This is a genomic window from Bacteroidia bacterium, assembly GCA_020852255.1.
Classification (GTDB): domain Bacteria; phylum Bacteroidota; class Bacteroidia; order JADZBD01; family JADZBD01; genus JADZBD01.
Genome location: JADZBD010000009.1, coordinates 57672 through 115342, shown reverse-complemented (window position 1 = coordinate 115342; position 57671 = coordinate 57672). Strand labels below are relative to the sequence as shown.

The window sequence follows — 57671 nt, the reverse complement described above, 5'->3', positions numbered from 1 at the left end:
TTTTTCTCTGCAACCGTTTCTGTTTCATCGGCCGGCTCTGCCTTCGTAACGGCCTTTGTCTTCGGCTTTTTTACTTCCGTTTCTTCCGCTTTGAAAGTCTCTCCCTTTGCAAGGATCGCCTGAACCAGGATCTCTGAAAGATCCTGACGATGCCCGTTTTTAACGGCATAGCCTTTTCTTCTTTTCTTCTTGAATACGATCACTTTCTCTCCGCGAACGTGTCCGAGAACTTTCGCGGCTACTTTGTAACCGTCAACGAGTGGTTTGCCTACGGCAATCTTGCCGTCGTTATCAACCAGCAATACGCGGTCGAACTCAATCTGCGAACCCTCGATAGCCTCCAGGCGGTGCACCAGCACTCTTTGGTTCTTCTGAACCTTAAATTGTTGCCCGGCTATGTCTACAATGGCGTACATAATGTTATTGATTAATAAGGGTTTATTAAATCCCCGAATTCGGGGTTGCGAAGGTAGCAAATGTTTGGCAGCCAGCCAAACCTCATTTCCTTTTATTAATTACCCATATCCCACTGAGAATCAATCCCATAGAACACACCTGGCCTGTACTCACGCTTTCATTATAGGTAAGACCCAGCAGGAGCGAAACAACCGGAATAAGATAAGTCACCGAGGAGGCGAAGAGCGCCGTGGATCTCTGAATGAGCCGGTTAAAGAGGATCACGCTTACCGCAGAGCCGATTACCCCCAGGATCCCAATGAAAAAGAGGCTGCGTCCGGCATGCTCATTTTCTGCCAGGATGGCTATTGTGTCACCTGTTAGTACGTAGATCAGGCCGGGTAGCCCGCAAAAGGTCATAGACCACATGGTGATTGTAAGCGGGTCCAGCTCCGAAAGGTACTGGCGGATCACGTTCACAGAAAGACCATACATCAGGGTGGCCAGTATCACGGCGGCGGAATAAATCCAGCGGCTGTTATCTTCCCCTTCACCGAATAAAAAGAGTCCGCAGGCACCGCAAAGTCCGAGAAGTACTCCCAGTATACCTTCCTTGCCGGCTTTTACATTCCAGAAAATGCTTCCCAGCACCAGTGTAGCCAGAGGTGTGAAGGAATTCAGCATTCCCGCCTGTACACTGCTCACCTGCGTTTCCGCGAAGGTGAAAAGAAACGCCGGAAATAGATTCCCGAACACACCGGAAACCATAAGTGCCGGCCAGTGTTTGAAATGTTCCTTACGAAACCGGAAAAACCAAAAAGGAAGTACAAAGAGAAACGCGAAGCTCAGTCGCAGGGCAGCCACCGCGTCATCCGGAAACACCTCCATTCCCAATTTCATCAGTATGAATGAACTGCCCCAAATACAGGATAGTATTAAAAGCAGGATCCAACTGGTGGTGTCAGGTTTTTTCATTGTGGCGGAGGACAAAGATAAAGGCTTCCAACCCGTTCGAATGATTATTTTTGGCAAAACTACATTGATGAAACTGAACGCGATCATCCAGCTTATGGAACAACTGGCACCCCCGGTGCTTCAGGAAAGTTATGATAACTGCGGATTACAGTGTGGCGACCCTGCTGCGGAAGTGAAAGGCATTCTGCTGGCACTCGATTGTACAGAAGGGGTAATTAAGGAAGCACAGCGGAAAAAATGCAACCTTGTGATTGTCCATCATCCGGTCATTTTCAAACCATTGAAAGGTCTCACCGGACGAAATGAAGTGGAGCGAATAATCGTCCTCGCCGTGAAAAAGGATATAGCCATCTATGCCTGCCATACCAGTCTGGATAATGTTCTTCATGGGGTGAACGGAAAGATTGCAGAGAAGCTCGGGCTTCGTAAAGTGAAAGTTCTGGCTCCACGCCGGGGCGAACTGCGTAAGCTCGTTACGTTTTGCCCCCAGGCCCGGGTGTCTGAAGTATTGAATGCTTTGTTTAAAGCCGGTGCAGGCCACATCGGAAATTATTCGGAATGCAGTTTCAGCGTTATGGGTACAGGGTCTTTCCGGGGGAATGAGTTAACCAACCCCTTCGTGGGAAAAAAAGGACAAAGACACCTTGAAAAAGAAAAGCGGATAGAGGTGGTGCTTCCGCAATGGAAGGAAGCGGAGGTGGTTCAGGAACTGCTGCATGTACATCCTTATGAAGAAGTTGCTTTTGATATCTTTCCCCTTTTAAATGCCCTTCCGCAAACGGGTGCAGGACTCATAGGGGAACTACCGGTGGCAATGCCGGAAGAAAAATTGTTCTACTGGATCCGGGCCATTTTCGGAACGGGTATCATAAGGCATAGCCCGTTTCTTGACCGGCCCATAAAGAAGGTGGCCCTCTGCGGAGGTTCCGGTGCCTTTTTAATACCCGATGCCGTTCGGGCCGGGGCTGATGTGTTCATCACCGGGGATTTAAAATATCATGACTTCTTCCTCGCAGAGGGGCGATTGGTATTGGCCGACGTGGGACATGCTGAAAGTGAACAGTTTACAACTGAGTTGTTTTACGAGGCGATAAGGAAGAAATTTCCTAAATTTGCCATCCATTTTTCTAAAATTCAAACAAATCCGGTCAATTATTTCTGAACATGGCAAAAGACAAGAACGATAAAGCAGATGTGGCAGTAGCCGATAAACTGAGGGCACTGTTCAATATTCAGAACATAGACTCCTCCATCGACAAGATTCGGACGATTCGTGGTGAGCTCCCTCTGGAGGTATGCGACCTGGAGGACGTGGTAACGGGTCTTGAAACGCGCATTAATAATATGAATGAGGAGCTGAAGGCACTGGAGACCAGTATTTCAGATCGTAAGAACTCAATGAAGGAAGCAGCTGCAGCGATAAAGAAATATGAATCGCAGCAAAGCAAAGTGCGCAATAACCGTGAGTATGATTCACTCACCAAAGAAATTGAATTCCAAAACCTGGAGATCCAGCTCTCCGATAAACGGATTAAAGAGGCAAAAGCACAGATTATCGCCAAGAATGAAGTAATTGAACTGGCGAACGAGGAGCTCAAGGAAAAGAAGAAGGATCTCAAGGCAAAAAAGGCAGAACTCGATGAGATTATCGCAGAAACTGAGAAGGAAGAACAGGAATTGGTGAAGAAATCAAAAACAGCGGAGAAGATGCTGGAGGACCGGCTTTTCAATGCCTATACACGTATACGTAAAAATGCCAAGAATGGTCTGGCAGTTGTACCGGTTCAGCGTGATGCATGCGGCGGATGCTTCAATAAAATTCCCCCTCAGCGACAGTTGGACATTAAAGCGAGCAAAAAAATTATCGTTTGCGAACATTGTGGAAGATTGCTGGTAGATCCCTCGCTGGTAGGTGCGGAAGATGGTGTTTTGGTGAAGGATTGATCTGAAACAAATTCAATGGGCTTAAAGGGATCGCGCGCGATCCCTTTCTTATTTTTGACACATGAGGAGTCTTCTGCCGGGAATTCTGGCGTTCTGTATCTCACTTCATTTATCCGCCGGATATCATTTTGATCGGAAGGAAGCCGCAGCAATGGGGGAGATCATGAATTTGCACTTCCGGAAAGCCTCGGAACTGATAGGTGACGGAAAGCAGAAAGATCCAACGAACCGCGTATGGTTGTTGCTGGAGAATTATATCGATTTTCTTTCGTGCGCCATCGGAGAAGATCGGTATCATTTTATTCAGGCAGAACGAAATGGCAGGGAGCGTTTGAAACAGTTTTCTGCCGGGGAAGACAAGTTGTCGCCCTGGCCGCTGCACTGCAAGGCCGAAACATTACTGCAATGGGCATTCGCGCGAATGAAATTTGGCGAGCACCTAACAGCTGCAAAGGAAATAGCCAAAGCATATAAATTGTTGGAACAAAATCTGAAAAACTTCCCCGGTTTCCTTCCTTCCCGGAAAAGTATGGGACTCCTCCGTTGTTTGTTGGGTTCCATGCCGGAAAAATACCGATGGATCACAGAGCTCAAGGGATTACAGGGCAATGTCAGCGAGGGATACAGAGAATTATGTGAGGTACTGGAGCGTGCTGATACCGACAGTGTATATGCCTGGCTGCAAGAGGAGACGCTGTTCTATCTTTCTTTTATTTCCCTGAACCTGTATCCCGATGATGCTTTTCGTGAAGAGATTATCCGGAAGTGGGAGGGGAGATCGGGAAATACGCCACTCGGAATCTATGCCTGTGCCAGTCTTCTGATCCGGAGCGGGAGTAGCAGAGAGGCACTCCCCTTGCTGAATTCCTATTCTCCCGGAAAGGAGGATTTCTCTTTTCATTATCTCGGATACCTGAAAGGTCTGTGCCTGTTGTATAAAAACGACACCCTTTGCAGAAAACATTTTCGGGATTACCTGGAGCATTTTAACGGTCATACGTTCCGGCGATCAGCATTGCATAAGCTGGCATGGTCTTATCTTGTGAACGGAGATACTTCCGGTTACTCCAGGTACATGAATAAACTTACCGCTACTGGCTCTACCATTGTTGATGAGGACAGGCAGGCTACGCGTGAGCATAGTACCGGAGAAATCCCTCATCCTGTTTTGCTGCTGGCCCGATTGTATTTCGACGGAGGGTTCTATAAAGAAGCCCGTAAAGCCTTACTCGCAATCGTTCCTTCCAGAGACCTCCCGCAAAGGCTCCACCGCATGGAGGCCGTATACCGTTTGGCCCGGATTCAGGAAAAGATGGGCGAAATCAGCAAGGCAATGGATTCCTATGACTGGGTCATTCAGCAAACAGTACCATCCGATCAAGGATATTTTGCTCCAAACTCGGCTTTGATGCTCGGCCTGTTATGGGAATCGCAGGGCAATAAGAAGATGGCAGCCTACTATTATAGGAAGTGTCTTTCCTATTCTGATCACCAGTACAAGCAAAGTCTGGATCAGAAGGCGCAGGCCGGACTTTCCAGGGTTAAATAAAGCGGATTTCTAACTCCTTACCTCTTCGGAGAATTTTCTCGAAGGCTTCAGCAGGATTTTTCTTCTTCCATATCGCAGAATAAAATGCAAGTCCCGCAAATCCAAGTTCTGCTACTTTTTCCAGTTTTTCCAGTTCGATGCCTCCGCGGGCGATCACTTTGTAGGGGGTTTTCGCAAGCGCAGCCCGCAGACTAAACTCATTGAATCCGCTCTGAAGACTTCCGCTGAGCGAATCAAAAACCGGGCTGAGAAAAACGTGGGTATAGGGATCCTTTTCTTCGTATAAGGAGGCGAGCTTACGGAAGGAACAGCTGCGTTCCGGTATTTTACCTTTGAAGCGGAATAGTTTTTCATTCAGCCATAAACGGAGCCAGCGTTTTTTATGCAACCGGGTAACATGAATGCCCTTAAGGTCAAATTCCCGTACCAGATTATGATGAGAATGAATGATTATGCGCGAATGAAAGTGAGAAGGTATCTCACGGATCAGCGCGCGCAGCTCGCCGGTGGAAAGCTTGGGTTTTCTCATGTGAAGGGTGGGAAGCCCCATTTCCAGCATTCGGGTGATGTGCCCGGCCTCATCCTCCTTTTTATCGGAAGAAGTAATGACGATGAGCTTAAGATCAGTCATCGGCAGCTTTTAGAAAATCCCTGAGAAGACCAGGATGTGTTTCAAGAATGTTCCCAATAACCACCGCACTGGCACCGGCGTTTTTCAGCTGGCTGATTCCGGACGCGGTTCGGATGCCGCCCCCTGCTATGAGAGGTACCTGTATTCTCTGTGCCACTTCTTTCACCAGTTTTTTATCCGGGGGGGCATCCTGCCCGCTTCCGGCTTCAAGGTAGATAACTTTCATTCCTAATTGTATGCCCGCAAGGGCCGTGGCCATCACGAGTTCCGGTTTGTCGGATGGAACTGGTAACGTTTGAGTGATGTACTGCGTTCCGGATACGCGCGCCCCCCCGCAAAGGATATAACCGGCAGGAATCACTTCCATTCCGCTTCGCTCAATGGCAAAGGCCGCATGAACATGCTGCCCGATCAGGTAATCCGGGTTTCTTCCCGAGATAAGCGATGGAAGAAGAATGCCGTCCGCTCCTTCTGCAGTCTGAATGGAATGCCCTGGAAAAAGAAAGATGGGCCGGTTGGTCAATTGACGTAGTGCACGAATGGTTTTTTCAATACGGCCGGATGTAATAACAGAACCACCCACAAGATAGGCCATCACCCCGGGCAGAATGCGCCTCTTCAGTTCTTCCGGCTTCGCTTTGTCAGGATCAATTAATACCAGTACCCCGCATTTTTTTTGTTTGCGATAGCGCTCCAGATGCGAAAGAAAAGGCACAGGCTTCATGAATTGCGAATATACACCAGCAAGTAGTGACCCATGAAGCGATAATACAGTTTTTTTATTCTGCTGATCCCGGCAACACGGATTTCACCCCTTACTTCGCCTTCGGTTTCGGTAGTGAATGCCTCTACCCGGAGATTTTCAGAAAAGTGCAAACTTCTTTTTCCGTAGCATTTATACAGCGCTTCCTTTGCTCCCCAGTAAATATGAAGAGCGCGGGCATCCGGTTGCGCACCGCATGCACTCAGCTCGTCAGGATGCAGAAATTTATGCCGGATCCTGATCACCTTGTCTCCTACTTTTTCCAGATCTATACCGGTTTCCGATTTCCGGTCATGTATGATCGCAAGCATTCCGTGTGAATGACTCAGGGATATCTTGCCCCGGGTTGACTCATTCAAGTAAGGCTTTCCGTTCTTGTCGTATACTATGTAACTGTTCTCCAAACCGGGGAACATACGCAGACAGCTCAACACCTGAGATGAAGCTCCGCTCCCGCGCATACCATTCTGCAGCGATCCTTCCCCGTTGCCGGTTTCGGATTCCCAGATTCCTATTCGCGACGTACCGTCATCGAAAATATCACTCAGAAGCTTCAATTACAGCTTTTTGCTAAAATACGCAGGTAATGAACACCTGTTGAAAATCATGCAAACTTAATCACGCAAACGATCTAAAAAAATATGCATATTTACGTCTTCTAATTGTTCTGAAAATGAAAAGAGTATCTATCCTGATTGTTGCTATTCTTAGCTGGAATTTTTTAGCCTCCCTGTTTGCCCAGGACGCACTCTTCCCTGTTCAGGAAAAGGGAAAGTGGGGATACATCAACAAATCTGGCAAAGTAGTTATCGCCCCGGCATATGAATTTGCCGAGAAATTTTCTGAAGGAATGGGAAGTATTACCTCCGGGGGCAAACGCGGATTCGTGGATGTTTCTGGTAAATTGGTAGTCAAAGCTGAATTTGATAAGGTATCTGAGTATTTCTCCGAAGGCTTATGCGCCGTAAAAAAGGGTGGAAAATGGGGCTATGTGGACAAAACAGGAAAGGTAGTTATTGATTTTAAGTTTGATTTTGCCTACCGTTTTACCGAAGGTCTTGCCCGTGTGTATTCTGCCAATAAATACGGATTCGTGGACAAATCGGGCAACATCGTAATCAAAGCAGAATACGACGGAGCTTATTATTTCTCAGAGGGACTCGCCCGGGTTCAAAAAGGAAAAAAGTGGGGATTCATTGATAAATCCGGTAAAGCGGTGGTTGATTTTATCTATGATGAAACCTTCGATTTTTCTCAGGGAATGGCAAACGTCCGGAAGGGTGATGAAGCAACAGGGAAATGGGGATTCATCGATAAAACAGGGAAGGTCGTTATTGATTTCCAGTTTGATCGGGCTTATACATTCTCCGATGGTCTGGCACTGGTTCGCAAAGGAGATTTTAAAACAGGGAAGTTTGGCTACATTGACAAAACCGGGAAGCTTGTAATCGATTATCAGTTCTATGGAGCAGATCACTTTAAAGATGGTCTTGCCTGTGTTTCAACTACACTCGATACCAAAAACCCTAAGTGGAACTATATTGATAAATCCGGAAAGGTGGTTATCGCAAAAAGTTTTGACTATATGTCGTCCTTTCAGGGCGGACTTGCAAAGGTTAAATCCGGCGACCTCAAGCCTGGCTTCAGTTTCGGCTATATCGACAAGTCCGGAAACTATATTTGGCCCTGATACCAGCGCGTTTCATCTTTCTAAACCCCTCTTAGAAGGGGTTTTTTATTTTTATCTCATTGGATTTCAGAAACTTAGTTTTTTGTCCGACTGAGTTCGATTCAGTAATTTTGACCTCCGTTTTTAAACTTCTAGAAAACAACAATCAATGGCAACAAACACAAAAACAGACACTTTCGTTCCGTATAAAGTTAAAGATATCTCCCTGGCGGAATGGGGTAGAAAGGAAATCCGTCTTGCCGAGCAGGAGATGCCCGGACTCATGGCATTGCGTGAAGAATTCGGAAAGGAAAAACCCCTGAAAGGAGCTCGCATTGCCGGATGTCTTCATATGACTATTCAGACAGCAGTGCTGATCGAAACGCTGGCAGAACTCGGAGCAGAGGTCACCTGGAGTTCTTGTAATATTTTCTCAACGCAGGATCATGCGGCCGCCGCGATCGCAAAGGCCGGTATTGCGGTTTATGCGTGGAAAGGAATGAATGCTGAGGAGTTTGACTGGTGTATTGAACAAACATTGTTCTTCGGCAAAGACCGACAGCCGCTGAATATGATCCTCGATGACGGTGGTGATCTCACCAATATGGTCCTCGACAAATACCCTGAACTTATTAAAGGTATCAAAGGACTTTCAGAAGAAACCACTACAGGCGTTCACCGACTGTATGAACGCATGGAGAAAGGTACACTGCCGATGCCGGCAATCAATGTGAACGATTCCGTAACCAAATCAAAATTCGATAACAAATACGGATGCCGCGAGTCACTGGTGGATGCCATTCGACGGGCTACCGATTTGATGTTGGCCGGGAAAGTAGCTGTAGTGGCAGGCTTCGGCGATGTCGGGAAGGGATCCGCGGAATCATTGAAGGAAGCCAAGGTGAGAGTGATCGTAACCGAAATTGATCCAATCTGTGCCTTGCAGGCCGCCATGGAGGGCTATGAGGTGAAAAAGATTGATGACGCGGTGAAGGAAGCGGACATTATTGTAACCGCAACGGGAAACTGTGATATTATCTGCGACCGCCATTTTCTCTCAATGAAACATAACGCGGTTGTTTGTAATATCGGCCACTTTGATAATGAGATTGATATGGCATGGCTTAATACCAGGTTCGGAAATTCCCGTGAGGAGATCAAACCTCAGGTGGATAAATATACGGTGAACGGAAAGGATATCATCGTACTTGCTGAAGGAAGACTCGTTAATCTGGGCTGTGCCATGGGTCACCCTTCTTTTGTAATGAGTAATTCCTTTACGAATCAGACGCTCGCTCAGCTTGAACTTTGGAAGAACCACGGAAAATACGAGAACAAGGTGTACACCCTTCCCAAAGCGCTGGATGAAAAAGTGGCCCGTCTGCATTTGAAAAAGATCGGAGTGGAAATTGATACCCTCACGGAAAAGCAGGCTGGATATATCGGCGTGAAAAAAGAGGGACCCTTTAAACCGGAATATTACCGGTATTGATCATTGTACAAATGAAAGGTAAACGGGGCGCATGCCCCGTTTTTAATTTGTAACGTGGATGTTCATGCCATCAAATGTTGTATGGTATTGAAGCAGAGGATCGGATGAAGTGCCCGGGCCGGAGGAAGGGCTGCCGTCGGTTATCAAATAAACAGAACCGCAGCAATCGTCTTTTACCAGTAACCCGGAAGTCTCTACCACACACCTGCTGCAGGATGCATCAGGATCATAAGGACAATGCCGGTCATAGGCCATGAATTCGTTGGCTCCTTTTCTGTATAGGATAATGCCTTTGGAACCTCCGGTGACGTACACATAGCCTGAGACCGCATTCAGAGCGCTGAAATTGGGATCGGTAATGTTGACGTAAAAATCCACGTAGATATACGGAATACTGGGCTTCTCCCGCCGGCACGACAGAAGAAGCAGTGGAACAATCAGCCATAAACAAGTACGGAATCTGAAAAACATAACGCTACAACAAAATTACCAAATAAAAATTTTCGGCACCTCCTGCGAATTCGTTAACTTTGATTGATGCGTATCCTCAGAGTATGTCTGATCTGGCTGGTCATGATTCTGGCGATGCCACTTCTGGCGCAGGACGGAGGAGATGGAGGAGGCGACAAGAAGCCGAAAAGTCCTGATAGCCGGCGGGAGATGAGAAAGAAGGACAAGAAAAAGTGGAAAGAGCAGCGAAAACTTGAGAAATCGCAAAAAAAAGCCGTCAAGGAGCATCATAAACGATTGCAAACCAAGAAAACCAGGAGAAGAATGAAGAGAAGTAAGAAGAAAGCACTCCGGAACAATAAGCAAAAAAGACACTGATGGATATCGGAGACTATATCTATATTATCATTGGGGTGCTTTGGTTCCTCTTTAGCATCATCGGCGGAGTGGCGAAAGCAAAAAGGAAGCGAGCCGGCCAAACTGTCTCCGAAAAAACAACACTCCCGGAATCAGAAACTGAACAGGATGTACGGAAAATGCTCGAAGATCTGATGCAGGGGAAACAAGTCCGGAAAAAGGAAATTAGACCTGTTAAAGAATCCGTAGCGGCACCTAAAAAGAAGCCCTCCAAGCTCGAAATCCATCAGGAGCACAAGGACTTTTTGACCGAAAAGAGAGAAAAATCGAAAAAACATTTGGCCGGCAAAAAGAAATCACTATCTTCGTTATCAGCAACACCCTTTTCTACAACATCCCACCAGCAACATCCCCCCGACCAGTTGCCTGCGGAACAGGTAGCCGAGATTGTAGAACAGTTCAGGGACGTACGTTCCGGAAAGCACCCATTGATGGTGGATTTTGATGCTCAAAAAGCCCTTATTTTTTCAGAGGTTTTCAATCGTCGATTTCACTGAAAATCAGTGCCTTTCGGGTGGATAAAAAAAATTATCCGTCGAAATCATTTATTCCTATATTTACGCACTTTAACTGGCACGAAACCACTAACGTAAATTCTTGAATATGCTGCGCAAAATTTTCTCATTCGTTGCGGTCGTTCTCATGTCCGGAGCCTTTGCTTACGGTCAGGGAAACGGTATCCTTAAGGGAATCGTAAAAGACGCCTCTAACAACGAACCGATCCCATTCGCTAATGTGGGTATTTTCAACGGGGGAAATCAGGTGCTGACCACCGTTTCGGATATTGAGGGAGGCTATACGCTCAAGCCCCTCCCTCCGGGTAAATACACCGTTAAAGCAACGTATGTCGGATACGGAACCAAACAGATTGATGGAGTGATCATCTCCTCGGATAAAACAACATACCTCGATATCCCCCTCACCCCCACTACGCAGCAGTTGGATCAGGTGGAAATTGTTGAATACATCGAACCACTCATTGACCCCGATACCAAATCCGGAGGTACGGTTACACGAGAGGAATACCAAAACATGCCCTCTAAGAATATCAACTCTGTTGCTTCTACTACTGCCGGGGTGTTCCAGGAAGATGAAGGAGGTGATATTAATATCCGCGGATCAAGATCCGAGGGAACGGATTATTACATCGACGGACAAAAAGTGATCGGATCCTCCGGCCTGCCCCAGTCCTCCATCGAACAGGTTTCCGTAATTACCGGTGGAGTTCCGGCAATGTACGGTGATGCAACAGGTGGTATCATCTCCATCTCTACCCGTGGCCCGCAATCAGAATTTTTTGGCGGCGTGGAAGGGATTACTTCCCAGTTCTTAGATGCCTATGGTTATAACTTCCTCGGTTTTACCGTGGGAGGACCAATTCTTTCTAAAAAGGATTCAACAGGTGTTAAACAGTCCGTTATCGGATACATTGTCTCCGGTGAATATGTAAATGAAAAAGACGATGATCCCTCTGCAATCGGAGCCTATAAGGTAAAAGATGATATTCTTGACAAGCTGAACACAACACCGCTCATCATCTCAGATGTAGGATTCGGAACTTATAAGAGCTCGGAATTCATCACCATGGATTCGCTTGAGAAAATAAAATATCGCCAGAATGTTCGTTCCAAGTCATTGAGACTGAATGCAAAGCTCGACTTCAGGGTGTCCAAAAACTTTACTCTTACCGTGGGTGGATCTGTAGATTACAACAACAGACACTCCTATATCTATGAGTATGCCCTGTATAACCCCTCCAACAACCCTCAGGTTATCACCAACACCTGGAGAACGTTTGCCAAGATCACACAGAAGTTTGGAAGTGATGAGGTGAGCAAGGACGATAAGTCCACCTCCAATATCAAAAACGCATATTATACTCTTCAGGTCAACTACGCTCAGTACAAGCGCACAGAACAGGATGACAACCACAAGGATAATCTCTTCGATTACGGCTTTATCGGGAAGTTCAAAACCTACCGGCAGCCAATTTATCTTGCACAACAAAATGGCAACCAGATTGAATACCACCTTGCCGGATACCTTGATACCCTGGTAACGTTTGAGCGTGATGACCGGAATGAGTTCGGCGCCAATTACACATCCCTTGTTTACGATTTGCTTCCCGGTGATCCGAATAACCTGGATGAGATCTTCCTGCTGGGCGGCCTCCGCAACGGCGATCGTCCATCCAATATTTACTCGTTGTGGTATAACACAGGAAGACAATATGGCGGTTATAACGTAACCAACACATCACAGTTCTCCGTAAGAGCCCATTTTAGTGCAGACATTAAATCGCACGCGGTACAAGCCGGATTCGAATATGAACAGCGCGTGGATCGCTACTGGGGAATTACCCCGATCGGAATCTGGGGACTCATGCGCCAGCTCGCGAATTTCCACCTGGATCAGCTTGATCTCGCTAATCCCATCTATAATCCCTACTTGTCAGGAACCTATCCCTACTACGATTATAACTACGCAATAAATAGCAGTACGCAACGGTACTTCGACGCACAGCTTCGCGAAAAACTGGGTCTCGGGGCCGGTGAATACATCGATATTGACTCCTACGATCCCGGAACTTTCGATATCAGCATGTTCTCGGCTGATGACCTGCTGAACTCAGGAGCTTCTATTGTTAACTACTATGGATATTCGCATGACGGAAAACCGCTGAAGGACAAGATTTCCTTCAACGACTTTTTTACGAAGAAGGATGAGGACGGAAACTTCACACGCTCCATCGACGCGTATCGCCCAACGTATATTGCTGGATATATTCAGGATAAATTTGACTTCAAGGACATCAAATTCAACGTGGGAGTTCGTGTTGACCTCTTTGACGCTAACCAAATGGTACTTTCTGATAAGTATCTCCTGTATCCCGCAAAAACACTTTCCGAAGTGGCAGGTACACTCAACCCCAACGGCTCTCACCCGACTAACATGGGAGACGATTATGTGGTCTACGTGGATAATATTAACCCAACAACCATTCTGGGATATCGTGATGGGGATGATTGGTATGATGCAAGCGGAAACCTGTTGCAGGATCCTTCCGTTATTGCAGGAGGTAGTGTAACAGGAACCATCACTCCTTATCTTCAGGATCCCTCCAAGTCAGAAATTGATGCCACAGCCTTCAAGGATTATCAGCCTAAGCCAACTATCATGCCCCGGGTTGCATTCTCTTTCCCTATTTCCGATGTGGCTAACTTCTTTGCTCACTACGATGTGCTGACCCAGCGCCCATCCTCAAATAACCGGATGGAGATCCTGGATTATTACTTTATGACGTCTAACCAGGGAGTGGTTATTAACAACCCTGATCTGAAACCGGAGCGCACCACAGACTACGAACTCGGATTCTCTCAAACACTGAGTGAAAAGAAAAATTCTGCTATCACCATTTCTGCATTCTATCGGGAATTGCGTGATATGATCCAGATCGTAAATGTGAACTATGCTTACCCGATGAATTATATCTCTTACGGAAACATCGACTTCGGTACGGTAAAAGGTTTCTCTGTAGCCTACGACCTTCGCAGGAGTCAGGGTGTGCAGATGACGGCATCCTACACCCTGCAGTTCGCTGACGGCACCGGTTCTTCAGCCTCTGGAGGATATAACCTCGTAAGCCAGGGATTACCAAACCTGCGTACCACCATGCCCCTTGACTTCGATCAGCGTCACACCATTGTTGCAAACTTTGACTATCGTTTTGGAAGCGGGAAGAATTACCGCGGACCGGTTTACACCAAAGGAAAGGGTACCGACAAAGAGAAAAGCGTACAGTGGCTGAAAGATGTGGGAATGAACGTGGTATTCCGTGCGGGATCCGGATTGCCTTATACCAAGCAGGGTAACGTTACGCAGGCCGCTGCATTTGGAATCGCACAGCGTTCCACCCTGAAAGGTTCCGTGAATGGTTCTTACCTCCCCTGGAATTATCGTATGGACCTGCGGATTGATAAGAGCTTTGAGCGCACTTTTGGTAAGAAGAAAGAAGGAGAAGACAAGGGAAACCCTGTAAATATTAATGTATACCTGCAGGTGCTCAACGTTCTCAATACAAAGAATATCCAAAATGTATATGCCTATACCGGTAACCCCGATGACGATGGATTCCTGGCCAGCGCAGAAGCTCAGAGTACCATCAACGCTCAGGTAAGTCCTACTTCGTTTATCGATCTGTATGGCATCAAAGTGAATAATCCTTCTAACTATTCTATCCCGCGCCGTATCCGATTGGGCGTGGCACTTGAATTCTAATCCCCCTAACTCAACCATAGATGGCTATGAATTTTCAATCAAAAACATCAGGACACATGAGACTGGCTCTTTTTTCGGCATCCTTGCTGGCAGTAGCTCAGATCTCTTTCGGAAGGGAAAATCTGGGAACTCCCCAGAGAAATTCCAGCCCGAACCAGATCGCAGCAGCTTGTAACGCGGGAAGTTCACAAACTGACCTTGAGATCAACAACGTACGTGCACGTATTCTTACAGGCGGCGATATGTGGTGGGATCTTCAAAATGCCAAGTACGAAGTTCCCAAGGGAAGTGGCGACCACTCACTCTTTGCCGGATCACTTTGGATAGGAGGTATCGATGCCGGAGGGCAGCTCAAAGTAGCCGCCATGACCTACCGTCAGAGCGGTAACGACTATTGGCCCGGACCCCTCGATACAGTCAGTGTATCGATTGATCAGAGCCGCTGTGATTATTATGATAAGCACTATCGTGTGAACAGAAAAGAAGTGGAGGATTTCTATGCCAGCTTTCTCGCCGGAAGCCCCCAGGTTCCAACTTCAATGATCCAGTGGCCGGGAAACGGAAATTCAGCGTATAACGAATCTCATTATCTGGCACCGTTCTTCGATTATAACGGAGATGGGGTGTATAACCCCTATGACGGTGACTACCCTGATTACGATATTACCGGAACCCGCGGATGTGCTGCGCGACTCTTTGGTGATGAAACACTTTGGTGGGTGTTTAATGACAAAGGAAATATCCACTCAGAATCCGGCGCTGAGGCCATTGGTCTTGAATTGCATTCACAAGCCTTTGCGTTTACCACGAATGATGAGGTGAATGATATGACCTTTTATCAGTATAAGGTTATCAATCGTTCCACCTATCAGCTGAATGACTGCTACTTCGGACAATGGATCGATGCTGACCTTGGTGACTATACCGATGATTACGTGGGTTGCGATGTAGAGAACGGAATCGGTTACTGCTATAACGGAGATAACCAGGACGGTAATGGTGGTCCCGGTTCCTACGGAAATTATATCCCGGCAATCGGAGTCGACTTTTTCCAGGGTCCTCTGGCAGATCTCGGCGATGGTAAAGACAATGACCGCGACTGTCTGGTAGATGAACCGGGCGAACAGATTGTAATGAGTAAGTTCATTTATTATAACAACGACTGGTCGGATCAGGGAAATCCTGAAAACGCAAACCATATTTACGGGTACCTCTCCGGATTCTGGAAGGATGGTCTTCCCCTGACCTACGGAGGTGACGCATACAATGAACCTGGACCTACCTGCGACTTCATGTTCCCGGGAACTTCGGACCAAACGTATGCCTGGGGAACGGGTGGCAATTGCCAGCAGCCTCAAACAGTGCAGGCACCATGGGACGAGAACAGTGTTGGTAATACTCCTGCTGATCGTCGTTTACTGCAGTCGGCCGGACCTTTCACCCTGAAACCCGGTGCAGTAAATACGGTTACTGTGGGTGTGGTTTGGGCCTCTACCACCATTGCTAATAATAACATGGCAGCTATTGCTGAAATGCTTACCGCCGACAAAAAAGCGCAGGCACTGTTCGATAATTGCTTCCAGGTGCTGAACGGCCCGGATGCTCCGGATATCACCATCCAGGAGCTGGATAAGGAACTCATCCTTTATCTCGGGAACGGACCTACTTCCAACAATTATCTGGAGCAGTACTCAGAAGAAGATCCCGTAATCTCTCTGGCGTATCCCACGCTGGATTCAACCTTTGATTTCGAAGGTTATCAGGTATGGCAGTTAAAGGACGGTACAGTTTCCAGCTCGGAACTTTATAACCCCGATAAGGCACGCCTGGTATTCCAGTGCGATGTTAAAAACGGAATCACCCAGATTGTCAACTTTGAATTTGATAAGACGTTAAATGCAAACGTTCCTCAGGAAATGGTGAATGGGGAAGATGTTGGTGTTTCTCATTCCGTCCGGATCACAGATGATAAGTTTGCAACAGGAGACCCCCGATTAGTGAACCATAAGACTTACTTCTACATGGCGGTCTCTTATGGTTATAACAACTATCTGACTTACGATCAGAACAATCCGCAGGCACTGGATGGCCAGAAACAGCCTTACAAAGCGGGTCGCAGAAACATCAAGCTTTATACAGGTATCCCACATATTCCATCACCGGAAAACGGAGGAACCAACCAGCAAACATCGTACGGTGTGGGTCCGAAGATCACCCGTATTGAGGGGAATGGAAATGGCGCAATGAACCTCCAGTTAACTCAGTCCTCTGTTGATTATATTATGTCGAATGCTGACGATTGGAGGATCAAGACTCCAACATACGAATATTCGGCCGGCCCGGTGAATGTGAAAGTAGTAGATCCACTGAATGTGCCGGATGGAAACTTCACCCTGAAATTCTCTGGAGTGGCATCGAGCTCAAACTGGACGCTCACCGGTCCTAACATGACCGTGAACTCCGAGCGTACGATAAATCTGCAGGTTGCCAATGAGCAGATCATTCCGGAATGGGGGCTTTCCGTTTCGATTACCCAGGTGAATAACCCCGGTGTTACAACGGATGAGGATATGGGCTTTATTACCGCCAGTGTGAACTTCGCGGATCCTACCAAACAATGGCTCACCGCATTGGCAGATGAGGATGGATATTCCGCAGCAAACTGGATCCGTTCCGGTACACAGGACGACCAGACCAACAACACTTGCCTCGCCTCTTACGATGATTATACAGGTCAGGATAATGATGGAATCTATGAGCGCATTCTGGGAGGCACATGGTCACCTTATCGCCTCACTGCTGCCTCTGACAATTCCACTACACCGCCTTCACCTTGTTATATCGGAGGCCCTTGCTGGGATAAAACCTATGCCAACCTGGCAAACTGGTCGTACCTCGCTTCTGTGGATCTGGTGATTACCGCAGACAAGAGCAAATGGACCCGCTGCGTGGTGCTGGAGGCAGGAGACGATAAAAATCTTGTTCAACCGCACCCGACCAACACTCAGCTCAATGCGCGTAAGCTGGATCTGCGTACCGCCGCCTCCGTAGATAAGAATGGAAATACAGGCGATGGAGTGGTTACCAACGATCCGAATGATGCAGACTTCATCGGAGCAACCGGAATGGGTTGGTTCCCGGGTTATGCTATCAACCAGGAAACCGGTGAGCGCCTGAATATTGCATTCTCGGAAAATTCCTGGATGGCCGGACACAATGGCCGTGATATGAAATGGAACCCAACGTCCACTGTAGCTACTACGAATCCTTTTAACGCAGCAGTGTTCGGCGGAATGCATTATATCTACATCTTCGGGCATAATAGCAATGACACGAATTGGCTTCCCCGGTATGACTACGGCAGGAAACTGCGTGTGATTCTTGCAAACCATACCCAGCAGGTGAATATGCCTGCGCCCACAACCAAGCGGAATGCCTTCCGCGACGCCATGTGGGTGAACATTCCAATGCTGTCCAATGGTTACAACATCAGCGATCCTTCGCAGATTCCTTCGGATGTAACTGTTAAACTGCGTGTGAAAAAGCCATATAAGAAGGGATATACTGTAATTGCCGATTCTATCAATCCGTCGCAGAACAGCAATAACCCGATGTACACTTTCAGTACAACGGATCTGATGACCAAAAAGGACGACAACGAGAGTGCTGAGAACGCAGTGGACCTGATCAACATTGTACCAAATCCGTATTACGCTTATTCCGGATACGAGAAGAACCAGGTGGATACACGGGTGAAGATCACAAACCTCCCCGATAAAGCTACCATCAAGATCTTCACCCTTAGCGGAACATTGATTCGTAAACTCACCAAGGACGATGCTACGATTACATCGGTTGATTGGGATCTGAAGAATACAGCAGGAATACCGGTCGCCAGCGGATTGTATATCATCCATGTGGAGGCAATGGATAAAGACGGTAATGTAATCGGTGAAAAGATACTGAAGTGGTTTGGTGCGATGCGCCCGGCCGATCTCGAGACTTACTAATGATAATACACACCGGAAACGAATAACATCAAGAGTATGAAAGCAATGATAGATCCGAAAAAAGTAGCCCTCGCCGCCTTGGTCCTGATCAGCGGAGCCATGAGCGCAGGAAACGAAGACCGTGCCGGCCAGGCCGGTGCAACGGAGTTACTCATCAATCCCTGGGCGCGTAGTTCAGGTTGGGGAGGAGCGAACTCCGCATTCGTACGAGGACTGGAAGCCCAGTTTCTGAATGTTGCTGGAACGGCCTTTACCAAAAAGACCGAGATGCTATTCACACGCACCAGCTGGCTGGTGGGAACGGATATCCACATTGCCGCGTTCGGATTCACACAAAAAGTGGGTTCTACAGGGGTGCTCGGACTCGGAATAATGTCAATGAATTTCGGTGAAATTGATATTACAACCACCGAACTTCCAGAGGGTGGAATCGGAACCTATTCGCCTCAGTTCATGAACATAGGACTTTCTTATGCCAAAACGTTTTCGGATAATATCTACGGAGGAATGAATCTGAAGATCATCAGCGAATCAATCTCCGACCTGAAAGCACGCGGAGTGGCCCTGGATGCAGGTATTCAGTATGTTGCCGGTAAGTATGATCAGATAAAGTTTGGTATTGCATTGAAAAATGTGGGCCCGCGTCTGAAATTCGAAGGAGATGGTCTTTCCTTCAAAACACCACTTCCAAATGGAAACGCCGGAACCATGACCGTTGAACAACGCTCAGAGCCCTTTGAATTACCATCGCTGATTAACATTGGTTTCGGATACGATTTCTATTTTGCATCCGACTCGGCAAATATGAAGACGCACCGTTTGACTACGGGAGTGAACTTTACTTCTAATTCCTTCTCCAAGGATGAGTTGCGTATTGGTTTGGAGTATGCTTACAAGAGCTGGATCATGGTGCACGCTGGATATAGTTACGAGAAAGGCATCATGAACAAGGAGGATCGGACGACCGCATTCACCGGCCCGAGCGCAGGATTTACGGTTGAACTTCCTTTTGGTAAAAATGGTTCGACATTCGGATTGGATTATTCCTACCGCTTCACAAACCCGTTCAGTGGCTGTCATGCTATCGGCGCCAGGATCAATTTGTAAGTTGTCAGGATTTTAGTATTTTAGTAGTATGAATCAGGGGGATCCCGGTCTATGATCGGGATTCCCTTTTTATCTCTTACAGATTGTCCCATGGCACACGTAAATTATGTGACGGAAGAGGGTTTAAAAAAGCTCAAGGAGGAGCTTAATTACCTGAAAACCAAGGAAAGATCCAGTATCTCTCGGCAGATCGCAGAGGCCCGTGATAAGGGAGACCTTTCTGAAAATGCCGAATACGATGCGGCAAAGGAAGCTCAGGGACTGCTTGAATTGAAGATCTCCAAGCTGGAGGATCTTCTGGCCAACTCACGTATTATTGATAATTCCAAAATGGACAATTCCAAAGTCCATATCCTGTCAAAGGTGAAAATCCGCAATACCGGAAACAATGCATCAATGACTTATACAATTGTTCCTGAGCAGGAGGCAAACCTGAAGGAGGGTAAAATTTCTGTTGATTCGCCAATTGGAAAGGGATTGCTTGGGAAAAAGGTGGGGGAGAAGGCGGAAATCAGAGTTCCTTCCGGGGTAATGATTTTTGAAGTAGTAGACATTTCAAGTTAGTCCGGTGCGTGCCGGGAAACCGGATCAGCAGCCGTTGTTTTTAAAATGCCAAGTATCTTCTCGCGTATCGTAAACGGTGAATTACCCTGCCATAGAATTGCAGAGGAACAACGCTATATGGCCTTTCTTGATGTGATGCCCTTGGAGAAAGGACATACACTCGTGATACCAAAAAAGGAGACAGATTACATCTTTGATCTTGAGCCTGAAGAATACAATGGGCTTTGGATTTTTTCACGCAAAATAGCCGCAGCGATCGGCAACTCCGTTCCGTGTAAGCGGGTGGGAATTGCAGTGATCGGCCTGGAGGTTCCGCATGCTCATATACATCTTATTCCGCTGAACAGCGGTACAATCAATTTTTCCCTCCCGAAATTAAAATTGGCGGAAAAGGAAATGCAGGAAATAGCAGCAAAAATCCGGAAAGCCTACTCACTTCTTTGAGCCTCGCCCGGGATTGGCTTTCAGAAATCCTTCCCAGCCGGAGTATTTTTTTCCGCCAGCCTGTGCGCCGCCACTCTGAAAATGATGACAAAGTGCAACGGCAAGACCGTCCGTGGCATCCAGAAGTTTCGGCATTTGTTGGATGTGTAGTAGCTGCTTCAGCATAGCTGCCACCTGCTCCTTAGAGGCACTTCCGTTACCCGTGATGGCCTGCTTGATCTTACGGGGTGAGTATTCGAAGATTGGAATATTCCGGTAGAGAGCCGCTGCAATGGCTACCCCCTGCGCCCGGCCGAGTTTGAGCATGGACTGCACATTTTTACCGAAAAAGGGGGCTTCCACTGCCAGTTCGTCGGGCTGATACCTTTCGATCAATTGAAGGGTGCTTTCGAAAATTGCCTTTAGCTTCATAGCATGATCTTCGAGTTTTTCCATTCTGAATACATCCAGATGGATGAGAGTGGTGATCGGACCCGAAACACGAATAATCCCGTATCCCATTACATTTGTTCCCGGGTCAATACCCAGAATCACTTTATCAGACACTGGTTTTTTTCCAATACTTTTGCCTGTGGCCATTACCGCTAAAGTTACTGGACTTTTATTGAAAGGCATTATTTTATTCCTTTCCACCGGGTATATTATCTATCGGGTTTTTTTTTCGGACCAGCCATTTTCCTTTGACATGTTCCACAGGGCGTTCATGTTCCCGGATGCCGCAGTATATTTTGGAGTTTTTATATTGCTCATTCCTGTCAACTGGTTACTGGAAGCTGTAAAGTGGAGGGTGCTCCTGCACCGAATCGGTCTCTCGGTTTCTTTCAGTACCGCCCTTACTGCCGTGTTAAAAGGTTTGGCGGTTGGAATCCTTACACCAAACAGAGTGGGAGAGTTCCTGGGCAGAATCATGGATATACACCCACCCCTGCGCCCCCGGGGAATTATGCTATCGGTGATTAATTCCCTTACACAGTTGCTCACCACGGTAAGTGCGGCAGGTATCGCCTGGGTGGTTTACCGCTGGCATTTTTCAGGAATTATTCAGATGGTGGACGAAGTGTTACTTCCTGTCGGTGATATGCTGATGTATGCATTCGTTTTCCTACTCTTTTCCGCAGTTATTATGTATGTTGTCAGCGCAGGTAAGTTCGTGAGCCGTTGGGGTGAGAAGTTTTCGTCATTACTGAAAACGGTTCACCAGGTTGGGGCATTCACAGTGATGAAAGTCACGGGTCTTTCGGTTCTCCGGTACCTGGTTTTTCTGGTGCAGTATTGGCTGATACTGCGCTGGTTTGGGATCGTAGATGCGGACTGGACCGGGTGGATCCTGATACCAATGGTATTTTTTGTTACCTCTGTGATTCCCGGATTGCTCGTCTTTCCGCTGGACATATCCATTCGGGGAGCATCCGCGGTTCTTTTCCTTAGCCCGGTATGCGCCGATGCAGAAGCGGTTCTTTTTGCATCACTGATGATTTGGTGTTTTAACCTGGCAATTCCTGCACTTTCCGGAGCGGCTCTTATGTTCAAGAAGAATGAACCGGCCTGACATCAGCATGGTTAAATACAGCGTCATCGTGCCCTTTCGTAATGAGCCGGAAATGGGAGAACTGATTACTTGTTTATCGAAGCAGAGCATTTCTTTTTCTGATTGGGAACTTCTACTGATCAGTGATCATAATTCTGAATTGGAGCTGGAAGCGGTAAAGGAAATGGTCCGGTTGTTCCCTCGCATGAACATATCCGTGTTTCCGCTTCCGGAGGACCTTCAGGGTAAAAAGGCTGCACTAACATTCGGTATCAGTAAGGCAACCGGAGGGATCGTTCTTACTACAGATGCTGATTGCAGACCTTCCGGTGCCTGGATCTCGGAAATGACGGCTGGATTTTCTAATCATTCAGTAAAAATGATTGTAGGGAATGTGCGAATGATAGGTGCCGGAGGATTATTGGCGGCTTATCAGGAGCTGGAGCATTTCGCTTTTTATACCATAAGTGCATTCTCATGCGGATGGGGAAATCCGCGTCTTTGTACGGGTGCTTCACTCGCTTTTCGTAAGTCCTGCTTTTTCGAAGTCAATGGTTATGAAGGAAATGAAAAAATCAGTTCAGGTGATGATATGTTCCTGATGCGGAAAATGGCCGGATCCCCCGGGGCTGTGTTACATGCCGGGGCCAGAGAGGCCACGGTGCTGACCTTTCCCGCACTGAGCCAAAATCAGTTCTTCGCCCAACGCCTGCGATGGCTCTCCAAAATGCACTCTTTTTCCGACCAAAATGCGCTGAGCCTTTTTGTTGTGGATACGATTGTTAAAGTGATGCTCTTTCTGATGCCACTGGTATTCGGGGCACTTGGATATTGGGAATGGGTCTATTTTATCCCCCTGTTTATCAGATGGTTCATTGACTTTTTGTTAGTACTTTTACCCTCTATCCGCTTCCGGCGAATGGCAATGCTGATATGGTCAGTTCCGGCATTTTTAATGTCGGTTTGGGTTCAGTCAAGATTGCTTGCAGGTTTGATCAACAAACCCGAGTTACAATGGAAGGGCAGGGTAGTGGTCGACGGTAGATGAAAGTGAATAAGGAGCAGTTCTCTAAATCACTCAGTTATCATGCGTGGCAACGCATGAAGAGGAATCGTCTTGCAGTGTTCGGGATGGTTACTATCGGATTATGTGTACTTATATCACTGCTCGGTCCGAACATTACACCGGATTCTACCCCAAACGGAAGCATTGTGGTTTCAGAGTTGCGTGAAAAACCACCTGGCTACACCGCCAGGTTTCTCCTCGTTCGTAAGAATATAGAAGAAGATGACCGAAGCTGGATCTCTAAAGCATGGAATGGTCGTCAGAATATGTACGATCATCATCCCATTATCGATTACCGCTTTGACGGAAACTTTATCTATGTAAAACCTTACATGGGCGAAGGGGTGATCTCAAGGCAGGAGGTCCCTCATGACATAGCAGATGTGGTTTTTGCGCTGGATGAGAATCAAAAGCAGGAGGTAGATTCCTCTGCCGGGAAATTCCGGATACACGAAAAGGATAATACCGAACTTATTACTATTTCCAGAGAAGAATTATATACCCGGATCGAAGAGGATTTTATCGTAGACCGCACCTATTGGCTCGGCACAGATCAACTTGGCCGCGATATGCTTACGCGTTTACTGCTGGGTACCAGGGTGTCACTCTCGGTGGGTGTGGTGTCGGTAGTCATTTCACTTTTTATCGGTATCCTGCTAGGCGCCATCTCTGGTTTCTTCAGAGGCTGGGTGGATGATTTCATAATGTGGGTTATTAACGTGGTCTGGAGTATTCCCACCCTCCTGCTGGTAATAGCTATCACACTTGCGCTGGGAAAGGGACTAGGACAAGTTTTTATAGCCGTGGGCCTTACCATGTGGGTAGATGTGGCAAGAGTGGTCAGAGGACAAACGCTGAGTCTGAGAGAAAAGGAGTTTGTTGAAGCCGGACGTGCGCTGGGATTTACAGATTTCAGGATTATTATCCGGCATATCATGCCCAACGTCATGGGACCAGTGATCGTAATCTGTGCGGCAAATTTCGCGAATGCTATCCTGATTGAAGCGGGACTGAGTTTTCTGGGTATTGGTGCACAACCGCCTACGGCATCATGGGGAGCCATGATCAATGATCACCGCCAGTATCTTTTTACAGATTCCTCCTACCTCGCAATAGTTCCGGGCCTCGCGATCATGATCCTTGTACTGGCGTTTATGCTCGTTGGAAACGGCCTGAGGGATGCGCTTGATGCAAAAGCGATCGACGAAGATCAGGTGATGGGATATTAGAAGGGCAAATCGTCGTCAGTCCCTTTATTACTGAAACTTTCCGGAACCGGTTCCGAATGCGATGAAGGAGTGGGAGTATTGCTTACTGTTCCTGCTTTCTCAAGCTTCCAGGCTTCAAGGGAATTAAAATAACGGATCTTTCCTTCCCTGTCTTTCCATTCCCTGCCCCGCAGGTTGAAATGTACTTTTATCTCTTCTCCCGGCTGAAAGGGATCAATCAGACTGCATTTATCCTGTGTAAGCTGAAACAGGACATACTGAGGGTATTGGGAAGTATTTACTGTGAGTACGAATTCTCTTTTCTTAAACCGGTCGTTTACCTGCTGTTCAGAAAATACTTCTTTGATGGTTCCGTTAACATTGAACATAACTATTGTGTTTTATTTCGGGAATGAAATTAGGAATAAATCAGAATTCGAACGGTATTATTTGCAATAAAGGTTTAATTCAGAACCTGCTTTGAAATATCCGTGCGTAAGCGCGCTGTCCAGTGCGCGGCAAGCCAGAACCGTATCGCCCAGAATCAGCTGATCCATAGCAATCTGGTAAAAGGTCTCTCCGGCGATGGACGAATCTTTTACAGCCGCATAATAATCCCGGAGCGCTTCGTCATATCGCCGGAGATCATCCAGAACACTGGCCCGGTTGAAATGGGCTTTGGAATATCCAGGGTAGAGTTCGATGGCACGGGAATAATCACTGAGGGCGCCGGGTAAATCTCCGCGATCGTACTTGAGATTTCCCCGGTTATAGTAGGGGCGGTGAAAGTCAGGCGCAAGTTCGATACACCGGTCATATTCACGCAGTTCCCCGTCCGGATCTCCCAGCATACCCTTGCAAATACCTCGGGTGTTATACACCTCATAATAGGTTGGATTCAGCCTTGTTACTTCATCGTAACATTTGACAGCACCGCGAAGATCCCCCCCTTTTTGCTTGCAATAGCCCAGATAAAACCATGCAGAGTCAAATCCGGGCCGCTCCGTTACATAGGATTCAAAGAAGAATTCAGCTTTCCGGAAATCCCCCTCCTTGGTGTCATTCACAGCCTGGTAATATTCCGAAATAGGGCTTTGGCAGCCGACCAGTAGCAGTATTGCCGCAAAGGAATGCAAAATGACCTGGAACTTCCTCATTTCATTTCATTTTGATAATCCCTTATGATTCGCGGTACCAGTATGGAATAATAATTCCAGAAAAACCGGTTCCGGTCGCTCTTGTCTCCTTTGTCGTACATAAAATACCGAAACGTCTTAATCCCCCGCAGACGGGACATATAATTGATACGGATGGGATTGTCGGAAAAGTCGCCAGCCATATACCAGAAAGGAAATCCCGATTTTCGCTTAATAACAGCAGGAAACAGCGATGGTATGTGATTTTTATTCAGGATGGAATCTCCCTTTTTGTTCGGACTCAGTTCATACCAGGAGATAACCGCGTTGGAGTCACCGGTGTTGATCACGTCAAACCAGAATGGGTAGATCACCCTGTAGGGCAGGCCGTATTCATCCTGATATTGATCGGTTGTAACAATGGCGGGAACATCGGCCTCCAGATGAGTCTCGTCTTCCAGAATCGCAATCGTTTCGTCCTCATGAACAAGTACAATGCCGGATTTGTGAAAGGGCCAGGTATTTTGATGTTGCTCCTTATAGAGGCGCACAACCCAGGGTGGAATCTCCGGGTTCACAAGGGTATCGAGTGAAATAAAATATCTTCCCACCCAGCCGCTCCAGGTAAAACCGAATAATTGTTCCACCTTTTTCCGGTTTGGTCCGTTGGATGGGGAGGCCAGCAGATTGAATTCGGTAAGAATCAGTTTTTTCCTTTCTTTCATTTCCCGGAGTAGCTCAACTTCATTCGCGTGAAGGCCTCCATAAATCAACGGAGAGCGTTCCAGTGCTGCTTTTTTTCCGAACAGATTTTTAAAAAGATTCAGGATGCGCTCATCCTCCGAAACCGGCATTCCTTCCTGGTACCAGTCATTCCAGTAAATCCCGTAAATATCCGTGTAGTAAACCATGTCCAGCACATTTGCCATGCTGTCTACCTGCTGAGCGCTTAGTTTTTCGATATCACGTACCTCATACTGATCATATTCCAGGGGAAAGAATCCCGAGTAGTCACTTTCCGTAACGTATAGTTGGGTGTCCGGCCGGACAATCTTCTCATTTGTAAGTACCCAGTTCAGCGATCGGTGCTCGTCGCAGCTTTTTGTGAGTACTGTTTTGTCCAGAATAAAGATGTTCATTGGATGCGGGGGCCGCAGCAACCAGGCAAGGTACATCCAGAGCGGAGTGAGTAAAGCCAGAAAGAACACGGTGATGATTAACCTTCTTTTCCACATCAGAACGAAGGTAGGAATTTAAAAGAGGTTATGATCACTTCTACCGACTCACCCTTCTCCGGTGCTATCCCCTGGTAAAGCCATAAATTAATCCGGGGAAAAATCTTTTTCTCCGGATACCATTTTTTGCGAACTACAAATCTTTTTTCTTCTTCATTCACACCCGAAGTAGAGAACGCAACTGCTTTTCCTGATATGATAATTTCATGTGTTTTGGGCTGATGGATGCTGGTTGTAAAACGAAATTTGTTTTGCTTTTTTTTATGAGGCTGCACAACAAACTGGAGATTCCATTTGTTTTTCTTTTTGCCCCATAACGAGTATTCAATATCGATTTCTCCGTGGTGCTTTATTTTTTCAGTTGACCAGGTGAATAAACCCAGTACACATTGCGGATCCCAGTTCTCCGGCAAACCTTCTACTGCAAATTTCAGGATCCCGGTACCCACCGGTTGCATGCCAATCACCTCTGCACACCACCACCGCCCATCGGAATACCTCAGCCGGAGATGCAATCTTCCTGAGGCATCCACCCACACAGAAGAATCATGATCCGAGAAATAATTCGGCCCCGGACCCTCTGGCTTGGAATGATGCTTCACCTGCCACTGCATCCCGGAGAAATCAATCGTTCGGTTATAAGGGGGAAGGTAAAAGGAACCGAGAAGCATCGCAGTCAGACCGATAAAAACTGTCCTGATGACCTGTACAAATAATAAACTTTGATTTGCCATTTAGAGTACGCTATACTAATATCGCTACGCCAACCGGAGAATTTCTCTGCATAGCGCGGTAAATTTAGTATTTCTTTGATATTCAATGCGGTATGTTAGTCTCATTCCGCATGAGGAACATACTGAAATTCTACACTTCTGAAAATTTAAGTTGCATTTCAATCGGAACTGAATTATATTCGTAAACCATAACCAACCAAAAACTAACCCAATGAAGAGACCTTTACTAACCATGGCTGCCGCCCTCTCTTTTTGTGCATTGAATGCACAGGAGGACTTTACGCCGCAGCATCGCTCCTGTGGAACAATGGAGCATCAGGCTATGCTTGAACAACAGGATCCAACCATCAAACAGGTTCGCGAGGAAATTGAAAGAAATATCCAGGATTATGTTTCCTATTTCCGTACAAATCCTGATAATTCCCTGACAGCCGTGGTGACGATCCCAACGGTTTTTCATGTGGTGTGGAATACCACCGCAGAATCGCTTAATGTTAGCCGTCTCAACGATCAGCTCGCCGTTTTGAACGCTGATTACCGGAAACTGAACACCGACTGGAACCTGACACCTTCCGTGTGGCAGGGGTTGGTGGCGGATTGTGAGGTCCAGTTTTGTTTAGCCCAGCGGACGCCGACAGGAGCATCAACGACCGGCATCACTTATACTCAAACCACTGTTACCTCCTTTTCCACAAACAATGCAGTGAAGTACACCGCCAATGGAGGGAAGGATATTTGGGATAGAAACAAATACCTGAATGTCTGGGTGTGTGATTTGAGCGGCGGATTGTTAGGATATGCTCAATTTCCCGGAGGACCAGCCGCCACAGACGGAGTAGTGATAGATTACCAGTACACAGGAACTACTGGCGCGTCGCCTCCTTTCAACAAAGGGCGTACTGCCACGCATGAGGTGGGTCACTGGCTGAATTTGTATCATATCTGGGGAGATGATAACGGTGCTTGCAGCGGATCAGATCAGGTAAGCGATACCCCGAACGCTGCGAACTATCAGTTTGGTTGTTTCAGCCCGTCGCAGGTTGTTACGGATGCCTGCACTACCACTTCTCCCGGCATTATGTGGATGAACTACATGGACTATACAGACGATGCATGTATGTACATGTTTACCACAGGTCAGAAGAGTCGCGTGACTGCGATCATGAACGGAACGCGTGTGAGTTTACAAACATCGAATGGTTGTACGCCTACCAGCGCTGGTGTGGATGAGTATACGGCCTTTGCCGTGAACCTGATTCCTAACCCGAGTGCAGGTCAATTCATCGTAGCTTCACCCGCGTACGATCTGAACGATTGTGAGGTCAAAGTATTCGATGCACTCGGAAATCTTATTAAATCATTCCACCATACAAATGGTCCGGAGATTAAAGTAGATATTCGCGGTGTTTCAGAAGGTATTTATTTCCTTCAGTTGGATAATGGCACAGGACAAATCACCAAACGCCTGGTGGTGTCTGGTCAGTAACCGATATGAATAGAGAATCAGGAGGGGGGCTTTTTGCCCCCCTTTTTTATTTCCCCGTAACGAATGCCTAACTTTGCCGTATGGAACAGCAGTTAATGAAGTCTCGACTGACTCCGCCCTGGAATGCGATAGCAGAAAAAGTGGAGAAAGGAGAACGGATCTCTGATGAAGAGGCCTTGCTGCTTTATGAAAAAGCAGAGTTATCTTATCTCGGAATGCTGGCCACCATTATTCGTAAGAAGAAGAATGGGGATAAAACCTATTTCAACAGAAATTTTCATATCGAACCTACTAACATTTGTGTTTTTGACTGCAAGTTTTGCTCCTACTCACGTTTACTCAAGCAAAAGGATGGACAGTGGGAAATGTCTGCAGACGAGATGATGGAGATCGTGCACAAATACGATGGACAGCCGGTTACGGAAGTGCACATTGTAGGAGGGGTACATCCGAAGATGGATCTGAATTTTTTTGCGGATCTTCTTCGTCGGATTCGCAAACACCGCCCCGGGCTGCATATAAAGGCATTTACAGCCGTTGAGCTTGAGTATATGTTCCGTAAATCCGGAAAAACAACAGAAGAGGGACTCTCTGTGTTAAAGGAAGCCGGACTGGATTCACTTCCGGGCGGAGGAGCGGAAATTTTTGATGCCGGGATCAGGGAAAAAATTTCCGGTGATAAATGCAGCAGTGAAACCTGGCTGGGAATTCATGAAACAGCACATCGGCTGGGTATTCCGTCTAATGCCACCATCCTCTATGGGCATATTGAAAGTTATTCTCATAGAATAGATCATTTAAAACGACTCCGCGATCTGCAGGATAAAACACGAGGGTTTAATACCTTCATCCCACTCAAATTCCGTAACAAAGACAATCAGATGAGGCAGGTAGAGGAGGTTAGCATAGTAGAGGATATGAAGAATTATGCCGTGTCACGAGTCTATCTGGATAATTTTCAACATGTTAAGTCGTACTGGCCAATGATAGGACGCCAAAGCACTCAGCTTTCCCTCTCGTTTGGGGTGGATGACATTGATGGTACTATCGACGACACAACCCGAATATATACCATGGCAGGATCCGAAGAGCAGACACCTTCCATGTCTACAGAAGAATTGATCGCGCTGGTAAAGCAGGCTGGCAGGGAGCCTGTGGAGAGAGACACATTATATAATGTGATCACCGATTACAACTGATCATTCTCAGCCTGTTAATATTTGATAAAGAAGTAACTTTCCTTACCTTGTTGCGTAGATGAATGCAGGAGTGTAATCTATGATAGTGGCCGGTATATTCGATTCTTTCGCGAGCTATCTGAAAAATGAAAAGCGAAGTTCAGTCCTAACCGTAAAGGCCTATCTGGACGATCTGCTTCAATTTCGCGACTTTACACAGACGACCTACATGACAGAAAACCTTGCGGAATTGAATCACCTGCAAGTACGATCGTGGATTGTTTTTTTAATGGATCAGGGCATCAATGCGAGATCTGTCAACCGGAAATTAAGTGCGCTTCGGACCTATTATCGCTTTCTAAAAAGAGAGGGCCGGCTCCTTCATGATCCTATGAAAAAGGTGCAGGGACCAAAAGCCGCAAAAAGGCTTCCGGAGTTTGTGGCCGAAGAGCAAATGGATAAATTGCTCTCCTCACTTCGGTTCACCAACGATTTTAAAGGATGGCGCGATCGGGCTGTGTTAGAATTCTTCTATGCCACAGGTGTACGAAGAGCAGAACTGATTGACTTAAAATTGAAGGATATTGATCTCCGCCGGCGTGTGGCAAAAGTGATGGGAAAACGATCGAAGGAGCGTTTGGTACCACTGCATGAATCGCTGGTGAAAACACTGCAGAGTTATCTTGAACACAGGGCAGAAAAGATAACGAACCTGTCTCCCGCTTCGGTATTTATCAGCGAGAAGGGAAATAAACTGAATCCTAGAGCAATATACAGTATTGTGAATCAATATCTTGCAGAATCCACGACCCTCTCTAAGAAAAGCCCCCATGTTCTCAGGCATACCTTTGCAACCCATTTGCTCAACAGGGGCGCCGATTTGAATGCCATAAAAGAACTGCTGGGCCATGCTAACCTTACTTCAACACAGATATATACACATAATTCAATTTCAGAATTAAAGGAGATTTACCGAAAGAGTCATCCAAGATCTTGAATATCAATAATTTAATCAAAAACCTATGAATATCAACATTCAGAGTGTACACTTCGATGCAGACCGAAAACTCACTGCATTTATTGAGGAAAAGGTGAAAAAGCTGGATACCTTTTACGATCAGATTATAAGTGCTGACATTACTCTAAAGCTCGATAAATCAAGCACTTCGGATAATAAAATAGCGGAGATCCGGCTCAGTATTCCCGGGAATGATCTTTTCGCCAAGCGACAATGCAAGACCTTTGAGGAGGCAGTGGACCAGGCGGTTTCTGCGTTGAAAGCGCAAACCAAAAGGCACAAAGAGAAGCAAAGGCAACTATAAGCACCGCATTCTGCCATACCGGAAAACCTGGGCCTGCCGGGTGTCTCAGGAAGCAAAAAAATAAGACATTTTTTTGCTGAAACTCAAATAGTTTGTAAGTTTGCAGTCCTTTTTTCAGGGGGGTATCATTTTTACCTCTGAAAAGAGGTTTGTAGTTCTTCGAAATAGTGGTGGTTGCTGGATTCAGGCCGGAGTAGCTCAGCTGGTAGAGCAGCTGATTTGTAATCAGCTGGTCGGGGGTTCGAGTCCCTTCTCCGGCTCAGTGCATAGTTTGCCGAAGGGGAGATACCAAAGTGGCCAACTGGGACGGACTGTAAATCCGTTGTCTTCTGACTTCGAAGGTTCGAATCCTTCTCTCCCCACATGCTTTGTGTTGATCATGAAGAGTGTGCTAGAATCATAAGCGGAAGTAGCTCATTTGGTAGAGCATCAGCCTTCCAAGCTGAGGGTGGCGGGTTCGAGCCCCGTCTTCCGCTCCATCTCTCACCAGCCGGTGTAGCTCAGTTGGTTAGAGTGCGTCCTTGGTAAGGACGAGGTCACGGGTTCAACTCCCGTCACTGGCTCAAATGATTGCAATGAATGAATAAAATAGATTTTGAAAGTTAAACAACCAATTAATCAAACAACAGAATAACAATGGCAAAAGAACAATTCGTACGTAACAAACCGCACGTTAACATTGGAACGATCGGTCACGTTGACCATGGTAAAACTACTCTTACTGCTGCCATCACAACAGTTCTTGCCTCTAAAGGTCTGGCTGAAGTGAGGGACTTTTCTTCAATTGACAATGCTCCTGAGGAAAAGGAAAGAGGAATTACGATTAATACCTCGCATGTGGAGTACCAGACAGACAAGCGCCACTATGCGCACGTTGACTGTCCTGGTCACGCGGATTATGTAAAGAACATGGTAACAGGTGCTGCTCAGATGGATGGTGCGATTCTGGTGGTCGCCGCTACGGACGGCCCTATGCCCCAGCCCCGCGAACACATCCTGTTGGCGCGTCAGGTGGGTGTTCCCAAGATTGTGGTGTTTATGAATAAAGTGGATATGGTGGATGATCCTGAACTTCTGGATCTGGTGGAGATGGAGATTCGTGATCTTCTGAGTTTCTACGAATTTGACGGAACAAAAACGCCTATCATCCGGGGTTCTGCACTCGGAGCACTCAATAAGGATGCAAAATGGGTTCCCACTGTTGAAAAGCTTATGGAGCAGGTGGACGAGTGGGTTCCGGTTCCACCACGTCAGGTAGACAAGCCTTTCCTGATGCCGGTGGAAGATGTGTTCTCCATCACAGGTCGCGGTACAGTAGCTACCGGCCGAATTGAAACAGGTGTGGTGAATGTGAATGAGGAAGTTGAACTTGTTGGAATGCGCGAAGAGCGTGTAAAAACAGTTGTTACCGGTGTGGAAATGTTCCGCAAACTCCTTGATCGTGGAGAAGCCGGCGACAATGTGGGTTTGCTCCTTCGGGGTATTGATAAAAAGGATATTTGGAGAGGAATGGTAATTGCAAAGCCGGGAAGCATCACTCCGCATACTGAATTCAAGGCGGAGGTTTACGTGCTGAAGAAAGAAGAGGGCGGCCGTCATACGCCGTTCCACAATCAGTACCGTCCGCAGTTTTATCTGCGTACCACAGACGTAACCGGAGAGATCACCCTTCCCGAGGGACGCGAAATGGTAATGCCCGGCGATAACGTTACAATCAGCGTAAAACTGATCGTACCGGTGGCTATGGACAAAGGACTTCGCTTCGCAATCCGCGAGGGCGGCAGAACTGTTGGTGCAGGCCAGGTAGTTGAGATCATTAAGTAAGGAGGAAAAGGCAGGGAGAATCTTTCGGGTTCTCCCACCCTTCATCTTCCGGCGACCAGGATTACGGGTGTAGTTCAAGGGTAGAATAGCGGTCTCCAAAACCGTTGATCTTGGTTCGAATCCAGGCACCCGTGCAAAGTAACCGAGGTGTTGAAACAGAGTAACAGGAATGAGTAAGATCAAAACATACATTGAAGAAACCAGAAATGAGCTGGTTAATAAGGTTTCCTGGCCTACCTGGAAGGAACTTCAGGATAGTGCTGTGATCGTACTTATTGCGTCGCTTATCATTGCAGCCGTGATATGGGTTGTAGATCTCGGACTGAAATATGTTCTGGAATTTATTTATGGATTTTTTAAATAGGTAGGGGAGATGGCGGAGAAACAACAGCAGGCAGCCGTAAAGAAGTGGTACGTGATACGTGCTATTTCCGGTAAGGAGAAAAAGGTGAAGCAGTACCTGGAAGTGGAAATTAACAGGAACGGGCTTAAGGATTTCGTTTCCCAGATCCTGATCCCTACTGAAAAGATCATTCAGATCAGAAACGGAAAGAAAACCAGCAAGGAGCGTCCCTTCTACGGTGGCTATATCCTCATTGAAGCAGCTTTGGTAGGTGAGGTGCCGCACGTGATCAGAAACACCTCTGGCGTGTTAGGCTTTCTGGGCGAAACCAAAGGGGGCGAACCGGTTCCGATGAGAACAACAGAGATTAACCGCATTCTGGGAAAGGTAGATGAGCTGGCAGAATCGGAGGAAACACTGGTGAATCATTTTGTGGTTGGGGAAAACGTGAAAGTGATTAATGGTCCTTTTAATAGTTTCTCCGGAGTGATAGAGGAGATAAATGAAGAAAAAAAGAAACTAAAGGTGATGGTCAAGATCTTTGGCAGAAAACAGCCGCTGGAACTTGGCTTCATGGAGGTAGAAAAAGAGTAACTGTAGTCGCAAAGTTGAAACTGGAAAAGTTGAAGTTGTGCTTCCCAACAAAACTTTCAGCCCCTGCCTGTCTTGAAGGACAATCAGGCTGGTTTCAGACTTTCAGACTTTAAACTAAAGGAAAAATGGCAAAAGAAGTAAGTGCCCTCATTAAACTGCAGATCAAAGGCGGTGCTGCTAATCCGGCTCCTCCCATTGGTCCTGCACTCGGTGCGAAGGGTGTCAATATTATGGAGTTCTGTAAGCAGTTCAATGCCAGAACCCAGGATCAGGGCGGTAAAGTTGTTCCGGTGATCATTACGGTTTACACCGATAAGTCATTCGAGTTCATTCTGAAAAAGCCCCCGGTGGCCGTGTCGCTTATTGAGGCGGCCAAGATCCAGAAAGGATCTGCGGAATCTAACCGTAAAAAGGTGGGAAGCGTTACCTGGGATCAGGTTAAAAAGATCGCTGAAGGAAAAATGTCGGACCTTAATTGCTTTACCATTGAGTCTGCAATGAGTATGGTGGCGGGAACCGCGCGTAGTCTAGGACTCAACGTAGAAGGCCCTTCTCCGCTGAAAAAGTAAATACTGTTTAATCCGATGGAGGCCGGGTGAATGAACCGGGCCGCTGGCACATCGAAAAACATTTAATATGACAAAGCTTAGCAAAAACAGAAAAAAGGCCCTCTCGAAATTCGATCAGGGTAAGGCGTACAATTTGTCGGATGCGGCGAAAATCCTAAAGGACATTGTAACCACCAAATTCGATTCGTCGGTGGATCTGAGCGTCCGTCTGGGGGTTGATCCCAAGAAGGCGAATCAGATGGTGCGCGGAACCGTGGCGCTTCCTCATGGCCTTGGAAAGTCAGTGTCAGTGCTTGTTCTCTGCACGCCCGACAAAGAAGCGGAAGCGAAAGCAGCCGGAGCTGACTTTGTGGGATTGGATGAGTATATTGATAAGATCAAGGGCGGCTGGACAGATGTGGACGTGATCATCACGCTTCCCAGTGTTATGGGAAAGGTGGGGGCCCTTGGAAAGGTTCTTGGTCCGCGGGGCCTTATGCCAAACCCTAAAACCGGTACGGTAACTATGGAGGTGGGAAAGGCAGTGAAGGAGAAAAAGGCCGGTAGCATCGACTTTAAAGTCGATAAGCAGGGAATTATCATGTCGTCAGTGGGTAAGGCATCATTTGATGCACAAAAGATCGCTGACAATGCCAACGAGCTGTTACAAACCATCATAAAGCTTAAACCGTCTTCCGCCAAGGGTGAATATGTAAGAAGTGTCTATATGTCGGGTACTATGAGCCCCAGCATACAGATTGATGTTCGCTCACTGGGTGTTTAAGCTGATACAGTAAAAATTAATCCGTTAACCCTTCATCATGAATAAAGAGGACAAAAACCGGGTGATCGATGATCTGAAGTCGCAGTTGGCGAGCAATGCCAACTTCTACCTCGCCGACACCTCCGCGCTATCCGCTGAAAAAACCAGCGCGCTGCGCAGGATGTGTTTTGACCGTAAAATCAAGATGATAGTGGTGAAAAATACGCTGCTGGAAAAGGCCATGGAAGCCTCCGAAGGCAAGGATTATTCACCGCTGTTCCCCGCTTTGAAAGGAAATACCGCTGTGATGTTCAGTCAGAGCGGAAGTGAGCCTGCAAAGCTGATCAAGGAATTCAGACAAAAGAACGACAAACCTGTTCTTAAAGGGGCGTTTGTTGAGGAAACTGTTTACCTCGGCGATGCGCAACTCGAATTCCTGAGCGCGATCAAATCAAAGAATGAATTGATCGGGGATATCATTGGATTACTGCAGTCACCTGCTAAGAATGTGATCTCCGCCCTGTCTTCAGGGAAGCACAAACTGGCCGGTGTGGTAAAAACTTTATCCGAAAGACCCGAATAAGAAATAATCAACAACAAACACAAACAATTCTAAAAATCAAATAAAATGGCAGACGTAAAATCCCTCGCAGATCAGTTGGTGAACCTTACTGTAAAAGAGGTAAATGAACTCGCAAAAATCCTTAAGGATGAGTATGGCATCGAACCTGCAGCAGCTGCAGTTGCTGTAGCCGCAGGAGGAGCTGGAGGTGGCGGAGCCGCCGCTGCGGAAAAAACCACTTTCGATGTGATTCTTAAGAGTGGAGGTAATGCCAAACTCGGCGTTGTAAAGATCGTGAAGGATCTTACCGGCCTGGGTCTGAAAGAAGCAAAAGATCTTGTTGACGGCGCTCCCAAGCCCGTGAAGGAAGGCGTTGATAAAGCAACTGCCGAGCAGATCAAAACGCAACTTACAGAAGCAGGAGCTGAGGTTGAGATTAAGTAATCACTTCATCAGTTAACCGGGTTATGCCTGTGGTCCGACGAAAGCCGGACCATGGGCTTCACCCGTTTGTTGGTCCCGCATCCGGTGCAGGATCCATTGGTTCGGAATTTTGATTTAACAATTTAAAGTATAGTTCGCCTTGGCACAGATGAAGAAAATCCAGCGAGTTAACTTCGCTAAAACCAAATCACTCCTCGATTATCCGGACTTTTTAGATATCCAGCTTAAGTCGTTCCGCGACTTTTTCCAGCTGGAAACTACTCCTGAAAACCGTCAGAATGAGGGCCTTTTTAGGGTATTCAGTGAAAACTTCCCGATCTCCGATGCACGGAATAACTTCGTTCTGGAGTTTCTGGATTATTTCATTGACCCTCCCAGGTACACCATTGACGAGTGTCTGGAAAGAGGACTTACCTACAGTGTACCCCTCAAAGCAAAACTGAAACTTTACTGTACCGACCCGGAACACGAAGATTTTGAAACCATCGTTCAGGATGTCTACCTTGGAACTATTCCATACATGACTCCAAAGGGAACCTTCGTGATAAATGGAGCGGAGCGTGTAGTGGTTTCCCAGCTTCACCGTTCACCGGGTGTCTTCTTTGGTCAAAGCCGCCACGCAAACGGTACTAAACTCTATTCTGCCAGGGTTATCCCGTTCAAAGGATCATGGATCGAATTTGCAACGGATATTAACCAGGTAATGTATGCTTATATCGACAGGAAAAAGAAACTTCCTGTGACAACCCTGCTCCGTGCCATCGGTTTTGAGAGCGATAAGCAGATCCTGGAGATTTTCGGACTGGCAGATGAAGTAAAGGTTAGCAAGGCAGGACTAAAGAAATATGTCGGACGTATTCTCGCAGCCCGGGTACTGAAATCATGGACCGAGGACTTTGTGGATGAAGATACCGGCGAAGTGGTTTCTATTCAGCGTAATGAGGTAATCATTGAGCGTGAATCACGCCTCGAAGATCAGCACATCGATATCATTGTTGACGCCAACGTTCAGTCTATAATCCTGCACAAGGAAGATGTGGATTCCAATGATTACGCCATCATTTATAATACCCTTCAGAAAGATACTTCAAACAGCGAAAAGGAAGCGGTAGAACATATCTATCGCCTGCTGCGTAACGCAGAACCCCCGGATGAAGAAACTGCTCGCGGAATAATCGACAAACTTTTCTTCTCGGATAAGAGATATGATCTTGGAGAAGTTGGGCGTTACCGGATTAATAAAAAGCTGGGACTGAATATTCCCTCCGATGTGAAAGTGCTGTCAAAGGATGATATTATCGCCATCATCAAGTACCTGATTGAATTGTATAACTCAAAGGCGGATGTGGATGATATTGACCACCTTTCCAATCGCAGGGTGCGTACAGTGGGTGAGCAGCTCTATTCTCAGTTCGGAGTCGGATTGGCACGTATGGCGCGAACCATCCGCGAGCGGATGAACGTCAGAGATAACGAAGTGTTCACCCCAACCGACCTTATTAACGCGAAAACACTGAGCTCTGTGATTAATTCCTTCTTCGGAACGAATCAGCTAAGCCAGTTCATGGATCAGACCAATCCGCTTTCTGAAATCACGCATAAGCGCCGTTTGTCGGCCCTTGGTCCCGGAGGTCTTTCCAGGGAGCGTGCAGGATTCGAAGTGCGCGACGTGCACTATACACACTATGGCCGCTTATGTACCATTGAGACACCGGAAGGACCCAATATCGGACTGATCTCCTCTCTCTGCGTATATGCGAAAATCAACAAACTGGGCTTCATCGAAACTCCATACAAGACCGTAACAGGCGGAAAGGTGGATGTAGATAAGAATGTGATCTACCTCAGTGCGGAGGAAGAAGATCAAAAGATCATGGCGCAGGCCAATGAAGCGGTAGACGACAAAGGGAATTTCCATAACACTAAGGTGAAAACGCGCTATGAAGGTGACTTCCCTGTTGTGGAACCCGGAAAAGTAAACTACATGGATGTTGCACCAAATCAAATCGCATCCATTGCCGCTTCACTCATCCCATTCCTGGAGCACGATGACGCCAACCGCGCACTGATGGGTTCTAATATGCAGCGCCAGGCAGTACCGCTCATGAAGCCGGAGTCGCCTATCGTTGGAACCGGACTCGAAGGCCTCGTGGCGCGCGACTCCCGTGTACTTATTAATGCGGAAGGTGATGGAGTGGTGGAATATGTGGATGCTAACGAAATTGTTATCCGCTATAACCGAAGTGAAGAGGAAAGACTGCTTAGCTTCGACGATGATGTTAAGTCCTATAAACTTGTCAAGTTCCGGAAGACAAACCAGAATACACACGTAAACCTGAAGCCCATCGTGAAGAAAGGGGAGAAGGTGAAAGAGGGTCAGGTTCTTTGTGAAGGCTATGCCACACAGTCCGGAGAGCTCGCACTTGGACGAAATCTTAAAGTGGCATTCATGCCATGGAAGGGATATAATTTCGAGGATGCAATCGTGATCTCGGAGCGGGTGGTAAGAGATGATATCTTCACTTCCATTCACATCGACGAGTATGTGCTTGAAGTACGCGAAACCAAGCGCGGAATGGAGGAACTTACGGCAGATATTCCTAACGTGAGCGAAGATGCAACGAAGGACCTAGACGAGAACGGAATGATCCGCGTGGGAGCGGAAGTGAAGGAAGGAGATATCCTGATTGGAAAAATCACTCCCAAAGGAGAAACCGATCCTTCTCCGGAAGAAAAACTTCTTCGCGCCATTTTCGGCGATAAGGCAGGTGATGTAAAAGATGCGTCCCTGAAAGTACCCCCTTCTATCCGCGGCGTGGTTATCGACAAGAAACTGTTTGCCCGCGCAATTAAGGATAAAAAGGCGAAGGCCGATGAGAAAATCATCCTTGAAAAGCTTGACAAGGAGTTTAATGAGACTTCTTCAGATGTGAAGGATTCACTGGTTACCAAGCTATTCTCGCTCGTTAACGGCAAAACCTGTCAGGGTGTGTTTAATAACCTGAGAGAAGAGGTGATACCGAAAGGAACAAAGTTCACACAAAAGCTGTTGGAGAAATTGGATTACCAGATCATTAATCCAACTAAGTGGACCACGGATAAGGACGTAAATGATCAGATCAAAGTTCTCCTGCATAATTTTAATATCAAGTACAACGACATATACGGTGTATACAAGCGCAAGAAATTTGCGGCCACCGTTGGAGATGAATTGCCTGCCGGTATTGTTCAGCTGGCAAAGGTTTATATCGCCAAAAAACGTAAGCTGAAGGTGGGAGACAAAATGGCTGGTCGTCACGGAAACAAGGGTATTGTGGCCCGGATCGTTCGTGATGAAGATATGCCGTTCCTCGCCGACGGAACTCCGGTGGATATTGTACTTAATCCGCTGGGTGTACCTTCCCGTATGAATCTTGGTCAGATCTATGAAACAGTGCTTGGCTGGGCGGGACAGAAGCTTGGAATGAAATTCGCTACGCCGATCTTCGACGGAGCGACCGTTGATGAGATCAATAAGCATACGGACGAAGCAGGGGTGCCGCGATTCGGACAAACTTACCTCTACGACGGCGGAACCGGTGAGCGTTTCGATCAGCCGGCCACGGTGGGAATTATCTATATGATGAAGTTGGGTCACATGGTGGACGATAAAATGCATGCCCGTTCCATCGGCCCCTACTCACTGATCACACAGCAGCCACTGGGCGGAAAAGCACAGTTCGGCGGACAGCGTTTCGGAGAAATGGAAGTGTGGGCGCTCGAAGCATTCGGTGCGGCTAACATCCTCCAGGAGATTCTCACTGTGAAGTCAGATGATGTGGTGGGAAGGGCTAAGGCGTACGAAAGTATTGTCAAAGGCGAAAACCTCCCGACTCCCGGAATTCCCGAATCGTTCAATGTACTTCTGCATGAATTGAGAGGACTCGGATTGAATGTGAATATGGACTAAGCATAAAGAAATAATACTCATCCTTTAAATAAAACAGGACATGGCTCTGAAAAGAGATCAAAAACTGAAAAGCAATTTCTCCAAGATCGTAATCAGTCTTGCGTCACCTGAACATATTCTGGAAAGATCCAGCGGGGAAGTGCTAAAACCTGAGACCATCAACTACCGGACCTATAAACCGGAGCGTGACGGGTTGTTTTGTGAGCGAATTTTCGGACCCGTGAAAGACTGGGAATGTCACTGCGGTAAGTATAAGCGTATCCGTTACAAGGGAATTGTCTGTGATCGTTGCGGAGTAGAGGTAACCGAAAAGAAGGTTCGCCGGGAACGCATGGGACACATTAATCTTGTGGTTCCTGTAGCCCACATCTGGTATTTCCGTTCACTTCCCAACAAAATCGGATACCTGTTAGGTCTTCCTACCAAGAAGCTTGACATGATTATTTACTATGAAAGATATGTGGTGATTAATCCGGGAATCAAGGGTGCGGATGGATTAAAGACAATGGATTTCCTAACCGAAGAGGAATACCTGAATCTTCTGGAGACATTGCCCAAGGAGAACCAGTATCTGGACGATGAGGATCCGAATAAATTTATCGCAAAGATGGGCGCTGAAGCCCTGGAGATGCTTCTCTCTCGCGCCAAGCTGGATGAACTTTCCTACGAATTGCGTCACAAAGCAAGTACTGAAACCTCACAGCAGCGTAAAAACGAAGCCCTCAAGCGCCTGCAAGTGGTGGAGGGCTTCCGTAATGCAAACACCCATGTGGAAAATCGTCCGGAGTGGATGATCATTAAAGTGGTTCCGGTGATTCCGCCGGAACTCCGGCCATTGGTTCCGTTGGATGGCGGACGTTTTGCCACTTCGGATCTGAACGATCTTTATCGCCGTGTAATCATACGAAACAACCGACTGAAGCGCCTGATTGAAATTAAAGCGCCGGATGTGATTCTCCGCAATGAAAAAAGAATGCTTCAGGAGTCGGTAGACTCACTGTTCGATAATTCCCGCAAATCCAATGCGGTTAAAACGGAAGCAAACAGGGCACTGAAATCGCTTTCTGATTCCCTGAAAGGGAAACAGGGACGCTTTCGCCAGAACCTGCTTGGAAAACGTGTAGACTATTCCGCCCGTTCCGTAATTGTTGTAGGTCCTGAAATGAAACTGCATGAGTGCGGTCTTCCCAAAGAAATGGCCGCAGAATTATTCAAGCCGTTTATCATCCGCAAACTTATTGAGAGGGGAATTGTGAAGACGGTCAAATCCGCAAAGAAGATTGTTGACCGCAAAGAACCGGTGGTGTGGGATATTCTTGAAAATGTATTGAAAGGACATCCGGTTCTGCTGAACCGCGCTCCCACATTGCACCGCCTGGGAATTCAGGCATTCCAGCCGAAACTGATCGAAGGAAAAGCGATCCAGCTTCACCCACTGGTTTGTACAGCATTTAATGCGGACTTCGATGGTGACCAGATGGCCGTTCACGTTCCGCTGGGTAATGCCGCCATCCTGGAAGCAAAACTCCTTATGCTTGCTTCGCATAATATCCTGAATCCTGCCAATGGAGCGCCTATTACCGTTCCATCACAGGACATGGTGCTTGGACTCTATTATCTTACGAAGGCACGCCAATCCGAACAAAGTCATGTTGTGAAGGGTGAGGGCCGTATTTTCTATTCCGCCGAGGAAGTGATTATTGCCTACAATGAAAAGCAGGTGGATCTTCATGCGATCATCAAAGTGAAGATCAATAACTTTGAGGAGGCAGAAGATAAACTTGTAACCAAAGTAATTGAGACCACGGTGGGTCGGGTGCTTTTCAACCAGGTAGTACCGAAGACGGTTGGGTATATCAATGAACTTCTGACAAAGAAATCGTTGCGCGATATCATCGGCGCAATCATGAAGAAGACAAACATGGAGGTTACTTCCCATTTCCTTGATAATATCAAGGATCTCGGATTCCGCACTGCCTTCCGCGGAGGTCTTTCCTTCAACCTGGCTGATATCGTTACTCCGGGCGCTAAAGAGGATCTGATCTCTCAGGCCTATCAGCAGGTGGATGAAGTGATGAATAACTATAACATGGGATTCATTACCAACAATGAACGTTACAATCAGATTATCGATATTTGGACGCATACTAACTCCCGCGTTACAAAGCAGGTACTCGATACCCTCAGTAACGACCGGCAGGGATTCAATCCGGTTTATATGATGCTGGATTCCGGAGCACGGGGTTCTAAAGAACAGATTAAGCAGCTCAGTGGAATGCGCGGACTGATGGCGAAGCCGTCGAAAGCCGGTGCTTCCGGAGGAGAAATTATTGAAAACCCGATCATCTCCAATTTCCGGGAAGGTCTTTCAATTCTTGAGTACTTCATCTCTACCCACGGTGCACGTAAAGGGTTGGCCGATACTGCTCTTAAAACAGCAGACGCCGGTTACCTGACCCGCCGCCTTGTGGATGTAGCGCAGGATGTGATCATCACAAGTGAAGACTGCGGAACACTACGTGGTATTCTCGCCTCCGCACTTAAAAACAATGATGAAATAGTGGAATCGTTGTACGACCGAATCCTCGGACGTACTTCCGTTCACGATGTGATACATCCGATCTCCGGAAAGATTATCATCGAGTCCGGAATGTCCATTACAGAGGAATATGCCAAGGAAATTTCCGAATCTCCCATCGAAAATGTGGAGATACGTTCCGTGCTTACGTGTGAATCGCGGATGGGTGTGTGCGCGAAATGTTATGGACGTAACCTGGCATCCGGACACATGGTGCAGAAGGGAGAGGCGGTAGGCGTTATTGCAGCTCAGTCTATCGGGGAACCCGGAACGCAGCTTACACTGCGTACTTTCCACGTTGGAGGTACTGCATCAAATATTGCCGCTGCGTCCAAAATCGAAGCCAAGTACGATGGTATCCTGGAAATTGATGAACTCCGTACGGTGGACCGCAAAAATACCGACGGCGGAAAGGTAAAAGTGGTTCTCGGTCGTTCTTCCGAAATGAGGATTATTGATCCGAATACGAAGGCGGTTCTTACCACCGGAAATATTCCCTACGGTGCCCAGCTGTATATCCAGCCCGGTGTAAGCGTGAAGAAAGGTTCCCTGATTTGCGACTGGGATCCATACAATGCGGTAATCATTTCTGAGTTTGCCGGAAAGGTGGAATTCGAAAATGTGGAAGAGGGAATAACATTCCGCGAGGAGTCAGACGAACAAACGGGATTCCGCGAAAAAGTAATTATTGAGTCGAAGGATAAGACAAAGAATCCTGCGATCAGGGTAGTTTCGGGAAAGGACCAGGTGAAAACCTATAACATTCCCGTGGGTGCTCATATCGTGGTGAACAGCGACGATAAAATTGAGGGTGGAACCATTCTGGTGAAGATTCCGCGCTCTACTGGCAAAACCGGTGATATCACCGGAGGTCTGCCGCGTGTAACTGAACTCTTCGAAGCAAGAAACCCCAGTAATCCTGCGGTGGTTTCGGAGATTGACGGTGTGGTTACATTCGGAAAGATTAAGCGCGGTAACAGGGAAGTAGTGGTAGAGTCAAAAACCGGCGAACAGCGCCGTTACCTGGTTCCGCTATCAAAGCATATTCTTGTTCAGGAGAACGACTTTATCAAGGCTGGCGAACAATTGTCCGACGGCGCCATTTCTCCAGGGGATATTCTTGGAATCAAAGGACCTACTGCAGTGCAGGAATACCTTGTAAATGAGATTCAGGAAGTCTATCGCTTGCAGGGCGTAAAAATCAACGACAAGCATTTTGAAGTGATCGTACGTCAGATGATGAGAAAGGTGGAGATTCATGATCCCGGCGATACCATGTTGCTCGAGAAGCAATTGGTGAATAAAGCAGACTTCATGGATGAGAACGACCGTATCTATGGAATGAAAGTAGTTCTCGACGGCGGCGATTCTGAGGAGTTAAAAGCGGGTATGATTATTTCCTCCCGCAGAATGCGTGATGAAAATTCTACTCTGAAGAGGAAAGATAAAAAGGCAGTGGATGCGCGCGATGCCCGTCCTGCTACTGCTAACCAGATTCTTCAGGGTATCACCCGCGCTTCACTCCAGACCAACAGCTGGATCTCTGCGGCATCCTTCCAGGAAACCACCAAGGTGCTCAACGAGGCCGCGGTGAGCGGAAAGATCGACGACCTCAGTGGCTTGAAGGAGAACGTAATTGTCGGACACCTGATTCCTGCTGGAACGGGGCTGAGAGAATACGAGAAGTTCATCGTTGGTTCGAAAGAGGAGTACGAGCGCCTCATGGCTGCGAAGAAAGAAGCAGAAATCGAGGAAGAGGCCTAACCTTTCAATGAATAGTCAAAGCCCCGGGTAATCTCCGGGGCTTTTTAATTGACCTGAATTGTAATACCTTTAACTCCACACTTATTACTATGGAAGAGCAAAATCAAAACCAAAATGCCAACCAGCTGAATATAGAGCTGTCCGAGGAGGTTGCGGAAGGAACATATTCCAACCTTGCTATTATCACTCATAGCCCGGCTGAGTTCGTTATTGATTTCATAAAAATGATGCCGGGCGTACCAAAGGCGAAAGTAAAAAGCAGAATATTACTTACGCCGCAGCATGCCAAACGCCTTCTGCGTGCTCTGAAAGACAATATTACTAAGTATGAATCCGCTCATGGTCAGATCCGTGAGGCGGAATTCTCCGGTCCAATACCTATGAACTTCGGCGGACCTACGGGTCAGGCATAAAACGTAATCTATGAAAAGAGCTCTTCTGATTTTTGCATTTCTTTTTATCCTTTCTCATGTACGGGCACAAGTAAGTATAAATGCGAGCAGCACACAGGGATGTTACCCCTTTTCAGTGAATTTTTCTTACTCCGGACCCGGGGCAAATCAATGGTATTGGGATTTCGGCGACGGATCACCTACATCGAATCTTCAGAACCCATCCCACGTGTACGCACAACCTGGAGTACATTGGGTGAACATGCAAGCCTGGATGAACAGCAACTACCTGGGTTCAGCAGTGGTTTACATTAATTCTCAGGGGGTCCTTCCACTGCTGACTATTGACCCGGATAGTTTATGCCTGGGAGATGTGGCCAGCCTTCAGCTGGGACAGACCGGGAATTTGATGGTCAATGATATTGATTGGTACTATGGCGATGGCGACAACACGTTGTATGGTTCACATATGTCTACGGAGCATACATATCAAAGTCAGGGAAATTTTAATGTAATGGCAATTGTGAATTCCAACTGTGGCATTGACACCAGCATAGGAGTGGTGAATATTGGAAACAATACGATTCCTTTTAGTACCAATTATTTCAGCGTTGAGGAAGATTCCGCTTGCCCGGGGGATGTTGTGCATTTTTATATTACCAAAACATTTACCTCATTCTATATTGATTTCGGAGATGGAAATTACAGTACTACCGATGATGAGCATACTTATGTTTTGCCGGGAATGTATCCGGTTTCGGTCACCTTAGTGAATGGATGCGGTGACTCGCGTACTCTTTACGATACGGTGAAGATCGTTACGAACGCAACGTTTTCCCAGGTTCCGTACATAAACATTCACTTTTCGCCATCTTGCGTCGGTCAAAGCATTGATTTTTTTGCGGACCGTCATTACCCAACGTATTTCTGGGATTTTGGCGACCAGACTACTTCTACTAACGCTACTCCTTCTCACAGTTATTCTAACCCGGGAACTTACACGGTGACACTTACTGTTGCTAATTCATGCGGGTCAACGATCACTACGTCAGATACGCTGAATATTGTTACGAGTATGCCCGCTATTATTCCGGGAAATATCTGGATTATGGACTCCGTTTGTCAGGGTGAAGGGCTGATGTATATAGTTGGCAATGGCGATGACCCGCAAATGTACTCCTGGGATTTTGGGGATGGAAACTATTCAAATACGCGAGAAGGCTCTCATCAGTATGCCCTGCCGGGAACTTACACGGTTACACTAACGGCCACAAACGGCTGCGGACAAACCGCTTCCGCAACGTTCAATATTTATGTAAGCACCTCAGGAATTCAGCCTAATCCAAATGAGTATGGGATGATGGTGGTCCCGGAGAACAATGCCTGTCCCGGAGATACAGTGCTTTTGGTGTTTGGACCGGCCGGGGATTCATCCGTTGTAACATGGCTGATTGACAATGTTACTCCTTACACGGCAACACAATCAATCCGGGTAAACAACACTACATACCTCTATGCAAAGCACGTGTTTACAACAACCGGCACGCATTCAGCAAAAATGACATACACAAATAGCTGTGGACTTTCATTTACCGATTCAACGGACTATAATATCACTAATGCGCATCAGCCGGAATCGGATTTTTTCTTTGACAATACCACTCCTAAATGTCAGGGAAAACCGGTTGATTTTTATGCCGTCGGCGGATCAACCTATATATGGGATTTTGGCGATGGTTCCGGAACTCTTGTTACAAACAATACGCTGGTGCCTGTTTCCCATGCGTACCAGAATGCCGGAACATATACGGTAAAAATGAAAGTGATCAATGGATGCGGGTATTCAGATGAGACTGAAGAGTCCATTATTATTCCTCCTTCATACATAGACATTACAACCAATTCGGTGAGTTCCGGTTGCGGACAAAACAACGGAACGGCCATCGCGATTGCAAACGGAGGCCAGAGTCCTTACCTGTACGAATGGTCCAACGGTAATACCACCTTCCTTGCTGATAGCCTTTCTTCAGGGATCTACGTTGTGAATATCACGGATGTGAACGGTTGTTCAAATTTTGCAATAGCTACGGTCAGCGACCTGCAGGCACCCACGCTTCTGGTGAATACAGTTTTGGATGTGACATGTTTTGGGGGATCAAACGGCGCCATCGACATTAACCTGATTGGTGGAAATGCGCCGTTCACGTATCAATGGTCAAATGGTGCTAATACTCAGGATGTGAATAATCTTGTGGCAGGTCCTCATGAAGTAATTGTTACGGATGTGAACGGATGTGTGGCTGCCCGCAGTATTGATGTATCTCAGCCACCGGAAGTTATTGTGACAGTTGTTACGAGCGATGCCGATTGTAATATGAATAACGGTGTTGCGATTGCGAATGTGAATGGTTCAACTGGCCCCTATAATTATGTTTGGTCTACCAGCGCCAATACTCCTTCGGTGAATTTTCTTGCCTCAGGAATATATACAGTTACAGTTGTTGACAATAACGGGTGCATTTACCAGGCAGCGGCCATTATCAATGAAACCAACGGCCCGGATGTTGTCCTGGATTCAATTACCGGCACTGGATGTTTGAATAATCTCAGTTCCGTATATATACGCGTACTTAATGGTACCACTCCATTCACCTATCTCTGGAGCAACGGTGCTACAACCCAGGACTTGCTGAACGTAGGCTTGGGTATGTATAGCGTGGTGGTCACCGGAAGTAACGGATGTCAGGGAATCGGGATGTATCAGATTACGAAGGATGCCCCTGCTACTCAGTCTCTATGTATGGTTACGGTGGATACATTAACCGGGACGAACCAGGTGGTTTGGGAGAAGGATATGAATGCCACTGATATTTCCGGATACAATATTTATAAAGAGAGTTCGCAAAGCGGATTATATTATCTCGTAGGATTTGTGGATTATGACAGCCTGAGTTTGTGGACTGATCCGGTTTCTGATGCGGATGTGCGTTCATGGAGATATAAAATTGCTGCTGTAAATGATTGCAATCAGGAAGCTTTATGGAGTAATGAACACAAAACGATACACCTGAACGTGAACCAGGGGATCGGAAACGTATATAATCTTATCTGGGATCATTACGAGGGAAGAGAGTTCTCTTCCTATGACATTTTCCGATATAACGCGAATACTCAGATTTGGTCTTACCTGACTACCGTTCCTTCCAACCTGACCTCCTATACAGATGTGAATCCTCCGGCAGGTACCTACGCATACCGCGTGGATGCAGTGATCAATGCCTGCAATCCTCAGGTACGGGTAGATCAGAGTGCTTATGTGATGGCAGCAATTAATAATACCAAATCAAATATCAAGAACACGTTTAATAATCCCACATACGGCATGAATGAAGGTCCATCGCTCGGAGGATTGGTTCTTTATCCGAATCCTTCCACCGGCGATCTTTCTGTTTATTGTGGTTTAAATTCCGGAGATGGAACTATTACAATATTCGGTACGGTTGGTTCAAGGATCATGGAGTTTAGCTGGAACCTCAGTGTTGAAAAAGTGAAAAAGGTAGATTTAAGCTGGCTTTCTCCGGGGATCTATTTTGTAAAGGTACAGGTAATGAATTCTGTAGAAGTTAAGAAGCTGATTATCCACTGAGAATGTTAGACTGAGTTGAAGGGGACGACCGGTTCGTCCCTTTTTTTATGAAACCAACAGACGATCTTTTCAGACTGATACGGTCTCTCACCCAAAGTGAGAAGGCTTATTTCGTACGAAGGGCTACAGCGCTGTCCGGAAAGAATGTCGCGTACCTCCGGCTTTTTAAGGTAGTGGATAAGATGAGTGAATACCGCGAAGATCTGGCTAAAAAAAAGGTACTGCCGGTTATTCCCGTCAACCGGTTCGCATTCTATAAGAACTATCTTTTTTCTGAATTGATGGATGCCCTGGCCGGATATCATTCCGGGCGAACTGTCCGATCACGTATTTCTAAGCTATACAGGCATTATGAATTGCTGGCAGAGAGGGGATTCAACGAAAAGGCATATCACTTGCTGGAAAAGGCCCTGGCGTTGGCGAAGGAATATGATTTGCCGGAACTCCAGCTTGAAATCACGCGGGAAGTGCTTCTTAATTTCCCATCTTTTGTTAGACCCGACCTGACATCATTTCAGAACCTGACCGATAAGGTTGCCGAATGCGGGAAGATTATGGAAAAGCTGGACAAAGGATATAAGATTCATCCAGCCCGGATTGCGTTCTACTTTCAGATGAGGAAGAAGGGAAGCCATAGTGCCCGATTTGATAAAGCATGGTTAAAGCAATGGGAAGGATTTGTCCGTGAATGGAGCGATGTACAGAGGACAGAGGTCTCCTTTGAACAAATGGCACTTCTTTGGTGGATCCGATCGGTTTGGTTTTCACTCACCGGCGAACCGCAGAAAGCGTATGTTGCATCGGACAGCCGCAGAAGATTGTTTTGCGCAGAGCCCCATCAGGTGGATGAACATCTTGAGCGCTATCTGGGAAATCTGACGGAGCAGATCTCCATTGCGTCCAATCTTGGAAATAAGCCGGATTTCGAGAGCCTCGCAGCGGATCTGGAAGGGCTTGTAGAATCCAACGACGCCATCAGGAGGTCAGAATACCGCTACCTCCGGTACCGGATGATTCTGTCGGAAGTGAGAATGGCCGGATGGTATGCCCTGAGAGAGTTTGAAAAATTCCGGGATCTGTATCAATCGCTGCTGAAGGATGATATCATAAAAAGGGCACTGTCGCTGATGGAGCAGGGGAGTGCCACGTTACATTATCAGGTGATCAATCTTATTTTTTACCTCGCTTCCTATCTCATTACCGCAGGCTCCTTTCGCGAAGCGATGCGGGTAATCAACATGTTCCCAAAGGATGGAAAGAATTCGCATCCTGAATTTCATCTTTATATTCAATTCCTTCGACTCATCGCTCATCACGAACTGGGGCACTGGGATGTGGTAAAAAGGGAAAGGAAGCCACTGTCTGCACTCCTCTCTTCGCATTCAGCGGCCTCTGACTATGAACGGTGGTTCCTTGAGATTCTTAATCAATCTGCCTCGTCAAAAAGTAATTCCGCACGACGCGCAATTTTTCAGACCGCGCATGCGCAGCTAACCACCGGACCGCAATCATTTCGTCCTGCCTTCGCTTTTTTTGATTGTCATGAGTTTGTTCAGAGCAAATCAGAGAATATTTCAATGTCGGAGTTAATGAACGGAATTAAATGAATTTGAATTGCTATTGCAATCAAATACTTGTAATTCAGATAGATACCTTGTGTAAAATGACCACAGGGCTTTAGGGAGGATAAATAATAAAGAAGACCCCGGATGTGTATTTCAGAAGTAATGCCCACTCTGGGACCGGGAGAGAGATCCCAAAGAAACTTGTATAATGGTTTCATATTCAGCTTAATATGAGGTAGCGCGAGGGTTAATTTTCTAATGAAAATTGCGCTATCTTAGACCTCTAAATTGATCAAAATGACAAAATTTTATCTCCGTTCTGCATTGTTTCTGGCTATCGTGTTGGTGGGCTCCACACGGATGAAATCACAGGCCCCCACCCTTGCGGCCAGCAACCTAACCTTCACGTCTATCGGTCTGAATTCTCTTTCTTTTACCTGGACACGTGGTAATGGAGAGTATTGTTTGGTAGTGGTAAAGCCGGCTGCAAACCTCACTTCCTTCCCAGCGAACGGAAATAACTATGGTGCAAGTACAACCTTCGGGTCAGGAAGTAATCTGGGTAATTCGAATTATGTTGTTTATGATGGGACAGGAACCGGCGTTACTGTTTTAGGCTTAACTTCCGCTACATACTATTCCGTTTATATCTATGAATATAATGATGATTGGCTTGGCTTCGAGTACTACCTCACATCCACGTACGAGTATGGCCCGCATTATACCCTTGCTACCTCCCCAACACTTGGTCCCGCTGGTGTTACCGTGAGCGGTTACGATGCCTCCGGCACCACACTTTCCTGGACAGCAGGGAACGGAACCTATCATCTGGGTGCATTGCGTCAATCTACTTCGTACACCGGTTTTCCGGTGGATGGAAATGATTACTCCTCTAGCTCCTGCTTTGGTTCGGGAAGTTCCCTGGGTACCACCAGTCCGTATCCTTACGTTGTGAAGGAACTTGCGGGTACCAGCGTAACCGCTTCGTGTATGAATTATTCCACAGATTATACCTTCTTTGTTACAACGTATAATGGGCTCAATGGGGCAAATAATTATTACGGTTCCGCCTATGGAAATTTTACAACCATGGCCCAGCAACCCACCAGTATTTCCAGCTTCATGTATATCAATGATTACGCTGAGAGCGCATTCACTGTAAACTGGGAAAAGCCCACCAGTGGCGGTGGTACCTACTCACTGGTCACGATCAAAGCGGGAACAACCAACACGGATGCGCCAACCGACCGGACAATCTACACAGCGAGTACTACCTATGGTAGCGGGCAAACGGTTTCTACCGGCACCTATGTTGTTTATAATGGCTCAGGAAATGCCGTACGTATTTCAGGTCTTACTCCTAATACTACTTACGCAGTAACGGTATGGGAATTTAACGGGGGAGCGGGAAATTTTAATAATACAACGAATTACCTGACCAGCAGCTCCCTCACCGGCAATGCCACTACTGTAGGCACACTTCCAAATATCGGTAGCGGATTAGTCCTGACACCGTCCACAAATTCAATTAACGCATCATGGATCAACGGAACCGGATCGAGTCGTGTTGTTCTTGCCAAACCTGTCCGTCACCGCACTGCAGTTTATTTTGATGGAACAAATGATTATGTGAGCATACCCTATCATGCCAGCACCCGCCCTACCGGGCAGCTGTCTGTAGAATGTCATGTGGCCAGAATCAATTGGTCGAATCCAGCTGCTGGATGGGGTGCGGTAAGCACACTGGAGAATGGCGGATATACCTTATATTTTTCATCAACGTATGTGTATGCCTATGTCACTACATCGAACGGTTTAGTAGTTGTTGCTGCTGACATCTCTATGCTTTCTGCAGGAAGCCATCATTTTGCGTTTACCTTCGATGGTCGTTACACCAAACTGTATGTTGATGGTGCTCAGCGTGGAATGAATGATGCGGGTGCGTATTATACTATTACATATACATATACAAATAACCTGTTCATTGGATGCGAAGCGTCTACCGGCACAACGCCGCAGGGTAATTACTTCCAGGGAATCATTGATGAAGTACGGATTTGGAGCACGGCACTTAGCGCAAGCACCTTACGGTCGTATCAGAAAATTTCACTCAATACGGCGTATGCATACCTGGCTGGACTCTGGCATCTGGATGACGGATATACGGCCACCACTACCTGCCGTAATTCTTCCAGCGTGGGTACTGCTCTGAATGGCGTTCTTACCAATTCGGTCAGCACCGCTGCATCCGGGTTTCTTTCTGCCTCAGGGTGGGTTTATTCGGGAAGCGGAATGGACGAACCGATCGACTTTATCGGCTACACTGGGAATTCCTCCTTTCAAAGCGGCAGTTCGGTTGCATCTTATTATGTTGTTTACAACGGATCAGGCAACTCCGTTAATATCACAAACCTTGCCCCGGGTACATGGTATAATATTTCGGTGTTTGAGTACAACGGAACAAATAACAATTACCTCACTGCAACCTATTTAACAGGCGACGTGCAGACGACCACAGCACCTGTTCCAACAATCACCGGCATTTCTCCGGTGAATGGTCCTGTTGGAACGGTGGTTACACTCACAGGAACAAACTTCAGTGCCACACCTACGAGTAATGAGGTGTATTTCGGGGTGGAAAAAGCAACCGTTCTTTCATCCACTGCCACTACTATTACAGCGCTGGTTCCGGTTACTTCCAACCAGATTTCACCGGTTTCGGTAACCGTCAATATGATGACCGGTTATTCCAGAAATAGCTTTATTGTGTCTGATGCGTGTAACGGAGTTATTGCTGGAGGAGATTTTTCGGAAAATGTAACGAACACCACAACATATGCCACGAGTGGTGTGCATACCGTGGATCTGGATAAGGATGGGAAATCAGATCTTTTATGGGCTATGGATGGTACGTCCGACTTCATTGGATACCGCAGAAATACCAGCACCAATAACGCTCTTTCTTTTGCTGCCCAGCAAACCCAGTGGGTGGGACCATTTACTAATGGACATGGACCTATGTTTATCACAACAGGTGATATAGACGGAGATGGCAAGCTGGATGTTTTGTGTGTGAATAGTACTTCCAACGAAATAGCGATCTTCAGAAATTCTTCCACCACCGGTAATATTTCCATCACAACACGCTTGAATTTACCAACACTGCCTAATAATCCAACAAGTGTTGCTATTGGTGATTTCGATAACGATGGCCGCCCTGATCTTGTGGTGGGGTATGCTTCCGGAAGCCAGGTGTCCATATTCGGGAATACCTCTTCTCCCGGGTATTTTATGTTCGGAGACCGGGTGGATTACTCCGGCTTCTCTTCCCCCCGGCATGTAGCCACCGCGGATATAGACGGAGATGGAAAAGTGGATCTTTCGGCAGTGAACAATGCTGCATCCAGCTTTGTCTGCATGCGTAGCACCTCAACAGTTGGGAATATCACCTTCGCAGCGGCGGTAACGGTTGCAACTACCGGAAACGGAAGTTCCATCACCTGGACCGATTGCGATAACGACGGGAAACCTGATGCATTGATCGCTCAGACAACCAACGCGGTGCGGATTTACGATAATAACAATACCAGCGGAAATATCACCAGCGGACTCTTTACGGCATACAATCTGACAACTTTGTCCGGTACACCAAGTAAAGCCATTTTCGGTGATTTGGACGGTGACAACCGTCCGGATGTTATTGTCGGATATTCTGCTTCCACTTCTTTCTCGGTGTTTGAACAAACAGGCAACTTTACATTTGCGGCGAGGCAGGACGTAACAACTACCGGCACTAACTCAATGTACCTGGCGGCCAACGACATCGGTTGCGACGGCAAAGCGGATGTGATCGTTGGAAATGGTTCCACCTTTATTGGATTATATAACAATAATGGTGATCCGCTGGCTTCTGAACCCACTCAGGCTTCCAGTGGAGGCACTTTCACTAACTTGTCTCAAACCGGTGTTACTTTCACCGTATCCAATCCCGGAAACGGCTCCAAGCGCTTAATGGTGATCCGGCAGTCCAGCGTATCAGTTGTTGCGCCTAACGACGGGGTCGGGTTTGTACCCAATCCGGCTTACGGTTCCGGTGACGACCTTGGAGGAGGAAATTATGTTGTACTCAATAGCAATATGGCCTCGGTGAATATTACAGGGCTTACTTCCAATACAGCGTACACGATTTGTGTTTATGAATATAACGATGACGGAGCAGATTGCAAGGCAAACTACCTGCAAACCGGAGTCTATTGCGCATCCTTCACCACGGATAATTATCCCCCTACAATGAATCCCATTGCAAACCAGTCTGCTATTTGCCAGAACGCAGGCTTGCAGACGGTTAATTTCAGTGGAGTGGATGACGGAGATCCCGCGATTGTACAAACCATCACGATCACGGCCGTTTCCAATAATCAGACACTGGTGCCTAACGGAAACATTTCCGTTACTTATACCAGCCCGAACACTACCGGTTCGCTTTCCTATACTCCTGCCACAAACCAATATGGTTCGGCACTTATCATTGTAACGGTGAATGACAATGCCAACAACAATAACCTGTTTGTTGATACCTTCACTGTAACTGTTAATGCACCGCCAACTGTTTCTACCGCAGGACCTGATCAGCAGATCTGTACCAACGCAACCACCCTGGCAGGAAACAATCCAACTTCAGGGGCAGGAACCTGGACCAGAATTTCAACGAACAATCCGGCAATTACAATTTCTAATCCATCACTTTACAATACATCCGTAAATAATTTCACAAATCTGGGTGATACGGCTGTATTCCGCTGGAGGATTGCGAATTCTCCTTGTCCGAACAGTGATGATTTTATTACGGTGAAGAGAGTGAATTGTCCGCTCAACGCGGATTTTACCGCCAACCAGACCAATTTCTGTGGCAGTACAGCCAATGTAACGTTCACGGATCTTTCCACAGCACAGTCAACAACTATCACACAATGGCAATGGACCTTTACCGGTGGTTCTCCTTCCTCGTTTAACGGTCAGAACCCTCCCAGCATCGCCTACACAGCTCCTGGTACCTACCAGGTATCTCTGCAGGTGACCGATAATACGCTCGCCACCGACCTGGAAGTACGTGCAGGATATATTACCATCACTGCCATACCGGGAACACCGGGCGCAATCAGCGGTTCCACCACCGTGTGTGCAGGACAAACCAGTGTTAACTATTCCGTTTCACCTATCTCAAATGCCACTACAACTACCTGGACTGTTCCAGCCGGTGCTATCATCGTGTCCGGACAGGGCACCTCGAATATTGTTGTGAATTTCGGAACATCTACCACCAGTGGAAACATTACGGTTATCGGAAGTAATTCCTGCGGTAATGGTCCTACAGGATTCCAATTGATTACCGTTAATCCGCTTCCTGCCAATACCGGCGTGATCACAGGCCCTTCCAGCGTTTGCGCTGGTCAGACGGGAGTGAACTTTTCTGTGCCACCTATTAACAATTCCACAGGTTATAACTGGACACTTCCCACGGGTGCAACCATCACTGCCGGAAACAACACACCGAATATCACCGTCAGTTTTGCGGCAAACGCCGTTTCGGGAACAGTAGATGTGGTGGGCACTAATGCTTGTGGATCGGGTTCCTCAGCTAATGGATATGTGCTTACCGTGAATCCGCTTCCCGATGCGGCAGGAGTCATAACGGGCCCTGCAACTGTATGTGAAGGTGACACTGCTTCGTATTCCATAACGATTTTAGGGAATACTTCCTCGTATAACTGGACTGTTCCTTCCGGAGCTGTTATCCTTTCAGGTAATAACACCAACGCGATTGTGGTACACTTCGCACCGGGATCTTCTTCAGGTAACGTGGGAGTGAACGGAGTGAACGGATGCGGAAACGGAACAGGTGCGCAACTGGGCATCACCGTGAACCCACTTCCTGTTGCGGCGACCTCAGTTGTGGGAAGTGCAACGGTATGCGCCGGAGATAATAGTGAAATATATTTTGTTTCATCCATTACGAATGCCACAGGGTATAACTGGGTACTGCCTGCCGGGTTTACTATTATCAATGGGAACAATACCAATGCGATCGTTGTGAGTGTTTCTCCAACTGCCAGTTCGGGTACCATCATGGTAAATGGAACCAATGCCTGTGGTTCAGGAACGGTTTCGAGTTTGGCCGTTACGGTGAATCCTTTGCCTGATACTGCAGGCACGATTACGGGTCCGGATACCGTGTGTCAGGGACTAACAGCGGTAGTCTATTCAGTACCAAATATTAATTATGCTACAGGATATAACTGGACTCTGCCGGGCGGTGCTTCGATTGTTTCCGGTAATAATACGAACGCCATCACGGTAGATTTCTCCGTGCTGGCTGTGAGTGGATACATTACCGTACAAGGTACCAATGCCTGCGGCAACGGACTTTCAGTAGATTCATTTGCACTTACCGTCAACCCGCTTCCGGACGCGGCAGGAACGATTGTAGGCGACAGCTCCATTCAGATTTGTCCTATGCAAACAGGTGTTGTGTATACAATACCCCCGGTAGCAAACGCTACGGGTTATTCCTGGACCTTGCCTTCGGGTGCAACGATTGTCAGCGGAAACAACACCAATAGTATAACTGTTGATTTCCAGACAGGCGCATCTCCCGGCAGCATAACCGTTACACCAACCAACGGATGCGGTACCGGTCAGACCTCTATGCATGCTATTGTGATTGATACCGTACAGCCGGCATACATCTGCCTGGCTACGGTAGATTCCCTGTCAAATTACAACCAGGTGGCATGGGATAAGCCGGTTTCCACGCAGATTGACTCCTTCCGTATCTACCGCGAAATTTCAAGCAGTTTTGTGCATATTGGTTCAGTCGCATACGCCGATTACAGCGTGTACAAGGACTCGGTGTATCTCGCTCCGCCCGCAGACCCCAATTCAACCAACTATCGTTACAAGATTGCGGCCATTGATGCGTGCGGAAATGAAAGTGAGATTGGCGGTCATCACCGGACAATATTCCTTCAGGCAAACATCGGAGTTGGAGGAGTAATCAACCTCAACTGGGTACCTTACGAGGGTGCAACTGTTCTGCAATACTATATTTACCGCGATA

Annotated in this window: 43 protein-coding genes and 5 tRNA genes (2 of these 48 cut by a window edge); 37 read left to right on the top strand and 11 right to left on the bottom strand. The window is 47.0% G+C overall.

The genetic code is table 11. The features are described from left to right. Both rplU and IT233_06255 read right to left on the bottom strand, forming a co-directional pair. Positions 1-416, bottom strand: the 5' portion of a protein-coding gene (gene rplU / locus IT233_06260; protein MCC7302224.1) for a 50S ribosomal protein L21. 46 nt of this gene lie to the left of the window's left edge; only the first 416 of its 462 coding nucleotides appear in the window; its start codon is at positions 414-416; its stop codon lies beyond the left edge, outside the window. 82 nt (positions 417-498) lie between these two features. Beyond that, a complete protein-coding gene (locus IT233_06255; GenBank protein MCC7302223.1) occupies positions 499-1371 on the bottom strand; it encodes a DMT family transporter in 873 nt (290 codons plus the stop codon). Between the two features lie 67 nt (positions 1372-1438). Between IT233_06255 and IT233_06250 the strand changes: the two genes are divergently transcribed. The 3 genes from IT233_06250 to IT233_06240 all read left to right on the top strand — a co-directional run bounded on the left by IT233_06250 (position 1439) and on the right by IT233_06240 (position 4864). After that, positions 1439-2533, top strand: a complete 1095-nt coding sequence (locus tag IT233_06250; protein ID MCC7302222.1) for a Nif3-like dinuclear metal center hexameric protein — start codon at positions 1439-1441, stop codon at positions 2531-2533. Positions 2534-2535: 2 nt separating this feature from the next. After that, a complete protein-coding gene (locus IT233_06245; protein ID MCC7302221.1) occupies positions 2536-3315 on the top strand; it encodes a hypothetical protein in 780 nt (259 codons plus the stop codon). A gap of 61 nt (positions 3316-3376) precedes the next feature. Further along, positions 3377-4864 carry a hypothetical protein gene (locus IT233_06240; protein MCC7302220.1) on the top strand — a complete coding sequence of 496 codons (1488 nt, stop codon included), beginning with the start codon at positions 3377-3379 and terminating at the stop codon, positions 4862-4864. Here the strand turns inward: IT233_06240 and IT233_06235 are convergent. Genes IT233_06235 through IT233_06225 form a run of 3 tightly spaced genes read right to left on the bottom strand, consistent with a single transcriptional unit; the run spans position 4857 to position 6815 of the window. Then, on the bottom strand, positions 4857-5495 hold the full coding sequence (locus tag IT233_06235; protein ID MCC7302219.1) for a thiamine phosphate synthase: 639 nt from the start codon (positions 5493-5495) through the stop codon (positions 4857-4859). The genes IT233_06240 and IT233_06235 overlap by 8 nt on opposite strands. Continuing rightward, a complete protein-coding gene (locus tag IT233_06230; protein ID MCC7302218.1) occupies positions 5488-6219 on the bottom strand; it encodes a geranylgeranylglyceryl/heptaprenylglyceryl phosphate synthase in 732 nt (243 codons plus the stop codon). Before IT233_06230 ends, IT233_06235 begins: the two co-directional genes overlap by 8 nt. After that, positions 6216-6815, bottom strand: a complete 600-nt coding sequence (locus tag IT233_06225; GenBank protein ID MCC7302217.1) for a 4'-phosphopantetheinyl transferase superfamily protein — start codon at positions 6813-6815, stop codon at positions 6216-6218. The genes IT233_06230 and IT233_06225 overlap by 4 nt, the downstream gene beginning before the upstream one ends. A 116-nt stretch (positions 6816-6931) precedes the next feature. On the opposite strand from IT233_06225, the gene IT233_06220 reads away from it, so the two are divergent. Both IT233_06220 and IT233_06215 read left to right on the top strand, forming a co-directional pair. Then, entirely contained in the window at positions 6932-7948 is a 1017-nt protein-coding gene (locus tag IT233_06220) for a WG repeat-containing protein (GenBank protein ID MCC7302216.1), read from the top strand. A 148-nt stretch (positions 7949-8096) separates the two neighbouring features. Beyond that, positions 8097-9419 carry an adenosylhomocysteinase gene (locus IT233_06215; GenBank protein ID MCC7302215.1) on the top strand — a complete coding sequence of 441 codons (1323 nt, stop codon included), beginning with the start codon at positions 8097-8099 and terminating at the stop codon, positions 9417-9419. 42 nt (positions 9420-9461) lie between these two features. Here IT233_06215 and IT233_06210 read toward each other — a convergent pair whose 3' ends face one another. Further along, positions 9462-9890, bottom strand: coding sequence for a hypothetical protein (locus IT233_06210; GenBank protein MCC7302214.1), 429 nt, complete (start codon positions 9888-9890; stop codon positions 9462-9464). 66 nt (positions 9891-9956) lie between these two features. On the opposite strand from IT233_06210, the gene IT233_06205 reads away from it, so the two are divergent. The 7 genes from IT233_06205 to IT233_06175 all read left to right on the top strand — a co-directional run bounded on the left by IT233_06205 (position 9957) and on the right by IT233_06175 (position 20689). Next, positions 9957-10247, top strand: coding sequence for a hypothetical protein (locus IT233_06205; protein ID MCC7302213.1), 291 nt, complete (start codon positions 9957-9959; stop codon positions 10245-10247). Then, complete coding sequence (locus tag IT233_06200; protein MCC7302212.1) at positions 10247-10783, top strand: hypothetical protein; 537 nt, start codon at positions 10247-10249, stop codon at positions 10781-10783. Before IT233_06205 ends, IT233_06200 begins: the two co-directional genes overlap by 1 nt. Positions 10784-10889: 106 nt before the next feature. Further along, the gene (locus IT233_06195) at positions 10890-14564 is read left to right on the top strand and encodes a TonB-dependent receptor (protein ID MCC7302211.1); all 3675 of its coding nucleotides are present in this window, start codon (positions 10890-10892) and stop codon (positions 14562-14564) included. Positions 14565-14620: 56 nt separating this feature from the next. Continuing rightward, positions 14621-18574 (top strand): T9SS C-terminal target domain-containing protein, encoded by a 3954-nt coding sequence (locus tag IT233_06190; GenBank protein MCC7302210.1) that lies wholly within the window; start codon positions 14621-14623, stop codon positions 18572-18574. A 36-nt stretch (positions 18575-18610) separates the two neighbouring features. After that, positions 18611-19681: a PorV/PorQ family protein gene (locus IT233_06185; protein MCC7302209.1), complete on the top strand. Its 1071-nt coding sequence runs from the start codon at positions 18611-18613 to the stop codon at positions 19679-19681. Positions 19682-19771: 90 nt separating this feature from the next. Beyond that, positions 19772-20245: a transcription elongation factor GreA gene (gene greA / locus IT233_06180; GenBank protein ID MCC7302208.1), complete on the top strand. Its 474-nt coding sequence runs from the start codon at positions 19772-19774 to the stop codon at positions 20243-20245. Positions 20246-20290: 45 nt separating this feature from the next. Continuing rightward, positions 20291-20689 carry an HIT family protein gene (locus IT233_06175; GenBank protein MCC7302207.1) on the top strand — a complete coding sequence of 133 codons (399 nt, stop codon included), beginning with the start codon at positions 20291-20293 and terminating at the stop codon, positions 20687-20689. Here IT233_06175 and ruvC read toward each other — a convergent pair. Beyond that, on the bottom strand, positions 20678-21268 hold the full coding sequence (gene ruvC, locus IT233_06170; GenBank protein MCC7302206.1) for a crossover junction endodeoxyribonuclease RuvC: 591 nt from the start codon (positions 21266-21268) through the stop codon (positions 20678-20680). The two genes, IT233_06175 and ruvC, sit on opposite strands and share 12 nt — an antisense overlap. Positions 21269-21374: 106 nt before the next feature. On the opposite strand from ruvC, the gene IT233_06165 reads away from it, so the two are divergent. Genes IT233_06165 through IT233_06155 form a run of 3 tightly spaced genes read left to right on the top strand, consistent with a single transcriptional unit; the run spans position 21375 to position 24512 of the window. After that, positions 21375-22238, top strand: coding sequence for a flippase-like domain-containing protein (locus IT233_06165; GenBank protein MCC7302205.1), 864 nt, complete (start codon positions 21375-21377; stop codon positions 22236-22238). Continuing rightward, complete coding sequence (locus IT233_06160; GenBank protein MCC7302204.1) at positions 22225-23265, top strand: glycosyltransferase; 1041 nt, start codon at positions 22225-22227, stop codon at positions 23263-23265. Before IT233_06165 ends, IT233_06160 begins: the two co-directional genes overlap by 14 nt. 53 nt (positions 23266-23318) lie before the next feature. Continuing rightward, positions 23319-24512, top strand: a complete 1194-nt coding sequence (locus tag IT233_06155) for an ABC transporter permease (GenBank protein ID MCC7302203.1) — start codon at positions 23319-23321, stop codon at positions 24510-24512. Here IT233_06155 and IT233_06150 read toward each other — a convergent pair. The 4 genes from IT233_06150 to IT233_06135 are packed head-to-tail and all read right to left on the bottom strand — an operon-like array spanning position 24509 to position 27596. Next, the gene (locus IT233_06150; GenBank protein ID MCC7302202.1) at positions 24509-24880 is read right to left on the bottom strand and encodes a DUF3127 domain-containing protein; all 372 of its coding nucleotides are present in this window, start codon (positions 24878-24880) and stop codon (positions 24509-24511) included. The two genes, IT233_06155 and IT233_06150, sit on opposite strands and share 4 nt — an antisense overlap. Before the next feature lie 57 nt (positions 24881-24937). Continuing rightward, positions 24938-25648 (bottom strand): tetratricopeptide repeat protein, encoded by a 711-nt coding sequence (locus tag IT233_06145; GenBank protein ID MCC7302201.1) that lies wholly within the window; start codon positions 25646-25648, stop codon positions 24938-24940. Further along, positions 25645-26862 carry a hypothetical protein gene (locus IT233_06140; GenBank protein MCC7302200.1) on the bottom strand — a complete coding sequence of 406 codons (1218 nt, stop codon included), beginning with the start codon at positions 26860-26862 and terminating at the stop codon, positions 25645-25647. Before IT233_06140 ends, IT233_06145 begins: the two co-directional genes overlap by 4 nt. After that, on the bottom strand, positions 26862-27596 hold the full coding sequence (locus IT233_06135) for a hypothetical protein (GenBank protein MCC7302199.1): 735 nt from the start codon (positions 27594-27596) through the stop codon (positions 26862-26864). Before IT233_06135 ends, IT233_06140 begins: the two co-directional genes overlap by 1 nt. A gap of 211 nt (positions 27597-27807) precedes the next feature. Between IT233_06135 and IT233_06130 the strand changes: the two genes are divergently transcribed. From IT233_06130 to IT233_06025, 22 genes are all read left to right on the top strand, one after another. After that, entirely contained in the window at positions 27808-29082 is a 1275-nt protein-coding gene (locus IT233_06130) for a T9SS type A sorting domain-containing protein (protein MCC7302198.1), read from the top strand. An 80-nt stretch (positions 29083-29162) separates the two neighbouring features. Then, positions 29163-30281 (top strand): aminofutalosine synthase MqnE, encoded by a 1119-nt coding sequence (gene mqnE, locus IT233_06125; protein ID MCC7302197.1) that lies wholly within the window; start codon positions 29163-29165, stop codon positions 30279-30281. Positions 30282-30366: 85 nt separating this feature from the next. Continuing rightward, the gene (locus IT233_06120) at positions 30367-31257 is read left to right on the top strand and encodes a tyrosine-type recombinase/integrase (GenBank protein ID MCC7302196.1); all 891 of its coding nucleotides are present in this window, start codon (positions 30367-30369) and stop codon (positions 31255-31257) included. A gap of 25 nt (positions 31258-31282) precedes the next feature. Then, positions 31283-31582, top strand: a complete 300-nt coding sequence (raiA, locus tag IT233_06115) for a ribosome-associated translation inhibitor RaiA (protein MCC7302195.1) — start codon at positions 31283-31285, stop codon at positions 31580-31582. A gap of 187 nt (positions 31583-31769) precedes the next feature. Continuing rightward, a tRNA-Thr gene (locus IT233_06110) sits at positions 31770-31842 on the top strand. A 19-nt stretch (positions 31843-31861) separates the two neighbouring features. Continuing rightward, positions 31862-31944, top strand: a tRNA-Tyr gene (locus tag IT233_06105). A gap of 41 nt (positions 31945-31985) precedes the next feature. Next, positions 31986-32061: transfer RNA gene (locus tag IT233_06100), tRNA-Gly, on the top strand. Between the two features lie 10 nt (positions 32062-32071). Beyond that, positions 32072-32145: transfer RNA gene (locus IT233_06095), tRNA-Thr, on the top strand. A gap of 73 nt (positions 32146-32218) precedes the next feature. Continuing rightward, positions 32219-33406 carry an elongation factor Tu gene (gene tuf, locus IT233_06090; protein ID MCC7302194.1) on the top strand — a complete coding sequence of 396 codons (1188 nt, stop codon included), beginning with the start codon at positions 32219-32221 and terminating at the stop codon, positions 33404-33406. Positions 33407-33469: 63 nt separating this feature from the next. Further along, positions 33470-33540 (top strand) — tRNA-Trp (locus tag IT233_06085). A gap of 35 nt (positions 33541-33575) precedes the next feature. After that, positions 33576-33770 (top strand): preprotein translocase subunit SecE, encoded by a 195-nt coding sequence (gene secE / locus IT233_06080; GenBank protein ID MCC7302193.1) that lies wholly within the window; start codon positions 33576-33578, stop codon positions 33768-33770. A 9-nt stretch (positions 33771-33779) separates the two neighbouring features. Beyond that, positions 33780-34343 carry a transcription termination/antitermination factor NusG gene (nusG, locus tag IT233_06075; GenBank protein MCC7302192.1) on the top strand — a complete coding sequence of 188 codons (564 nt, stop codon included), beginning with the start codon at positions 33780-33782 and terminating at the stop codon, positions 34341-34343. 125 nt (positions 34344-34468) lie between these two features. After that, entirely contained in the window at positions 34469-34912 is a 444-nt protein-coding gene (rplK, locus tag IT233_06070; GenBank protein ID MCC7302191.1) for a 50S ribosomal protein L11, read from the top strand. 67 nt (positions 34913-34979) lie between these two features. Further along, complete coding sequence (locus IT233_06065) at positions 34980-35675, top strand: 50S ribosomal protein L1 (GenBank protein MCC7302190.1); 696 nt, start codon at positions 34980-34982, stop codon at positions 35673-35675. Positions 35676-35712: 37 nt separating this feature from the next. Continuing rightward, positions 35713-36237, top strand: a complete 525-nt coding sequence (locus IT233_06060) for a 50S ribosomal protein L10 (protein ID MCC7302189.1) — start codon at positions 35713-35715, stop codon at positions 36235-36237. Positions 36238-36282: 45 nt separating this feature from the next. Next, on the top strand, positions 36283-36660 hold the full coding sequence (rplL, locus tag IT233_06055) for a 50S ribosomal protein L7/L12 (GenBank protein MCC7302188.1): 378 nt from the start codon (positions 36283-36285) through the stop codon (positions 36658-36660). Between the two features lie 148 nt (positions 36661-36808). Next, positions 36809-40609, top strand: coding sequence for a DNA-directed RNA polymerase subunit beta (gene rpoB, locus IT233_06050; GenBank protein MCC7302187.1), 3801 nt, complete (start codon positions 36809-36811; stop codon positions 40607-40609). A 40-nt stretch (positions 40610-40649) separates the two neighbouring features. Then, on the top strand, positions 40650-44951 hold the full coding sequence (gene rpoC, locus IT233_06045) for a DNA-directed RNA polymerase subunit beta' (protein ID MCC7302186.1): 4302 nt from the start codon (positions 40650-40652) through the stop codon (positions 44949-44951). An 89-nt stretch (positions 44952-45040) separates the two neighbouring features. Beyond that, positions 45041-45364: a DUF3467 domain-containing protein gene (locus tag IT233_06040; GenBank protein ID MCC7302185.1), complete on the top strand. Its 324-nt coding sequence runs from the start codon at positions 45041-45043 to the stop codon at positions 45362-45364. A gap of 10 nt (positions 45365-45374) precedes the next feature. After that, positions 45375-48989, top strand: a complete 3615-nt coding sequence (locus tag IT233_06035) for a PKD domain-containing protein (GenBank protein ID MCC7302184.1) — start codon at positions 45375-45377, stop codon at positions 48987-48989. 47 nt (positions 48990-49036) lie between these two features. Beyond that, positions 49037-50596 carry a hypothetical protein gene (locus IT233_06030; GenBank protein MCC7302183.1) on the top strand — a complete coding sequence of 520 codons (1560 nt, stop codon included), beginning with the start codon at positions 49037-49039 and terminating at the stop codon, positions 50594-50596. Positions 50597-50851: 255 nt separating this feature from the next. Further along, positions 50852-57671: the 5' portion of a VCBS repeat-containing protein gene (locus IT233_06025; protein ID MCC7302182.1), read on the top strand. Its footprint extends 488 nt past the window's final position; the window shows 6820 of its 7308 coding nt (coding positions 1-6820); the start codon lies at positions 50852-50854; the stop codon falls past the right edge of the window.

Excerpts from the sequence above, each read along its gene's own strand:
- IT233_06255 (MCC7302223.1), bottom strand. The coding sequence starts at position 1,371 with ATGAAAAAACCTGACACCACCAGTTGGATCCTGCTTTTAATACTATCC.
- IT233_06250 (MCC7302222.1), top strand. The coding sequence starts at position 1,439 with ATGAAACTGAACGCGATCATCCAGCTTATGGAACAACTGGCACCCCCG.
- IT233_06245 (MCC7302221.1), top strand. The coding sequence starts at position 2,536 with ATGGCAAAAGACAAGAACGATAAAGCAGATGTGGCAGTAGCCGATAAA.
- IT233_06240 (MCC7302220.1), top strand. The coding sequence starts at position 3,377 with ATGAGGAGTCTTCTGCCGGGAATTCTGGCGTTCTGTATCTCACTTCAT.
- IT233_06235 (MCC7302219.1), bottom strand. The coding sequence starts at position 5,495 with ATGACTGATCTTAAGCTCATCGTCATTACTTCTTCCGATAAAAAGGAG.
- IT233_06230 (MCC7302218.1), bottom strand. The coding sequence starts at position 6,219 with ATGAAGCCTGTGCCTTTTCTTTCGCATCTGGAGCGCTATCGCAAACAA.
- IT233_06220 (MCC7302216.1), top strand. The coding sequence starts at position 6,932 with ATGAAAAGAGTATCTATCCTGATTGTTGCTATTCTTAGCTGGAATTTT.
- IT233_06215 (MCC7302215.1), top strand. The coding sequence starts at position 8,097 with ATGGCAACAAACACAAAAACAGACACTTTCGTTCCGTATAAAGTTAAA.
- IT233_06210 (MCC7302214.1), bottom strand. The coding sequence starts at position 9,890 with ATGTTTTTCAGATTCCGTACTTGTTTATGGCTGATTGTTCCACTGCTT.
- IT233_06205 (MCC7302213.1), top strand. The coding sequence starts at position 9,957 with ATGCGTATCCTCAGAGTATGTCTGATCTGGCTGGTCATGATTCTGGCG.
- IT233_06200 (MCC7302212.1), top strand. The coding sequence starts at position 10,247 with ATGGATATCGGAGACTATATCTATATTATCATTGGGGTGCTTTGGTTC.
- IT233_06195 (MCC7302211.1), top strand. The coding sequence starts at position 10,890 with ATGCTGCGCAAAATTTTCTCATTCGTTGCGGTCGTTCTCATGTCCGGA.
- IT233_06190 (MCC7302210.1), top strand. The coding sequence starts at position 14,621 with ATGAGACTGGCTCTTTTTTCGGCATCCTTGCTGGCAGTAGCTCAGATC.
- IT233_06185 (MCC7302209.1), top strand. The coding sequence starts at position 18,611 with ATGAAAGCAATGATAGATCCGAAAAAAGTAGCCCTCGCCGCCTTGGTC.
- greA (MCC7302208.1), top strand. The coding sequence starts at position 19,772 with ATGGCACACGTAAATTATGTGACGGAAGAGGGTTTAAAAAAGCTCAAG.
- IT233_06175 (MCC7302207.1), top strand. The coding sequence starts at position 20,291 with ATGCCAAGTATCTTCTCGCGTATCGTAAACGGTGAATTACCCTGCCAT.
- ruvC (MCC7302206.1), bottom strand. The coding sequence starts at position 21,268 with ATGGCCACAGGCAAAAGTATTGGAAAAAAACCAGTGTCTGATAAAGTG.
- IT233_06165 (MCC7302205.1), top strand. The coding sequence starts at position 21,375 with ATGTTCCACAGGGCGTTCATGTTCCCGGATGCCGCAGTATATTTTGGA.
- IT233_06160 (MCC7302204.1), top strand. The coding sequence starts at position 22,225 with ATGAACCGGCCTGACATCAGCATGGTTAAATACAGCGTCATCGTGCCC.
- IT233_06155 (MCC7302203.1), top strand. The coding sequence starts at position 23,319 with ATGAAGAGGAATCGTCTTGCAGTGTTCGGGATGGTTACTATCGGATTA.
- IT233_06150 (MCC7302202.1), bottom strand. The coding sequence starts at position 24,880 with ATGTTCAATGTTAACGGAACCATCAAAGAAGTATTTTCTGAACAGCAG.
- IT233_06145 (MCC7302201.1), bottom strand. The coding sequence starts at position 25,648 with ATGAGGAAGTTCCAGGTCATTTTGCATTCCTTTGCGGCAATACTGCTA.
- IT233_06140 (MCC7302200.1), bottom strand. The coding sequence starts at position 26,862 with ATGTGGAAAAGAAGGTTAATCATCACCGTGTTCTTTCTGGCTTTACTC.
- IT233_06135 (MCC7302199.1), bottom strand. The coding sequence starts at position 27,596 with ATGGCAAATCAAAGTTTATTATTTGTACAGGTCATCAGGACAGTTTTT.
- IT233_06130 (MCC7302198.1), top strand. The coding sequence starts at position 27,808 with ATGAAGAGACCTTTACTAACCATGGCTGCCGCCCTCTCTTTTTGTGCA.
- mqnE (MCC7302197.1), top strand. The coding sequence starts at position 29,163 with ATGGAACAGCAGTTAATGAAGTCTCGACTGACTCCGCCCTGGAATGCG.
- raiA (MCC7302195.1), top strand. The coding sequence starts at position 31,283 with ATGAATATCAACATTCAGAGTGTACACTTCGATGCAGACCGAAAACTC.
- tuf (MCC7302194.1), top strand. The coding sequence starts at position 32,219 with ATGGCAAAAGAACAATTCGTACGTAACAAACCGCACGTTAACATTGGA.
- secE (MCC7302193.1), top strand. The coding sequence starts at position 33,576 with ATGAGTAAGATCAAAACATACATTGAAGAAACCAGAAATGAGCTGGTT.
- nusG (MCC7302192.1), top strand. The coding sequence starts at position 33,780 with ATGGCGGAGAAACAACAGCAGGCAGCCGTAAAGAAGTGGTACGTGATA.
- rplK (MCC7302191.1), top strand. The coding sequence starts at position 34,469 with ATGGCAAAAGAAGTAAGTGCCCTCATTAAACTGCAGATCAAAGGCGGT.
- IT233_06065 (MCC7302190.1), top strand. The coding sequence starts at position 34,980 with ATGACAAAGCTTAGCAAAAACAGAAAAAAGGCCCTCTCGAAATTCGAT.
- IT233_06060 (MCC7302189.1), top strand. The coding sequence starts at position 35,713 with ATGAATAAAGAGGACAAAAACCGGGTGATCGATGATCTGAAGTCGCAG.
- rplL (MCC7302188.1), top strand. The coding sequence starts at position 36,283 with ATGGCAGACGTAAAATCCCTCGCAGATCAGTTGGTGAACCTTACTGTA.
- rpoB (MCC7302187.1), top strand. The coding sequence starts at position 36,809 with ATGAAGAAAATCCAGCGAGTTAACTTCGCTAAAACCAAATCACTCCTC.
- rpoC (MCC7302186.1), top strand. The coding sequence starts at position 40,650 with ATGGCTCTGAAAAGAGATCAAAAACTGAAAAGCAATTTCTCCAAGATC.
- IT233_06040 (MCC7302185.1), top strand. The coding sequence starts at position 45,041 with ATGGAAGAGCAAAATCAAAACCAAAATGCCAACCAGCTGAATATAGAG.
- IT233_06035 (MCC7302184.1), top strand. The coding sequence starts at position 45,375 with ATGAAAAGAGCTCTTCTGATTTTTGCATTTCTTTTTATCCTTTCTCAT.
- IT233_06030 (MCC7302183.1), top strand. The coding sequence starts at position 49,037 with ATGAAACCAACAGACGATCTTTTCAGACTGATACGGTCTCTCACCCAA.